Here is a 55,185-nt window from a genome sequence, read left to right on the forward strand (position 1 = left end):
CACGTCAAAACAGAATCGGCATCCCTCTCTACGTTCCTCACGCTCTTGGAGAGCGGAGATAGCAACATCACACACTTCCTTTGCTTTAGTCCCCACCATCATCTTCAAACCCGTGAGTGTAGCAATCGCTTTCTTTCCGTCAGTCATTGTCATTTCCTCCGTCTACCAGATACAGGTCTGCATACTGTTTGTTTAATCCAACAGAACAAAGCCCCCCAAACTCATCTGAGATGACGGCCACAATTGCCTTGTCAAGTTCTCCACATGTTACTTTCGCTTTCAACGTTTCAAACGGAAGTAATCCGTCAGTGCTTTCGTCAACATTGAAATTCAACTCAATGGTAGCGACATATTTCCCTTTAATCATTGTCATTCCCTCTGTCAAGCGGCAAACATGCGCATTTGCAATAATTGATATAATCATCGTATCGCACAAGCACAGTGTCGTACCGTCTAAACTTTTTACAAAAACCAATCTGCATTTCCACTGGCGCATCGACTTTGCACACATCGCCAGCACCATAACCGGAGTTTTGCCATTCGGCAAGAGAATACAGTTCTGCTTCTTCCGGAAATAAGGTATACCCTCTAAAACATCTTTTTTCTCCGTCTTGTGTCCTACGTCCCCAAAGCACGCACGGCATTCCAAACTTCCACTTGTACTCTGTGTGCTTTATGCTGATTGCAAGTAAATCTCGTTCATCAGTCATTATCGTTCCCTCCGTTCATCTTGGCCCCGCAGTTTGGGCAGTATTTCATAACAATTATTGATGATGGCGAAAAATGAGTTTTGCACACACTACAAGGGCAACCGTTCAGACTTGGTGTAAGCGGAAACGATTCATACTCACCCCACCGCCCATGCACCACCGGTGCGGCGTCGACGACCGGGGCGTCCTCTATGTCTCCGACATCTACCACTTGCACATATCCGCACTGTGTATCTGCTTCCCATGCTTTTTCTGTCAGTGCCTTTCGGCTTATCAAATCGTCCACGGTCTATTCCTCCCACATATCCATCTGGTAATTATTGGCTTCTTCCTGTGTCCTGTCATGCATCCACCAGTCGAAGTATTCTTGGCCTGACCTAAATTTCTGTTTGAAATAGTGATTGTCCGGTTTGTCGTCAATGATATGCTGTGCCGTGCGCAGATACTGCGCCTTGAATTTGGGCCAGCGGCGGAACTCCTGCTCACGCCCCGCGCGGCGCGCCATGGGGCAGCCGATACAGCCGAGCCGCTCAAATCCCTCATTGTACAGGCCGCACTGCTCTAACCCTACATCCTTGGAATAGGACCAGATATCCGAATCCGTCCAGTACGCCAGCGGGTTGATCCTCCTCTGGTTGTCCTGATAGCAGGTCTCGAATATCCTTCGCTTTTCACTGTTGTCAAACGGCATGATGATGTTGTCACCGCGCTTTTTGTCCGATGCGATCTCCAACTCGTCGCGCTTTTTCATTCGATTTGAACTCTCGAATTTGCGAACGCCCATGCACTTAAAAGCCTTTCCGCATTCTGGTGCAGGACGTTCTTTTAAGGATTCACAACAAAAGCGTCGTTGTCTCATTGGCAGCATCCGTTTTTTTCTACACAGCGCCCACATGCTGTACTGGTACATCACGTCATAGGTCAGATATCCCAGATCGCTGTATGTCTGGAAATTTGCACGCTGAAAATAGACAAGCTCCGGCGGGTCGATTCCTGTGATATTATGCATATAAAAATGTTTAACTCCCGCCCGGCGCATCAGATGCCCCAGCACGCGGCTGTCCTTTCCCTCGCTGGTGCAAACACAATACCCGCGAGGATCTGCGTGGAGCGCCGCTCCCTCGTAGAATTGAAGCAGTTTTATAGCTTCCACATCAGGCGCGTTTTTGGTGCGACCAGCTTCATTCCACTCAAGTTGATAATCCATTCTTTTCTCCAATCACATCGGCTCTACGCCCATCTTTTCATATGCAACCGATATCGCATGTTTCATTTCCTCTGAAAATGTATCTCTTCCGCCCTGTGCAAGGATCTCCAGCAGCTCCTGCCGCATCCGCGTATAAAATGCTCCGACCTCTCGCTCATCAAGCTCAAGCTCTATTGCTGCGTTGTAGTGCGCCAGCGCCATGGCTTCGCACACAGCGTCGATTCCTTCACGGATTCCGGAGTTCTTTGCACGGGCAAGCATAAGCGCAAGGTTTTTGCTCATCTCTCACACCTCATGAACCTTGATGCCATGTACCCACAGCATCAGCTTTCGCTTGATAACGTATTCAGGTGTGCGTACACCTTTCGCATCCTCAACAATCATCTCTCCGTTCCGAGTGTACGCAAAATCGGCAATATACTTGCAGCTGCGTTCTCCTGCCTGTTTGGGAATAAGCTCAAACGACACCTGTAACCTCAATTCGGATATTTCTCCCGCACGCTCCAGCAGCAAAAGGTCTATGTATCTATCCCTCTCACGCTTACTGTCAAACGTTATGCCGTTGTATGTCGCCTTCTGGCTGTGGTATTTACTCATCGGCTTCCATCTCCCTGGAAATCGCTTTTAATTCGTTCGACGCATAGTTTACATAGAACTGCGCTTTTTCAACCGCCGTCCGTATAACGTCAATACGCCGCTCTAGTTCTTTTTCGCTCATTCGCTCCTCCTGTTATCAACCGGGATGTAATTGTGGTACTGTGGCTGCCAGTGGAATTGCATTCTTCCCATTCCTCCGTGGCGGTTTTTTGCGATGATCGCATCCACTTCCCACGCATCATCCCCGCTCAAAAAATCTTCTGTTTTTTTCGGACGCATGAAGATCACGCCGTCCGCGTCCGCTTCAATGTCGCTGCCTCCCTTTAAATCCGACAGCGTAGGTTCTTTCTGCCTGTCCACTGCTCGTCCCATCTGTACCAATGCCACAATTGCAACATTGTGCTTTTGCGCCATGGCCTTGAGCGCGTGCGTAATCTCGCCCGTTATCTGCCACAAAGGCTTTTTCCCTGTATCGTCTCCGCGCATCAATCCCAGGTAGTCGATAAACATTGCGTCCGGCTTATTTGACGCAAGCTTTGCCTCCACATCCTCGGCGGATATTCCGGGCGTATCGTCCATCACGAGGTGCAAATCTCCCATTCGGTCTACGGCAATGCCGATGCGTTTCTGCGCGTTTTCGTCAATGTCGTGGTCTCGAAAGCGTGTGGAATTTATCATGCATACCCGAGAAAGTATGCGGTGCACAAGCTGCTCCTTTGTCATTTCAAGGCTTCTGTAATCCACGCGATAGCGCTTTGCAAGCTGCACGGCCAGATGCATGGAAAAATCTGTTTTGCCGTCTCCCGGACGCGCCGCAATTATGTACAGGCATCCTCGCTGTAAACCTCCCAGCACGTCGTTGAATTGTTTCCAATCGGTTTTCAGAGACGTATCGGGACGGAATAGATTCTGGTAAGCCTCCGTCACAGCCTCCAAAAATGTTTGCTCCGATGTGCTGTGTACGTGCTGCATGATGTCCCGCTGCTGCGCTGCCATCCGTTCAAGCTCCGCCGTCATTTCGTCGGCGGTGTGCCCGCTGATGGCAAGGCTCTGTAAATCCGTCACCAATGTACGTTCCCGCCATGCGTCCAGTACAAGCGCCGAATATTGCGGAAATGTCTCAATGCGCGGCGTAATACTTGCGCATTCTCGGATTATCCCGTCGTACTCTGCGCCAAGCTTAGAAACCACCGTCACCGCGTCTACAGGCATTCCCGCCTTTTTCAGCTTCAGCATGCAGGAAAATATCCGTGCCAGCGGCTCCGCCTCAAACATCTTCGGTGAAAGCATCGTGCGCGCCTTATCCAGCAATGCGGGTTCCAGCATCAGGCAGCCAATGACGCTCTGTTCTGCCCCGAGCATTTAAAACAACTCCTCTGCCGTCATATCCGGCGTGATCTCCCGTCCCACGTCCGGCTTGATAACACGCGGTTCCGATGTGCGTTTAACAGGCTTGCCGTCTTTCCTCCACCAATTCAGAATCGTTGCATAGTGGCTTTTGTAACGGTGCCCGGTTTGTGCAAGATAGGCAGATAACCGCTCGATATACTCCGATGCGCCAATATCGCCCAAGCTGTCCACCAGCTTCCCATGCTCTTGCCCGTCGAGCAGCACGTTTTCAAACTCGCCAAATTTCTTTTTGGATATCTCGATAGAGATATCTTTTTTATTTCTTGATTTCTTGACTTCTTGATTTCTTAATATAAGGGTCTGTGTTACTTCTGTGTTAGCACTGTGTTGGTCGCGTGTTACCTGATTGTTAGTTTCCGTGTTGACTCCTTGGTACTCGATATAGTTTTTTATTGTAAACACGCTGAATTTTCCATGTGTGCACTGTGTTATTTCCTGTGTTGATTTTAGATGATTTATCGCTGTTCGCACGGACTGCACTGAAATACCTGTTTGCAATGAAATTTCGCGTATTGACGTTACTGCCTGTCCGACTTCCAACTCAATCCCACGGTAAAAACACGCCTCATATTGTGCCAGAAAAAGCAAATGAAGAAACACACATTTGGCATTCGTGTCAGTGTACCAGCCCCACTTCATCATCTTTCTGTAAAGCTTGATATATCCGTCATTTGCCATATTGTCACGTCCTTAAAACGGCAAATCTTCTGAATCGTCAATCACCGCAAAATCATCCTGCTGCACATCTGCTGCAGCGGCATTTGTTTTAAACGGATCTCGTCGCTGTGCGTCTACCTTCGGTGCTTCTCGCGCTGTGCTGGCAAAATGAACGCCTCCTGCGACCACCTCAAAGGCCGTGCGCTTGTTCCCGTTTTTGTCCTCATAATTACGGGTCTGGATGGAACCGTTCACGGCGATCATGCTGCCTTTATGAAAATACTTGCATACAAACTCCGCTGTCTGCCGCCATGTTACAATGTCGATAAAATCGGCCTTTCGTTCTCCATCCTTGGAATAGCTGCGGTCTACCGCGATGCGGAACGTGCATGTCGCAACCCCGCTCGGTGTGTGGCGCAGTTCGGGTTCAGCCACAAGGCGCCCCAGCAAAGCTACTACGTTCAATCCCATATCAAACGTCCTTTCAAAACTCAACTTAAAACTTAACTTGAAACTGTACTTTACAAATCACAGATAGTTTTTGTAAAATTCGCGGATAAAATCTTCTTTGCCCCATCCGTATTCCTGCATCGCCGCTTTCTGTGCTGCCTGCTGGCAATACGTCCTTGATTCTCTATTGCTGTGTACCGCATTCGGCCCGTATTCATGGCACCGGTTATGGCACAGCGGAACCCAAAGCCCAAGGCGTTTGCTCTTTTCGCGCATCGCTCCGCCAAAGCATTCATGCCTGTCAAGCTTTTCGTCCTGTCCTCCGCACAAAAAGCAGCAGTCTGTGTCAAACGTCACAATGCTGGGTGCGTATCCGTTTTTATCGAGATTCTTCACCGTGGCTCCTCCTTGATGCGTGCCAGTTCTTCCGGTGTCATCGTCTCTATTCCAAGGTCTTTGCACTCGCTTACAATGCCGTCTATCAGGACACTCATTTCCTTGGTGGTGTATGTAGAGCTGCCAAGGTATACGCGGTAATATTGCGCCCGTTCTTCCGGAGCAAGTGTTTCATGTTGTTCGCAGTATTTGTACTGACGCTTGAACATCTCAACGCTTTTATTTGGCACCTTTACCACAAATTGCTGGCCGTATCTTTTCAGCATCTCAAGATATACGCTGTCCTTGTCTGTGTGCAGCAAATCGGCCATCTGGCCCATAAGCTCCCACGCATACGCATTTGCGTCTTTGCTGCGGGCCTTTGTTTTACGCTTGATTTCTGCCACCATATCCACGGTCTTATCTTTCAGCTCATACGCAATCTGTGCGGCCTGCGCGCGGTTTTTCACGCGCAGGCGCAGCCAGCATTCAAGCCCCATTTCAACGCGGCATGCATCAAACTCAATCCGCATCGTTTGTGCCAAATCTCAATTCACCCCCATCGGGCTCCTTTTTCATTGCCGCTTTCTGGCAATCCGGGCAAAGCGTGCGTTTAAAACGCCTTCTGCTGTATTCTGCAATTTTTTCAGGCGGCCAGTCTGGGCGGCCTTCAATCTGTTTTTTGCATTCCTCGCAAAATACCGGGTCGGGTGGGACATCCGGCAAATCCTCTCCGGCATAGATATACAACCCAAGTCCATGCCTTGCACACGCCTTTGTAAGGCTGCGCTGAATGGCTTTGTTCACGTCCATACTCGTGACGTTCTCAAAAGCAATGCTCTTGTTCCTGAGATCCATAACAGGCAACATTTCAATATGCTCTATGCCATTCAGCGTAACGCCTGTTTTCACCCAGCATGTGCGACCGTCGGTAAAGTAATTGCATCCTTCCGGCGTTTCGTAAATCGTATAAATCGCATCAGGATGTCGCTTTTTGATTTCAGCCCACGCCCATGCCCATGACAGATATGTAAGCCCATTCTTCTTTTCGGTGTGCTCATTGACATTTACGGCATAAAGCTCCGCAAAATAGTTCTCGTTCATGTTTCCTCCTTATCCGGCCATATAGCCTACGGTACACCAGTCCCATTCTCCGGGGCCTGCAATATATTCTCCCGTTTCAGCATCTACCAATGTTCCATCGTCGAGCCTGTCGCAGCATCCGTCGCATCCCAATGTGCCGAACCGGTCAAAGAACATGATATTTCCCCAGCTAAGACGGTCATTACACTTACTGCAAGCAGGATTGTCGCCATCGTCGGTTGGGTCAAACGCCGCGGATATTCCGATGTAATGCAGTTCAGGCATTTGACAAATCCTCCCCGGTGGTGTATTTTTTAGATGTAGATTTTTGGTCTGCGCCTCTGTTATCCGTGCCAGCGGATGCAGGGGCTTTCTTTTTTTCTTCCTCGCGCAACAGTCGGTAGCTGCATACATTCAGCCATCCCTGTGTTGTTCCGTATCCGCACAACTTAACGGCTTCTTTTATCCGTTCGGCCTGTTCGCGCGTGAATCGGGCGGAAATGCGGTGTGGCAGCTTGTGCCTGTCACCCGACCGTTTACATTGCTTCACGGTCAAACCGCCGTTTCTGGCTGTTGCAACCGCGTCCAGCGCGGCCTGCGCTTCTGCTGTGCGTTGTACGCCGTATTTTCCGGGATTGTTGGCTTTGCTGTCCAGCGATTTGTCGTATCCGCTGAACCCGGCCGCACGTACAACCTGCACGCATTCTTTTTGTGTCATGGCTTGTCCTCCTCTCTATAATCACGAAAATTTATGGTATTTTGACGAATTGTTTCTTCCTTTCTCAAAATCATAGACATAAATGATATGCTGAATATTGGAAAGGGGGTGATTTTTTTGAAACCGAACTCATCTAAGCTTCTGTCTGACGTAAAAGAACTTGCCCAAAACGCACGAGCTGGCTTTGCATTGCGCGTTAGTATGCCATACGGTACGCCAGACGGAACTGAAATCACAGAAAATGACATTGTGCTGATTGTAAGAGAAACAGATTTAGCTATAAGCCGGTTAGCGGAAGCAATCGAGACAATGGCAGAGTTTATTGCAGACAATTAATTCTCAATTAGGGGCGTGCATCGGCACGCTCTTTTTTTGCCTGTTCCAGCGCGTAATTTTCAACAATGGTATATACATATTCTGTTTTGCCGTTTCCGCAAAGAACACGGTCATGACTTTCCAGTATCTTCACACGATGCGCAAGCGATGCCACTTGCTCTTCTAAGAGTTTGATTTTTTCTACGACCATATCATCTTTATTCATTGGGTTTGTCCTCCTCTCTTACAGCTATGTATCCCGCGATCCCGGCCAGCACCAGCACCAGCCCAAACGCCAGCGTTGCAAGCCCCGGCAGCATGTCCGAGTTTCCACGGCCTATCGCCTGCAAGCCGTCCAGTACAGGCAGTACGGCTGCAATCAGTACCACCTTGTAAATAAGGCTTGTCCATCCACGCAGGCCGCGCGGGGGGCGCAGGCAGAACGGGTTAGGTTTGTCCATTTTTCTGCTCCTCCTCTTTTTCCCGCTGGATGTCTTTTCTTATCAACTCCAGAAAATACGGCGCAAGCACTTTTGCCACGCGCGCATTCGTTTCTTCCATGCCTTCCATGATGTTCTCCTTTCCGTCCGTATTATTGGACATGTTTCGTGTTACTGTGTTAACATATGGATTCCCAAAATTCTGTATTATGTTATAATGGTGCCGAGGTGATAAAATTGTGGACTGATCTTGCGAGTGCCATTATTACTAGTGTTTTTACCTTAGTTGGTGTGTTTATTGGAGCGAAACTCACTAATGCTTCATCTTCAAGACAGGAAGAAAAAAAGATTCTTTCTGAGTTCTACGCTGATGTGTTCATTGCGTATTCAAATTACGTCATTTGTCAGAACAATGAAAACATAGCGAATATACTATCTGCTTGCGAAAAAACCAAATTGCTTTGTTCAGAGAAATCAGCAGAAGTTTTAAATGCATTAGCCTATGCAGTTACCAGAGAGCATCCTGTTCCGCACGAATGCAAAAATATTGTTGACCAATTAAGAAATTCAGCGAAAGATGATGTGCGCAATAGATAGTGCTAGTAGCGTTTCAGAGACATGAAGAATCACATGCCCAGCCCAATATTTAAAATTTTGGTTGTTTTTCATCCTTTCTCCTTTCTCTCCTTATCTCTCTGCCAGCCCGAGCAGGTAGTCAATAGATTGGCCAGTCATTGCACGAAGATGCTCTAACACATCTGACGGAATGGTGGCACCGCGAATATAACTGTTATAAGTTTTACTAGTGACCCCCAAGCGTTCGCACATTTCTGTTTTTGTAAGCTGGAGGCGTCCGCGTTCGGCTTCAATATTCACACGCAAAAATATCCCTCCTTATATGAAAATCCGCGATTTGCGTATCGCAATATTATAATACCGCGTATTGCGGATTATGTCAATAGATAATTTCGCGTTTTGCGGATTATTTTATTGACTTTTTGGACTTTGCGTATTATATTTAATTTGTAGGAGGCGATACAATGTACAAAAACTTAAAAGCATTCCGAGAAAGTATAGGCATCACACAAAAAGATTTCGCAGCTTCTCTTGGGATTGGCCTCACAACATACAATGGATACGAAACTGGAGCGCGTGACCCAAAATCTGATTTTTGGATTGCTGTTGCTCAAAAATATGGCGTTACCATTGATTATTTAATGGGATACAGCAATGACCCTCACAAAACAGGGGTTACAGAAAAAATCGCCCCCGCATATACAGCGGAGGCGTTAAGCATTGCAAAGAAATATGACGCGCTGGACGAATGGGGCCGGGATGCAGTAAAGGGGCTTGTGAATATCGAATACACACGCTGCACCGCACCAGAGCCGGAAGAGGAACAAGACGATAACTGTATTTATCTTCCTCTGTCAGAACAACCCGCCAGCGCGGGCACAGGCACATATCTGGGGCCGGAAGCATTCACCCCGATAAAAGTCATTGCCAATGATAAAACGCGGCGTGCTGACTTCTGCGTGCGCGTACAGGGTGACAGCATGGAGCCAATCTATTTTGATGGCGATATCGTGATGATATCCAAGGAGCGCCCCGGATACAACGGTATTGGCCTTGTTACTTTGGACGGATGCGGGTATATCAAGCGGCTGGGTATGGGTGTGCTTGAATCCGAAAATAAAAAATACGCTCCCATCCCTCTGGATGAAAGCGTCGTTGTGAATGGCCGCGCAGTCGGAATCCTGCATCCTGACTGGATTATTAAGTAAGTTACGCCGAAAGGCGTTAAGTTAGGAGGATGTTTATGTATTGTACAAATTGCGGGAAGGAATTTGACGGAAAATTCTGCCCCGAATGCGGAACCAAAGCAATTCATGCAGATAATTTGTCAGAAAGCACAACGCCCAAATATGTTGATGATCAATCTGTTGCGCCGGTTCCGTCGATGTATTCTGGAGACCCTGACGAATTTACCGGGCAGAAAAAACCGAAGAAAAAGAACCATGGTTGTTTAATTGCTATTGGTGTTACGATCGCATTGTTGTTTTTCATTGGAATTATAGGGTCTTTATCTTCTAATGATGTACCGTCAAATTCATCTAATAACAATGATAACCCATCAGTCCAATCTCAAAGCATGTCGAATGATACAATCGTAGGCGATTCTTCACCCAAGGAAGAAAATATACCTACGGAATATAAATCGGCGTTAAAAAAAGCAGAATCGTATAGCGAATTAATGCACATGTCAAAATCTGCTATATATGACCAATTGGTTTCCGAGTATGGCGAGCAGTTTTCTGCCGAGGCAGCACAGTATGCTATAGATAATCTTATAGCCGACTGGAACGCGAATGCGCTTGAAAAAGCAAAAACATACAGTGAAACGATGTTTATGTCCAAAGCAGCAATCTATGACCAGCTTGTTTCAGAACACGGAGAACGATTTACCGCAGAAGAAGCGCAGTATGCGGTCGATACGTTAGCGGTTGACTATAAAGAAAACGCTTTGCAAAAGGCAAAATCATATCAGGACAGCATGGCGATGTCACCAAGTGCTATTTATGAACAGTTAACTTCTGAATACGGAGAACAGTTCACCGCTGAAGAAGCTCAGTATGCTATTGATAATCTTGAATAAATAAAAAACGCCCCGGCGTGGGAGCACCGAAGCGTTTATAGAACAGCTTACCCTTGGAGGATAATCCGTCCAGACAATCGGATTATACCACCTCCGGGGTAGGCTTGGCAAGTCATACTTTGGAGGTATTACAGTGAATCGAGCGGTAATCTATGCCCGATACAGCAGTGACATGCAGCGCGAAGAAAGCGTGGAAGCACAAATCCGCGCTTGTAAATATTACGCACAGCAGAACGGCATCGACATTATCGGAATATATGCTGATCGCGCTAAGTCCGGCATGTATCATTCCGAAAAGCGAGAAGAGTTTCAGGCGCTTCTGAATGCTGCGCCGCGCAAAGAATACGATATTGTTCTCGTTCACAAATTGAACCGCTTTGGCCGCGCCGGTGTCAAGGCGCTGAACGACAGAGACTATCTTGAGCGGCTTGGAATTGAAATCATCAGCGTAACAGAACGGCTTGAAAATACGCCGGAAGGTCGGTTGATGCTATACGTCATCACTGGCATGAACGAATATTACAGCCGCAATCTGGCCGGAGAAGTATTAAAGGGATTGCGCGAAAACGCTTATAAAGGCATTACAACCGGAGGCACTCCCGCGCTTGGTTACAATCTTGGTGCAGATAAAAAACTCGTCATAAACGAGCAAGAAGCATCCGCGGTAAGGCTTATTTTTAATATGTATCTTTCCGGTGCAGGCTATGGCGAAATCATCGACGAATTAAATTCACGTGGTTTTAGAACAAAGCGTGGTGCAAAGTTCGGAAAAAATTCTATCTATGATATTTTACGCAATGAGCGTTACACAGGAAGATTCACCTATGGTAAAACTAAAACTGTGAACGGTCATAGAAGCCAGCACAAAAAAGAAAAGGAATATATCAGCATTGAGGGCGGATGTCCTGCCATTATACCAGCGGATGAATGGGAAAGGGTGCAAAGACTTATGGATGTAAAAAAACATGACGCAGCGTCCGGGAAAGCAAAAGAACTTTATATCCTAAGCGGAAAATTATTTTGCGGACATTGTGGCGCTCGAATGGTTGGGAACTCTCGCGTATCTCGCGGAGAAAGATATCTGTACTACGACTGCAATGCCAAGTTGCGTAAAAAGACATGCACAAAGCATGCCGTGAAAAAGAATGAAATTGAGCAAGCCGTGATTCAAAAATTAAATCAACTCGCATTTTCCGACGATTTGATAGAACGCTTTGTAGATGAAGCATATAAAGCGCAGGACAATGAGATGCCAGACATCGGCGTAAAAATTGCAGATATTGACAAAAAAATTTCAAATCTTGTAACAGCAATCGAAAGCGGCGCAGATATAGGGCCAATCAAACAAAGAATGGCAGATTTATCCGCACAAAAAGATGCACTCCTATCATCCAACGTACCAAAGGGAGATTTTTTAACGAGAGACGAAATTCGCAGTCGATTTAAAAAATTCCTCAATATTGCAGATCTTCCGCCCGCCCAGCAAAAATTTATTATTTCAGAATATGTAACGCGAATCGATGTATTCGATTACGACGGAGGCGGTCACTTTTGCCGCATTACACTGTCAAACAATACCTCTGTTGATACCGTTGTACTCTGTTCATCTGCTCCAAAAGGCAGCATCTGCGGATGCTGCTTTTTTCCGAAATTGCGTGGCACAAGCAGCCGCTTTCATATGTGAATATCACTGCCACCGGGTAGGAATGCAATTCGCATTCGTTTGTACATCGTTAGGTCTGAGAAGATGTGCATGCGAATGCTTATTTTTTTGGAGGTTGTATGAAAAAATTGAAGAACTGCGCCGCTATTTCACCAAGGGCGAGCGAGCGCTGTGGTTTGGTTCCGTATTTGTGATCATTGCGGCTTTTTATTTTTTCGACCGCAGCAATTATTTCACGCTTTTTGCTTCGCTGCTCGGCGTCACATCCCTCATTTTTAACGCAAAGGGAAATCCGTTCGGTCAACTTCTTATGATTCTTTTCAGCCTGCTTTACGGAATCATTTCTTTCACCTTTTCCTATTATGGAGAAATGCTTACTTATGTAGGTATGACTATGCCGATGGCGGTGTTCGCTCTTATTTCCTGGTTGAAAAACCCGTTTAACGGGAACCGGATGGAAGTCAGCGTCAATCACCTGGCCCGAACAGAATGGCGTTTTATGTATCTGGCGGCAATTCTTGTCACTGCGCTTTTTTACTTCATACTGGGGTATTTTCAAACGGCCAACTTAGTCCCGAGCACCCTTTCTGTAACGACAAGCTTCATCGCGGTGTATCTTACCTATAAAAGAAGTCCTTATTATGCGCTCGGGTACGCGGCCAACGACATCGTTCTCATTGTTTTATGGATTTTGGCTGCCCGTCAAAATACATCCTATCTGTCCGTCGTAGTATGCTTTACGGCCTTTCTCGTCAATGATATCTACGGCTTTATCAACTGGTGCAGAATGGGAGAACGGCAGGCTGAAAGCGTGTAAAGGCATCGATAGCACACAAGCCCCCTATAAAAGAGCCCGGCCCCAAGCGGCGCATTACTGCGCCTGTGCATTTGGGAGCCGGGCTCTTGCTTTTATTTGCTTTTCCAGAACAGCTTGGGCACCAAAAGAGAACCGAACGGCCGCTGCGGAGGCGCCGGCGGAGCCTCTGGCGTTTCCAGCTCGAACGTATACCGCTCGTAGGCATTGATCACCTGTGTTTCCCCACACTGCGCACAGCGTGGGATGCGGCCGTAGTTGAGGTGAACGTGTCCATGCACAAAGTACTTCGGCTGAAACTGTCCCAGCATGGCGTTGAAACAGTCAAAACCCATATGTGCGGGGTCTTCTCCGTCGTTGCAGCCGCGGACAGGCGCATGGGCAACGATGATATCTACCCCGCCCATACGGCGTATTTTGGAGGACAGCCGTGCAACACGGCGTTCCATTTCCCTCTGTGTATATTGAAACGGCCCCGGCTTGTACCGCACTGAGCCGCCCAGCCCGGCGATGCGCACGCCGTTCACCTCGTAAACCGTGTCTTCGATGCAGGTGCAGCCTTCCGGCGGCCTGCGCTGGTAGTCCGTATCATGGTTGCCGTGTACATACAGCAGCGGCGCGTGGGTAAACGTTGCCAAAAGTGTGAGATAACTCGCCTTCAGGTCGCCGCAGGAAAGGATCAGATCCACTCCCTCCAGCTTTTCCGGCTGAAAATAATCCCAGAGATATTTTGATTCCACATCGGAAATTGCCAGAATCTTCACACCTGTGCCTCCTTGTAAATTCCCTGGAGGCGCACCAGCGGCTTCGCCTCCTCAATGAGGTCGTAAAAGGCCGGGATATGGCCTTCCACATTTTCCGCCAGCCAGTCCATGCGCAGAATCTCCTCCGGCTCCATCTGTTTGTCTTCGGCCTGTATCATCACGCCGCCCTGGGCGTACAGTTCTCCTTCGAACGGGACGATCGTGCCCGAGCACAGGCCTTTGTGAAGGATCGCGGCAAGGCGCTTCGTCCCGCGGGGCAGGCTGCGGCTTTGCAGCACGTCTATCATTCCCGAGGCCATGCCCCACCAGTAATTGACCGCACGGCCCGCTTCGTTGCCCTCCAGCTTCCAGCGGCCATCCATGATGCCCCGCAGGATACGCTCGTAAAATTCTCCCCAATGCCAGAATGGCATTGCCAGAGGCACCGGCTCCTCCCCGTCCAAACGGTACAGGCCATAGTGCTTATCGCCCCGCGGCAGCCCTGCGTCCTGGCTGGAGATCAGCTCGACGCCGCGTTTTTCCAGCTCGCTCAGCGCGTCCACACCCTTTTCCCCGGTCCACATCAAATGAACCTTGGCACGCGGATTGGCCATCCTTGCGCCCAGCGCGAATGCATTGATGCCCGCGACCATCCCGTAAATGGGATAATTCGCAATGTATCCCACACGGTTATTGTCGGCCAGCGCACCCGCGATTGCCCCAACCAGAAATTTAGCCTCATAAATGCGGCCGTAATAGGTGCGCACACTGGGATGGTCCATATTCAGAGAGCAGTTGAGTATCTTTACCTCCGGATGACGGATGGCCGCACGCAGGCTGCATTCCATCAGCTTCGGCGTCGTGGTAAACAGCACGTCGTTTCCATCGGCAATGGCGCGCTCAATGACCTCGTCGTCATTTTCACCCACCCGGATGTTGTCGTAGCCCTTGGTGAACACCCGCCCGGCAAGGACCTCATCCACATGACCGCGCCCGAATTCATGGGCATAGGTCCACGCGCTGGTATCCGCGCTTTTTTCATATAGGAAGGCCACATTCAAGCGGGACTGTTCCAGCGGCAGGATGCGGCTGATGAGCGGCGGCGCCTGCGTCGTAGGCTCCAGAGACAGCTCCACCGCTTCGTCCTGTGTGAGGGCCTCGATCTCGGACCACATCTTTTCCAGCTCTGCCGCCATCTCCCGGCCCGTTTTGTCCCTGATCGTCTCATAAGGATACACACCCACGAATTTCAAAAGCGCGTCCCCCACGGTAATAGGCAGCCGCGCGCCGCCGCAGCGGTGGAACGCATCCTCGAAATTGTAATATGCCGTCTGGAAGTCCCGCCGGTCTTCTTTGCTCCACGGCTGCCCCGGGCGGCTGTTGACCGCCTGGTCCATTGCCCGGAAGCGTCCCAGCTGGGAAAACCATAGATAATTGACCCCCGTCAGATCATAAAAATCCAGGAATTCATAATAGATCTTGTTTTCCTTGTCCTCTGAGCGGCGCGGCACGATACGCGTGACAGAGCCGGGAATGCTCATCGCCTCGTAGTATTTCATTACGCTGACACGCTTGTTGCCCTCTTCCACATAGAACTTGTTCATGTATTCGTAGGCCTTGATGGGGTCCCGGATGCCCACGGACAAGTGCGCGTCGCACAGCGCGTTCCATTTCTGGGCAAATTCAGTGTCCTCATCCAGAAGCGGCATGAAATTACCTGCAAATGCCGTTTTGCGCCCGGCCGTTTTCGTACCGACGATGGATGCCAAAGGGATATTTACAACGCCGAGCGGTTCTGTATATTCCACCGCGGTGTGCTCCAGGATCTCGTCCAGTGCCTGCAAATACGGGTAAGTCCCTTTCAGCACGCTCGACCGGAACTCTTTCTGTCCAAGGCGGAGCGCCTTGCGGTAATCTTCCTGTGCCATATCCATTGCCTCCTCTTGTGCTGGTCTCTTTTCTTTATATTATCCTTTTTGATGTGGGAATGCAATTATTTCCTCTTACACCTGGCCGCAAGACTGGCACAAGCGCTGAAAAAGTAGTATACTGGTTGCCGGGCACAGGCCCACTCTGCGAAAAGGAGCTTTCTGCAATGTTCAAACTGGAAACACACTGCCACACCTCTGAAGTGAGCGGCTGCAGCCGCCTGCCCGCCGTGCAGCTCGTCACACAGCTCAAACGCTCCGGTTACGGCGGCGCCGTTATTACAGACCACTTCCACCATGGCTATTTCGACAGCCTTACAGGAAGCTGGACACAAAAGATCGACTGCTTTCTGTCCGGCTACCGCGCCGCGTGTGAAGCAGGGGCACAGGCCGGCCTGCACATTTACTGCGGGCTTGAGTTTCGCACCACCACAAGCGACAACGACTATCTCCTGTTCGGCGCTACGCCCGAACTGCTTTACAGTACGCCGGAGCTGCACCGGTATACCATCCCGCAGCTGCGCGCCCTGGCGGACCTCGAAGGCCTGCTGCTGGTGCAGGCACACCCGTTTCGCACCGGGCTGACGCGGGAGGACCCCGCCCTGTTGGACGGCGTGGAGGTGTTCAACGGCAACGCCCGTCATGACTCTCACAACGATGACGCGCTCCGCTTCGCCCGCGAAAACGGCCTGTTGTTTTTTTCCGGCTCCGATCATCACGAGACCGAGGACCGTGGACGCGGCGGCATGGTGCTGCCGCGCGAGCCGAAAGATGAAGCAGACCTCGTCCGCCTGCTGCCTTCAGCAGGCCTGCTGCCCGATATCCTTCTGGAATTTTTCCCGGTCAAGCCCGAAAAATAACATCTGAAAAACGGCCCCGCCGCTGGCATTCCAGCAGCAGGGCCGCTTTTTTGTATCATTCTCCGGCGCGGCGCTCAGCAATGCAGTACGATATCCCCGTCCTGCGTATCCACCTCAATGGCCGTCAGCGGCTCGCCGCTGATGATCTTCCCGGCGATGGCATCCTCCACCTCTTTGCGGATGACACGCCGCAGATCGCGGGCGCCGAACTTGCCGCCCTTCGCCTTTTCACACAGCAGGGCAAGCGCGGCTTCTGTCCAGCTCAGACCGATGCCTTTTGCCGCGAGAGGTTCCTTGTACTCGCCAAGCATCAGAGCGGCGATCCGCTTCAGGCTCTCCGGAGAGAGCGGCGCAAAAGTGACGATCTCGTCCACACGGCTCATAAACTCCGGCCGCAGAAATTCGCCCAGCGCCTTGATGGACTTATCCCTGCTCATTTGAGCGATGGTACGGTTGAAGCCTGTTTCTCCGGTCTTGTCGCCGGAGCCTGCATTGCTCGTCATGCAGATGAGCGTATTTTCAAAATTGACCGTGCGGCCCTGGGCGTCGTTGATTTTTCCTTCGTCCAGGATCTGAAGCAGCAGGTTCATCACATCCGGATGCGCTTTCTCGATCTCGTCAAACAGCACCACGCTGTATGGCTTGCGGCGCACTTTCTCCGTCAGCTGCCCGGCCTCGTCATAGCCCACATAGCCCGGCGGCGAACCGATCAGGCGGCTGACCGTGTGCTTTTCCATGAATTCCGACATATCCAGACGGATAAGCGGGTCGACCGTATCGAACAGCTGCAGCGCGAGCTGCTTGACAAGCTCTGTTTTGCCCACACCCGTGGGGCCGACGAAGATAAAGCTGGCCGGACGGCGGCGCGCTGAGATGTCTGCGCGGCTGCGTTTGACAGCGTTTGCCACCAGATGCACGGCCTCGGGCTGGCCGATGATGACCCTGTTCAGGTTTTCTTCCAGATGCGCAAGCTTTGTATACTCGGTTTCCTTTACTTTTGCGGCCGGAATCCCCGTCCAAAGCTCAATGACTTTTGCCACATCCTCCATCGTCACCTGGATGCCGTCCACGGCCTCCCGCTGCGCGGGCAGCTCTGCCTCCAGGCGGATGATCTCGGATTTGATCTGCGCCAGCTTCTCGTAGTCCGGCCCCTCCTTGGCCTGTTCCTGCTCAGCCTCCTGCTCTTTCAGGCCCGCAAGGTGCTTTTCATTTTCCACCCATTCGGTGATTTCCGGGTGGCGCAGGCTGCAGCAGGCACAGGCCTCATCCAACAGGTCGATGGCCTTATCCGGCAGGAAACGGTCGGTGATATAGCGCTCGGACAGCGTGACCGTGCTGCGCACGATGGCTTCACTCACCTTTACATGGTGGTACGCCTCATAATACTGGCGGATGCCCGCGATAACAGCCGTAGCATCGTCGATGGACGGCTCCTCGATCTTCACCGGCTGGAAACGGCGCTCCAGCGCCTGGTCTTTCTCAATGTATTTGCGGTATTCTGCAAACGTCGTCGCGCCGATGACCTGAATCTCCCCCCGGGAGAGCGCAGGCTTAAGGATGTTGGCTGCGTTCATCGCGCCCTCGGAATCCCCCGCCCCGGTGATGTTGTGGATCTCATCAATAAATAAAATAACGTTGCCCGCCGCTTTCACTTCGCCAATGAGCCCTTTCACACGGCTTTCAAACTGGCCGCGGAACTGGGTTCCCGCCACCAGGCTTGTCAGGTCCAGCAGATAAATTTCCTTGTCACGCAGGCGCGCCGGAACGTTCCCCTCTGCGATATGCAGCGCTATGCCCTCGGCGATGGCCGTCTTGCCCACGCCCGCCTCACCGATGAGGCAGGGATTGTTCTTCTGGCGGCGGGAAAGGATCTGGACGGTGCGGTAAATTTCCCTGTCGCGGCCCACGATGCGGTCCAGCTTTCCGTCCCGCGCCTTGCGGGTGAGGTTCTCGCAGTAATTGTCCAGAAACTTGCGTTTCTTGCCGCGGTCGTTCTTACTCTTTACTTCCTTCTCCGGCGCTTCTTCCGCTTTCCTGCGGCCGCCGAAAATACCGAAGGGGAACGTTGCGTTGCCGCCGGGCGTAAAATCGCCGTCGCCGCCTTCGTCCGTATCGTCGTCCGGCGCTTCATCCCCGTCCGCATCGTCCTGCGGCGCCATCATCCCAAGCTGCTGCATCATGGCGGCGGGGTCCATATCTCCGTTTTCCATCATGCCGGCGAAGCGTTCTTCCATAGCCTCCAGATCCTGATCGGAGATACCGAACTGTTTCATAATATCGTCCACGGGCTTGATGCCAAGCTCCCGCGCACACGAAAGGCAGTAGCCCTCGCTTTTCGCCTCGCCCGCCTCCAGCTTCTGTACAAAAACAATGGCGGGGCGTTTTTTGCATCTAACACAAAGCATTCAGATTATTTCCTTTCCTGTTCTCCGCATCTTACAGAAACGGATTATACGCGGAGAAAAATGAGTAAAAATAGCTGCCCGAAAGCGACGAATCGTTGACGAACGGCAGATTTCCGTTTGTGATGACCACCACGGCCCACAGCAGGCACAGGATGAGCAGCACGTTGATGAACCCGGCCACCACGCCGATGCACACGCCCAAAATGCGGTTCACGCCGCCCAGAAGCGGAATCTTATTGATATTGGTGAGCACAGTGACAAGGAATGCAATGACGACACGGCACAGCACAAATGTGGCAAAAAACACCACTACAGTGATGAGCGGCACCACCAGCGGCGCAATGATCTTTTCCACCACCTGCTGAGCAATATCCGGAGCGCCGGAATCCAGCATGCCGGCCGCAGAAGCCGTGATATCGTCGATGAACTTCTGCGGCAGGATGCCCGAAAGGCCGTCCAGAATGACGGACAGGTTCACCCCGCCCTGCTGCTGGATGGTACGGGCCGTCTGTTCGATGAGGCCCGATTTGAAAAAGTTTTCAAACACCGTGGGCGAAAGCTTGCCGGATACCACCCAGGCCAGCGCCAAAGACGCGAGGTTGCCCACAAGGTCCATCAAGCCCGCCACAAAGCCTTTGCGGGCGTAATGGAACACAGATACGACGATCACCGCGATGAGCGCGACGTCGATGATGATTGCCGGTGAGATATTCATAAGTATGTCCTTTCCTGCGGGATGCATTCCCCCGCATATGCTTCGGTTGCGGTGGCCGGCGTCATCCCGCGGACGCCGACGGCGGCGCGGGCGGCTCGAACACGCTCACTTCCCCCTGCTCCAGCAAAAGCAGCTTTCGGCCGTTCACCATCGCCAGCGGCTTTGCCTCCGTCACGGTTGCGCCGTAAAACACGCCGTCCAGGCCATAGCTCAGCACACCGTCATTTGTCAGAACAAACGCACCGGTACGGCTGGCTGCCACGCCGCTTGCGCGCTCGTTCACGTCGGCACTGCCCGCCTCGGACAGGGTCGCGTCCAGAATCGTAAGCTGCGTCAATGCGCCGTGTACGCCGTCGCCAAACAGCAGCACCGCATTCTTGCCCGCGCTGATGGCCGCGCTCTGCAGCGTGCGCCCACCATAGGAATAGCGGTACAACTCTGTTCCGTCGGCCGTATCGTACACCGCGGCATAAGTATCGTACAGCACCAGCACCTCGGCATTGGTGAGGTACTGGATCTTCACGGGCATGCCCTCGGTATTGCGAATGGTGACATATTCGTCTTTACGTGTATCCATCAGGTACACGGTACCGCCCAGCGCGCCGCCTTCGGCGTAAGGGCACCCCGCTGCGAACTGCCGGTTGTCGCCGGCAAACGCGAGAGCTGTAGGCAGGTCCTGCGTCTGGAAGGTATAGATGTTCTCAAACATCGGGTCATAAACATACAGCTTTGACTTTGTAAAAACCGCCAGCGTGCCGTTGGGGCTCATAGCGCAGAGCTGGATGGCGTCATCAAATTTGTTTTCGAACAGCGTGCGGCTGCGGCTCTCCACCCGCAGCTCCTTGCCAGCGCGGTTGTATACACACACACGTGTGTTGCCCGCCGTAATGGCCGGCCTGCCGTAACCGTGCTGGATGCGCCGCACCTCGTTGCCGCCCGCGGAATAGATGGCCAGGTCCTTATCGCCTACCGCCACGAAGCCGCCTGCCAGCGGCAGTGCATTCTGATACCCGGACAGCGTAAATGAAACGGGATAGCCGGGGCTGGGCGTCAGCGCGATGCCGATGGAGTCCACCGCATCGCCCAGCAGCGCCAGCGACGCGCCGTAAATGCCGGTGAAATAGGCCAGTACCGCAGCCAAAAGCACCGCGCACACCGCAGCCGCGCGGATACGGCGCATGCGCTTGCGCCGCCGGATACGTTCAATACGTGCCGCGCTGCTCCGAGGCGGCACGGGCTCCGCGCCGGGCGCCTGCTCTTGGATGGCGCGCGGCTCGCCCGCATCGGGACGCACCGCACTCCGCGCAGGGGCGCCGGGCCTCTGCGGCGTTGTATTCTCCTGTTCGCGCCCGTCTGGTTCGCGTGGCATCAGTTCCATAAATCGTATACTCTCTTTTGCGTTTCGTTATTCCTGTTTCGCCGTTATTTCCTGCGCGGCCTGTGTATTGCCGGCTTCTTCTTCGGAGTAATTCACCTTGTAAAGGAAAAGCCCCTGCGCCGGAGCGGTATCCCCCGCCAGCGAACGTTTTTTTTCTTCCAGAATATCCCGCATGCGCTCCGGCGGCATGCGCCCCGCGCCCGCTTCCACCAGCGTGCCCACAAAAATGCGCACCATATTGTACAGGTAGCCGTCCGCGCACACATGGAACGTGATATCGTCCCCCTCACGCCGCACATGGGCGAAATACACCGTGCGCACCGTATCGGCGATATCGCTGCCGGAGGACATGAACGACACAAAATCGTGTTTTCCCACAAGGTACTGCGCCGCGCGTTCCATCCTGCCGGCATCCAAAGGCCCTGGGAAACGCCAGCACAACCCGTTCTGAAACGGGTCCGCCACGGCGCTGTTATGAATGCGGTAGATATATTCTTTGCTTTTCGCACTGTAACGGGCGTGGAAATCCTCCGGCACCCGGTGCGCCTCCGTCACTCGTACATCGTCCGGCAAAAAGCGGTTGACGGCAAGCGGAAGCTTGCGCGGCGGAATCGGCTTGGGCTGCGTGTAACTGACACAGTACCCAAGCGCGTGCACACCGGAATCCGTGCGCGAACACCCTTTCACCGGCGGCCGCACGCCGTACAGGCTTTCCAGCGCGTTCTGCAGCACCTCGCACACCGAAAGCGCATTTTTCTGCACCTGGAACCCGTGGTAGCGCGTGCCGGCAAAGCGCAGCGTAATGCAGACGTGCATAAAATTCCTCCCGGACGATTTTAACACAAACCCCTTTTACCCAATGCGTGCAAAAAACAGGTTGCTCATACCAATGGCGACAAACACCAGCACCGCCACAACAGCAATGAGGATGTCGGAACGGTGCATGTGCAGCTGCTTCAGGCGGGTACGCCCCTCGCCGCCATGATAGCAGCGGCACTCCATGGCCATGGCCAGCTCGTCTGCCCGGCGGAACGCCGAAATAAACAGAGGGATCAACACCGGAATCAACGCCTTTACACGCTGGCGCAGATTGCCGGAATCCAGCTGCGCGCCGCGCGCCTTCTGGGCGTTCATGATCTTGTCCGTCTCTTCGATCAGCGTGGGAATGAACCGCAGAGCAATGGTCATCATCATGGCAAGCTCATGCACCGGCAAGTGCAGCTTTGCCAGCGGATGCAGAAGCTGCTCGATGGCGTCGGTCAGCACAATAGGGCTGGTTGTGTATGTCAGCAGGCTCGTGCCCGCGATCAGACAGATGATGCGCACAGCCATAATGACGGCGTAATAGATACCCTCTTTGTATATTTTCAATATCCACCAGGACACCAGCGGCTCGGATGTTCCCGTCATAAAAAACAGATTCAGCACGGCCGTAAACAGAATGATGGGCAGGATCGGCTTGATGCTTTTTCCCACGATTTTGAGCGGTATCTTCGCCACAAGGTACAAAACAGTGAGGAACACGATGGAAATAACGAGTCCCGCCGGATTCGAACCAACAAACAGCATCACGATATAGGCGATGGTGAGCAGCAGCTTCACGCGGGGGTCCATTGTATGCAGGATGGAATTGCCCGGGAAATGCTGGCCAATGGTGATGTCACGCAGCATTTACATACCCTCCTTTGCTGCCGCACGGGCGGCAAGGATGGTCTTAACAGCGTATTTTACCGTATATACGTCGGTGTCGATGTCCAGCCCCATCTCACGCAGGCGCAAAAATATCTTCGTCACCTCGGGCACCGAAAGGCCCAGCTCCAGCAGCTCCGGCGCGCGGGCAAACACCTTATCTGTGGCGTCGTACATCGCAATGCGTCCCGCGTTCATCACCAGCACGCGGTCTGCATATTTGGCGATATCCTCCATGGAGTGGCTGACAAGGACGATGGTGGACCCGGTCTGCTTATGGTATTCCCGTATCTGTCCGAGGATCATATCCCGGCCCTCCGGGTCCAGCCCGGCGGCGGGTTCGTCCAACACCAGAAGCCGCGGTTCCATGGCAAGCACACCTGCAATGGCCACACGGCGCTTCTGCCCGCCGGAAAGCTCAAAGGGGCTGCGCTGCAAAAAGCAGCTGTCAATGCCGCAGAACGCGGCCGCACGCTGCACGCGCCGGTCGATCTCCTCCGCAGAAAGCCCCATATTCGCGGGGCCGAAAGCGATGTCCTTATATACCGTTTCTTCAAAAAGCTGATACTCCGGGTACTGGAACACCAGACCTGCCATAAAACGAAAACGGCGGATATCTTTGGGGTCCGCCCACATATCCTCACCGGCAATGTACACCTTGCCGGAGGTAGGCTTGTTGATACCGTTGAAGTGCGTGATGAGCGTGGATTTGCCGCAGCCGGTGGAACCGATGACACCCACGAACTCGCCTTCTTCGATTTCGAAGCTGACGTGATCCAGAGCCACAGTCTCGTCCGGCATGCCCTGGTTATAGATATAGGTGAGGTCTTCCACCTTCACGATTGCGGACATGCGGACACCTCCTCTGCTTTTTCCTGTGCGGCTCCGGGCGCTTTTTTTCCTGTAAGCAGTTCATACAGCGCCGCAGCGCACTCTTCCACATCAATGATGTCATCCGCCATCGGGCAGCCCGCAGCCGTGAGGGCATGGCACAGCTCGGCGGCCTGCGGCACATCCAGGTGCAGCGCACGCAGCTCCTCCACATTACGGAACACCTCTTTCGGCGTGCCCTCCATAACCACTCTGCCCGCGCTCATTACCACCACACGGTCGGCTGTGGCGGCCTCTTCCATATAATGCGTGATCTGGACGACGGTGATGCCGTAGTCGTCGTTGAGTCTGTGTACCGTGCGCATGACCTTTTCGCGGCCGATGGGGTCCAGCATCGCGGTGGCTTCATCCAGCACAAGGCAATCCGGCCGCATTGCGATCACGCCCGCGATGGCCACGCGCTGCTTCTGCCCGCCGGACAGCTTGTGCGGGCCCTTTTCCCTGTATTTATAGATCCCGGCCATCTGCATGGCCTCGTCCACACGCGCCCGCATTTCCGCAGGGGGGACACCCAGATTTTCCAACGCAAAAGCGACGTCCTCCTCCACTACGGTGGCGACGATCTGGTTATCCGGGTTCTGGAACACCATGCCCACCTTCTGGCGGATGTCGAACAGCTTGTCCTCGTCCGCAGTGGACATATCCTCCACGTATACTGTGCCCGCCTGCGGCAGCAGGATGGCGTTAAAATGCTTGGCCAGCGTGGATTTGCCGCACCCGTTCGCCCCCAACACGGCCACATATTCGCCGCGCTTTACGCGCAGCGAAAGGCCGTCCACAGCGCGGTGCTGATCGTCCGTATAGCTGAATGTGATATTGTCTGCTCTGAGCATTTCTTCCATGCTTTCCCGTCCGTTTCTGATCCTTTGTCCCGCGGCCCTTTGCCGCGCGGCCCCTCTTCTCAAACAACAGCTTTCCCCTGTTTTTCGATACATGTTTTATGCCCGCGGCATTACAGCCCTGCGTTTCGTGCCAGCCACCACGCCGTGGCCCCACAGGGCACCACGCCGCCCGTAGCCGTTACCGGCAGGCCGATCTCGTCGCAGGCTGTGTGCCCTCCCCACCTGGGACATACCCGCGCCCGGAGCATATACTCCATCACACTGGGCGAAAGGCCCGTAGTATAACTGTTTACCGCGACGAACAGCGGCTCGTCGCTCAAAACGCCCGCGCACAGGTCAATGAAATCGTAGATGCTGTCCTCCAGCTTCCACACCTCGCCGCCCGGGCCGCGGCCGTAACTGGGCGGGTCCATAATGATGCCGTCGTACCGCACCCCGCGGCGGATCTCCCGCGCAACAAATTTCGCGCAGTCATCCACGATCCAGCGTACCGGCTTGTCCGCAAGGCCGCTGGCTGCGGCATTCTCCCGCCCCCAGGCCACCATCCCCTTGCTGGCGTCCACATGGCATACACTGGCGCCTGCCGCCGCGCACGCAAGCGTGGCGCCGCCTGTATAGCCGAACAGGTTCAGGACCCGGATGGGCCGCTCCGCCGCCGCGATGAGCCGCGCATAGGCGTCCCAGTTCACAGCCTGCTCCGGAAATACACCCGTATGCTTGAAGCCTGTAGGAGACACCACCATGCAGATATCTCCATAGGTGATCTGCCATTTTTCCGGCATCCTGCGCCGGTATTCCCACTGTCCGCCGCCCGAAGCGGAACGGTGATACACCGCATTCGCGCTTTTCCACAGCGGGCTGCTCTCTCCGGTTTTCCAGATGACCTGAGGGTCAGGCCGCACCAGGATGGTTTTGCCCCAGCGCTCCAGACGGTTGCCGTCCGTTGCGTCGATGAGCTCATAATCTTTCCAGTTGTCCGCTGCCCGCATAAAAACCTCCGGTCCAATTCTGCGGCAAGGCCCGGCGCTGCATGCGCCGGGCACGCCCGCCGTTCGTTTTACTGTTAATGAATGCGCTCGTTGATCTTCACTGCAATGCGTTCGGCGCTGGCGGCGATGGCCGCCTCGTCTTTTCCCTCCACCATGATGCGGATGAGCGGCTCTGTTCCCGAGACCCGGACCAACACGCGTCCCAGGCCCATCAGGCTCTGCTGCTGGCTCTCAATGAAGCCCGCAATGTATTCATCCTCTTTATAGCGCGCCTTTTCCTCCGGTGTGGCCTTGATATTGACCATCACCTGCGGGAAACGGACATATACGTCGTTCAACTCGCTCATCCTGCATTTTTTCTCGGCCATCGTGCGCAGCAGCATGCCCGCCGTCAGTTCGCCGTCTCCGGTGGTGGAATGCGCCAGCAGGATGACGTGTCCGCTCTGCTCGCCGCCGATGACATAGCCTTTGTCGCGCATTTCCTCCAGCACATAGCGGTCGCCCACGGCGGTGACAGCCGTTTTCATGCCGTTCTGCTTCATATACTCGATAAAGCCCAGGTTGCTCATTACGGTAACGACCGCCGTATCCTCGGGCAGCTTACCGGCGTCCTTCAGGTCTTTCGCAAGAATGGCGATGATCTTGTCGCCGTCGATCTCGCGCCCCTTTTCGTCCACAGCCAGGCAGCGGTCTGCGTCGCCGTCAAAGGCCACGCCGCAGTCCAGCCCGTTGTCCACCACGTATTTTGCCAGCTTGTCAAGGTGGGTGGAGCCGCAGCCCTCGTTGATATTGCCGCCGTCCGGATCCGTGCCGATGAAGCGGCACGCCGCGCCCAGACGCGGAAACAGCAGCCCGGCTGCTTCACTGGCCGCTCCGTTGGCACAGTCGATGGCGATATTCAGCCCCGTCAGGTCTGCGCCGATCGCCTTTGCCAGATAATCGACATAATCCGACAAAGCCGTGTCCACGCGCCGGACGGTCCCGATGGCTGTACCGGTGCACAGCGTCAGCTCTGCGCCGTTGTTGAACACATGGTGCTCGATCTCTTCTTCCACTTCGTCCGGCAGCTTATAGCCTTCGCCGCCGAACAGCTTGATCCCGTTGAACTCCACCGGATTGTGCGAGGCTGAGATAACAACACCCGCATCCGCGCCGTATTTGCGCACCAGATGCGCCACAGCAGGCGTGGGGATGACGCCCAGCAGCTCCACGTCCGCGCCGACGCTGCAAAGGCCGGCGGCCAGTGCGCTTTCCAGCATATCTCCGGAAATACGGGTGTCCTTGCCGATGATAAAGCGGGGGCGGTGCTGCGTCTTGCCCGCCAGCACAGCCGCCGCCGCGCGGCCGATCTGCATCGCGAGCTCCGGAGTCAGGTCTTTTCCGGCAACGCCGCGCGCGCCGTCGGTTCCGAACAACTTTCCCATTGTGTCATCCTCCTCGTAAATGTTCCCTCTTAGGATAGCGAAAAAATGTGAACAAATCTAGTGTGCTTTTCCCGGCATTGTGCCCAAATCCATTTTCCGCGCAACGCCTGTTTTACAGGTCGTCCAGCGTCTGCTGGCCGCTGGCCTCAGCGGTGCCGGGCGCTTTCATGCCCAGATGCTCATAAGCATACCGCGTCACACATCTGCCGCGGGGGGTTCGCGTCAGATAGCCGAGCTGCATCAGGTACGGTTCGCATACATCCTCCAGCGTCACGGCTTCCTCTCCCAGCGCGGCGGCAATGGTCTCCAAACCAACCGGGCCGCCGCCATACATTTCAATGATGGCCCGCAGCAGGCCCCGGTCCATCTCGTCCAGGCCCGTGTCGTCGATGCCCATACGCTGCAGCGCTTCCCGGGCGATGGATTCGTCGATCACGCCGTCGCCCAGCACAGCGGCAAAATCCCGCGCGCGCTTGAGCAGACGGTTCGCCACGCGCGGCGTGCCGCGGCTGCACTTCGCCATTTCCAGAGCGCCGCCCTCCTCGCAGGGAACATTCAAAATAGAAGCGGAACGGCGGATGATCTTTGCCAGTTCCTGCGGAGAGTAAAGTTCCAGCTTGAGCAGCACGCCGAAGCGGTCGCGCAGCGGGCTGGTGATCTGGCCCGCGCGGGTCGTCGCTCCCACCAGCGTAAAGCGCGGCAGGTTGATGCGGATGGATTGTGCGGACGGTCCCTTGCCGATCATAATGTCCAGCGCATAATCCTCCAGCGCAGGATACAGCACCTCCTCCACCTGCCGGGACAGGCGGTGGATCTCGTCGATGAACAGCACATCGCCCTCCTGCAGATTCGTCAAAAGAGCGGCAAGGTCGCCGGGTTTTTCAATGGCCGGGCCGCTTGTGATGCGGATCTGCACGCCCATCTCGTGGGCCACGATACACGCAAGGGTCGTTTTGCCGAGGCCCGGTGGGCCGTACAAAAGCAGATGATCCAGCGGTTCGCCGCGCATTTTGGCCGCCTGCAGGTATATCTTCAGGTTTTCCTTTGCTTTGTCCTGGCCGATGTACTCCTCCAACGTTTTCGGGCGCAGGGACGCCTCGCTGTCAAAGTCCTCCGGCTCCGGCTCCGGGCTCACAAGGCGCGGACCGTTGTCGATCTCTACGGTTTCCAGAGCCATGGATTACCTTCCTTTCCCGATGCCCTGCAAAGCAAGGCGGATAAGTTCCTGTACAGGCAAAGACGGGTCCAGCCTGGCAATGGCCTGCGCGGCCTCGCTGCCCGTATAGCCCAGGCCTGTGAGGGCGGCAATGGCCTGCGCCACGCCGCCCGTGGCTGCAGGCGCTGCCGTACCGGAAGCATCGGCCAGGCCAAGCCCCGTGGCCAGCCCCTTACCTACCTTGTCTTTCAGCTCCAGTACGATGCGCTGGCCCAGCTTGGGCCCCACGCCGCTGGCCGCAGTAAACGCCTTGTGGTCTCCCGCGGAAACAGCCAAAACAACTCTGTCCGGGCTGAGTACGCTGAGGATGGCAAGCCCCACCTTCGGCCCCACGCCGGAAACGCCCGTCAAAAGGCGGAACATCGTCTGGCTCTCTTTGTCGGCAAAGCCAAACAGCGACACATCATTCTCGGTGACATTCATACAGGTATACAGTGTACAGGTATCGCCAACAGCGGGCAGCGCGCCCGCCGTAGTGGACGGGATGGCCGCCAGATACCCCACGCCGCCGCAGCTTACCACGGCGTAATCAGGCGCTTTTTCCAGCAGCTTCCCTGTCAGGCAGTAGATCATAATTTCCTCCGGTCTTTTCCACGCGCTCCAAAGCGCATCTTTTATTTGTATGCTTGTATCCAGCTCAAATCAAAAATATCCCATTTGCTGGCGCTTTGTCAGCGCCACGCCATACTGTTTGGAACGGTAGCTGTACGCATGGCAGATGGCCATAGCCAGCGCGTCGGCCGTGTCGTCCGGTTTGGGCACGGCGGGCAGCTTCAAAAGCGTCCTGGTCATTTCCTGCACCTGCTTTTTTGTGGCCTTTCCGTAGCCTGAAACGCTTTGCTTTACCTGCAGCGGCGTATATTCGAACACCGGCACGCCTGCCTGCCGGGCACACAACAGCAGCACGCCTCTCGCTTCGGCCACGGCGATGACCGTTTTCTGGTTGGTGGTATAAAATAGCGTTTCAATGGCCATTGCGTCAGGCTTGACGGCCGCCAGCAGCTGCGTCATGTCATCATAAATTTCAGATAATCGGTCCTCAAAGGTCGTATGCGCCTTTGTGGTGATGGCCCCATACTGAAGCGTGGTAAAAGTGTTTCGGGTATAATCCAGCGCGCCGAAGCCGACGATGGCATATCCCGGGTCGATGCCCAATATCCGCATGGCGCGCCCTCCCATTTCTTGTGCCGCGCCCAACCCGCCGAACGCGGCAAAAACCGCATCCATGCACATTGCCGCGCAAGCAGCAGACTTGGAGTTATTATACCATAAACCCCACACGGATACAACAAAACCCGTACACACCGCACATAGAAAATGAATGCGCTTTGTGCAAAACAACCGTGCCGTCATTTTGTATCCTTGTGCCAAACCGCTTCGGGACGCCCGGCGGAAAGCCGGTAAAGCAACCGCCTTCCAGCCGCAGCTGAGGTCAAAGACATTTCCTTGTGCGGAAACACCTTTATGAAACGCTGTTCTGTTTTCTGCAAAAAGCAAACCCGACGCCGCAATGGCGTCGGGTTTGCTTTGCATTTGATATGGTGGACAGTAAGGGACTCGAACCCCTGACCCCCTGCACGTCAAGCAGGTGCTCTACCAGCTGAGCTAACTGTCCGTAATTTCTGCGGCTTTGTTATTATAGCAAATCGTTTCCTGGAATGCAACCTCTTTTTTCGATTTTTACAAAAAATATTTGTCTGCAGCCGCATGAAACCGCCAAATTTCTTGACATCCCCTTGTACATATTATAAAATATTATGTCTGACAAAATCAATACACATATAAAAAAGAGGAACGGAACGTTTATGGAACAGAAAAATATTCGCAACATCGCGATCATTGCCCACGTCGACCACGGCAAGACGACGCTCGTGGACCAGATGCTCAAGCAGAGCGGAGCGTTCCGCGAAAACCAGCAGGTTGCCGAGCGCGTAATGGACTCCGGCGACATCGAGCGCGAGCGCGGCATCACCATCCTTGCCAAAAACGCCTGTACCTATTATGACGGCGTGAAAATCAATATCGTGGACACCCCGGGCCACGCCGATTTCGGCGGCGAAGTGGAACGCGTTTTGAAGATGGTCAACGGCGTGCTCCTTTTGGTGGACGCCGCCGAGGGCTGCATGCCCCAGACACGCTTTGTGCTGCAGAAAGCCCTGCAGCAAAATCTTTCCCTTGTCATCGCCGTGAACAAGATCGACCGTCCCGATGCGCGCATCAAGGAAGTCATCGACGAGATCCTTCTGCTCCTGATGGACCTTGGCGCCACGGACGAGCAGCTGGACAGCCCGATGGTATTCTGCTCCGGCCGTGCGGGCACGGCAAGCTACAGCCCCGATGTTGAAGGCCAGAATCTGGAGCCGCTGTTTAAGACGATCCTCGATTATGTCAAGCCGCCCGAGGGCAACCCCTCCGCGCCTCTTGCGATGCTGTGCTCCTCGGTCGACTACAACGATTTTGTAGGCCGTATCGGCATCGGGCGTGTGGAGAACGGCTCCATCCGTGTGGGCCAGGAGGTGTCCGTATGCGACTGGCATGACAAAGATCTCTCCAAAAAAGGGCGCATCACCGCGCTGTACAGCTTTGAGGCCAATGGCCGCACTCCCATTGAATCCGCCGACGCAGGCGATATCGTCGCGTTCAGCGGCCTGACGGACATCAACATCGGCAATACCCTGTGCGACACGCAGATGGTCGAACCCCTGCCCTTCGTCAAGATCAACGACCCGACGGTCGAAATGACCTTTGCCGTCAACGACAGCCCCTTTGCGGGTAAAGAGGGCAAATTTGTCACCAGCCGCCAGATTCGTGACCGCCTGCATAAGGAACTGCTCAAGGATGTGGCGCTGCAGGTGGAGGATTCTCCCACCAGCGAGTCTTTCCGCGTGATGGGTCGCGGCGAGATGCATCTTTCCATCCTGATCGAGACGATGCGGCGCGAGGGCTACGAGCTGCAGGTGTCCCCGCCCAAAGTGCTGCTGCACGAGGTGGACGGCAAAACGATGGAACCCATGGAGCATGTCGTTATCGACGTCCCCACTGAATACCAGGGCAGTGTGATGCAAAAGCTGGGCAGCCGTAAGGGCGAGCTTGTCCAGATGGCGCCTCTGGGCTCCACGCGCATGCGCGTGGAATTCCGCATCCCCTCCCGCGGCCTGTTCGGATACCGCAGTGAGTTTCTCACCGACACACACGGCGAAGGCATCCTGAACACCATTTTCGATGGATATGACGAATGGCGCGGAGACCTTCCTGCCCGCAGCACCGGCAGCCTGATCAGCTATGAAACCGGCGTGGCCGTGGCCTACGGTCTGTTCAATGCGCAGCAGCGCGGTACGCTGATCGTGGACCCGGGCGACAAGGTCTACGAGGGCATGGTCGTTGGGTACAGCCCTGCCGGCGAGGACATCACCGTCAATGTATGTAAAACCAAGCATCTCTCTAATACCCGCGCCTCCGGCAGCGACGACGCGCTGCGCCTGGTGCCTGTGTCCAAATTCAGTTTGGAAGAAAGTCTGGAATTTCTGAAGCCGGACGAACTTCTTGAGGTCACACCAAGCAGCATCCGTATCCGCAAACGTATTTTGAACCACGACCTGCGCATGAAAGCCACCAAGGGCGGCAAAAATATCGGCTGAGCAAAAAACGCATAGATTCTGACCAAAACAGCGCCGGAACTGTTCCGGCGCTGTTTTTTTGGAGCACAGTACGCGCCTATTTGCTCAGGGTTCCCGCCTATTGGAGCGCGGAGAGCGAACGCCTCCATTGCTGATCCGCCAGGCCTGCGTCTTTCAGTTCGATGCGCTCGTCGATAAAATCCCACCGGTCCTGCGGGGAAACGAACTGAAGAAGCAGCCAGCGGGTAACGCACCAGCGCGGCAGATCCGTATCGCACCTGTAATACGGCCCGGTCTGCTCGGGATGACGCACCGCCCATTCTGTGGACGGGTTGTCCGTTTCTTTTTTGTCCAAAGCCACGGTATTGGCATTGACATCCACCTCGAACACCACCAGCTTCTGCGTGCCGTTGTGCAGGCGTTCGTTCAGATAGGCCCGGGCGGCAAATTCCGCCGCCTCGATGGGACGTGCAGCCAGCGACACAAAGCCCGGCTCTGTATTGCGGTAAACCGCCCGGTTTCCGTTGGTCCGATAGATCCATCCCTCCGCAACAATCGATTTCGCCCGGGAATATGTCGTTCCATGGTACAATATCACGCTGTTTCCATCTCCGTTCTTTCACGCAGCCTTTCATTGCCCGGCCGAAACGCCCAAGCGCTTTGCAGCAAAAGCTGCTTCGAGCCGCTTTCGCGGCTGGCGGGCGGCCTGAATTCTTTTCCGGCTGTTTTGTCTATCCAAAGATACCCCACTCTCCCATTTCATTTCAATCGTTTCTGCGTGAAAATGCTCTGAAGCGGCGTGAAATCGCTGTCGAAACCGGAAGAAAAAACGGCCGTGAGCAACGCTCCCGGCCGTTCTCTTATTTTATTCTTTTTCATTTCGGCCGGCATGTATCCCAGCCAGCATCGTAAGGGCCACAACGGGCACGCTCGCCACAGCAGCAGCCGCACCGCGGCGCAAAGCCGGGCTATACAGCCACATGCTCAGCAGAGCGGCACCCAGAACCACCGCACACACCACGGCCGTACGCAGCCGCAGCTTTCGCCGCAGTTCCAGTGTGTCCTCTTCATCCGGCATGATGCAAGGGGCCTTGCACCAAAGCGCCAGGCATCCCGCCGCCCACGCTACAAACAGCAGTGCAGCGCTCTTTGCGGCAACGGCCGCAAGCAACAGCCCCGCGCCCCATACGGCAATACTGGACAGCGCACAGGAAAAAGGCGTTTTCGCATGCCATCCGCCTACTGTTTTCCGCAGCACCGTATAGACGGCAAGAAACACTGCGGACAATGGCAGTACGCCGAAAGCCCAAGAGACCGCCAGCACCACACCGTAGCTCAAAAGATTGGAAAGTATGGTCTGGATGCCGTATACCTGTACCTCCAACTCATCTTCGGTGATCACGCCCTTCTCCAGCAGGACCCCCGCAAACCAGTCAGCAAATCTGTCAATCATACCAGCGCCTCTTTCGCGCTCTCCCATACAAACACCTGCTCCACCGGAGCGGCCGCGTCTATGGGCAGCAGCAAATCGACCACGAACCGCCCGGGCTGTGCCAAACGCAGGGAGTATACACCATCGTACTTCTGCACGGTTTTCTTAATCTGCCCCACGCCAAGGCCGTGGCCCGGCAGGTGTTTGGTGCTTTCATGGCTTTCCGCCTGCTCCTCGCGACCCGGTGCAACGGGATTTTCCATATGGATACTGCAAAAGAAATCGGATGGGCGCACCGTCAGCCGAATAAACCGTTCCGAATGGTTCTCCAGATACATATTCGCCTCAAAAGCATTGTCCCAAAGGTTGCCCAGCAGTGTACACAGGTCCACTGGATCGGTCTTCATTTTCGGCACCTCAAGGCGGAGGGATACACGAATGCCGTTTTCTCTTGCGGCAGGAAGTTTCGCGTTCAGAATGGAGTCCACAGCCAGATTCCCGGAGTTCACCATCGTCGAGCTCTCATTTGTTTTATCACGCAGCGCTTCAATATAGCCCAGTGCTTCATCGCCTCTGCCTGTCTGAATCATCTGTCCGATGACGGAAAGGTGATTGAAGAAATCATGCCGCCACCCCATCAGGGTCTTGTGCGTATCCAGCAGATTTTGATACTGCGTATCCTCCAGGCCCTTGAGCTTCAGCTCGGCTTCCTGCCGCGCCGCCATTGCCGTGTAGCGGGAAATCGAGACCGTCTGCCACAGGCACAGGATATTCACCAGAAACAACAGAACCGCCACCAGCAGGAACAGGCCGTCGTTCACTCCCGGCACCATAAAATTCGGTTCCAAAAGCAGCATAATAACGCCGCTCACCGCTGGGATGAACACAGACAGCATCCAATTTCGCCAGGAAAGCGTGAGACGGAACGCCTTGCGTGTGACAAGCACCACGGCCGTGGCAATGAGCAGCCTCGTGGCAAGCGTATTGACCATGAAGAATGCCGACTGTTCCGAAAAATAAGTATACGGGTCGATCGTCGGAAAAAACATCAAAAGCGCGCTGCTGTATATGAAGTCGATTGAAAAAAAGAGTACCGAGCAAAATGCGGGCCAGAACAGGCGCATCATCACCGTTCCCCGAAAGAGCAAAAGCGAAAACGCGGCGTAGACGCACGTCATCACACCAAGGCCTATCATCCCGGAGAGCCAGCAATTACAGGCGAACAGCACCGCCGCCAGCACGGGAAGGAACAGATAATAATACTTGGGCTGCCGGAGACGTGTCCGCATCATTTTCCGGAAAAGATACAGGATCAAAAAGCAGTCGAACACATCCACTAAATACTGCCATGTATTCCACAGGATATTCTCCATCATTGCCCTCCTCTCAGAGCAATCAGAGCGTCCTTGACGCTTTGAAAATAGGTCGTGCTTACCAGAATCTCCCTGCCGTCAACAAGTGTGATGCTATTCCGCCGCAGGCCCTTCACCGCATGAAGGTTGACGATATAGCCGCGATGACACTTTTTAAAATCCTCTGCCGGCAGGAGTTTTTCCATCTGCGCAAATGTGAGCGCATAGCTTTGCGTTTTATCGTATGTATAAACGATGCTGCTGTGGTTGCTTGCCTCCACATACAGTATTTCTGTGAGGAAGTATCTGTCCTGCTGGGAAATACCGCGCTGCAGCACGATGCTCCTGCGCTCTTTGAGACGGCAATTCCTGGCGATATAATCCATTGCAGCGTCGATGCGTTCCTGCTCCACGGGCTTGATGATATAGTCCTGTGCGTGCACTGTATAGCCCTTGAGCGAAAGCTCCGGATGGTTCGTAACAAACACGATATCCGCCGAACAGCCCGCACCGCGCAGCTCCTGCGCAAAAGCGAATCCGTCCTTCCCGGGCAGTTCCACATCCAGAAAAACGGCATCGTATGTACGCAAATCCGCCGGCCCCACTTCCGCCACGCACTGCACAGCCGTGATGCTGACGCCTCCATGCCGGCTTCCCCAGCTTTGAACCTGCCGCCGCAGTCTTTCCAATTCATAATAATTATCTTCCGCAATGAACACCTGCATTGAGCCCTCTCCTACCAAAAATGATGATTTCGCGCGTTTCAGACCGGGGTTCGCGCAGATTCCCTTGCGTCCGCAGCAGATTTGCGGTATATATCTCCTTATGGGATTCCCCGCAAACCATTCACCCAATCAAAAAACAGGAGGTACATCATGAAAAAATGTGAAAAGGGATTCTTCAAAGCATGCTCCAAATTCATCGGCAAAGCCGCCAAGATCGGCGCCAATGATCGTTGCTATGGCCTGCATTATCAGCCCAAGAAGCCGGCCGCTCTGAAAAAATAATCCGGCCACCCAGTCCAAAGCAGTGCAGGCATCTGTCTGCACTGCTTTTTTGCTGTCCTCCCGTTATGGAAAAACAGCAGCAACCGTTCCTATCTCCTGTCCGCGCCCTATCATTTTACCCTGATTTCCAGATTTCGGCAACATATTCCCAAAAGCCGTAGAAACAAGCACAAATAGCGTGGGACGTTAACCGATATGCAAAACGCGAAACGGCCCGTCATTTTCCTGCTCTTCACCAGCCTGGCCCAACGTAGAGTAGAAGTTTCCATTTTCCCCCAGGCTGCCGGAGCTCCAGCGCACAGTGCAGCCGGGACGGTACGCCCCACCCTGTGCATCCACAAATGTGTATGAAGAATGGGTTTCTATGACTTTGCCGGATGTTCCGTCCGAGTGTTCCGTCCGGACAACAAGCCACACTTTCGCATCTGCTGCCGGCGCTTCATCAGACGGAAAAGTCTCCCGCAAAAACGGCCCCAAATCGAATGTCCAAACAACCTCCCTACGCATCTTTGAGCCGTCGGATGCAGTTTCTTGTGTACGGGATATCCACACGGCTTCCTCGTCCCACAGGACCCAATTCCACGCCTCGCCGCTCAGCGGGTCCAAAGCAGTTACCCTCGCCACTGGCCGTGTGCACTCGTGTCCGGCTGCATGCACCGAAAACGGTGCGGGCAAAAAAGCCAGTACAATTACAAGCCCCAGCAGAGCCAAGCCTGTCCTTTTCATATCGAACCTCCCTGTTTGCACCTCGCAGCGCAAAACACGCATACCGCCGCTCTTCCTGAAAAAATCATAGTCTTGCCCGGGCCGGGACACAAGTCTCCCCGCGTGAAAGCCCCAAGCAGAAGCGTGAAAACAGGTAATTGTGTTTCTCCGCCGGATGTCTTTTCCTTTTGCGCATAAACATTTCTTCGACAAAATAAGAATACTGTGATATACTGCTTTTATTGCGTAAAAGAGGAGGAACCGACCGTGACAACACAAGAACGATTTGCTCGCCGCCGCAAAAAGCTGGAAGAAAAGCTGACCCGGCTGGATCTTCAGGAGGCGCGCACTCTCCAACGGGAACAGGCGCACGACGAACAGATCGCACGCGACCTGGCCGGGGTTCCCGGCCATTTTGCCCACGGCCTTAATTTTTATAAGCTGTTCTGGGTGTTTTTTCTTTGCTGTTTCCTGGGAGTGGTCATCGAGACTATTTTTTGCTGGATCGCCTCCGGCAGGCTTTCACAGCGCACCGGCCTCGTGTGGGGGCCTTTCAATCTGATCTACGGCATCGGCGCGGTGCTGCTCACCGTCTGCCTGCATCCGTTCATCGGAAAAAGCGACCGCTGGATCTTCATCGGCGGTTCCATCATCGGAGGCGCCTTCGAGTATTTCTGCAGCTGGCTGCAGGAAACCGTGCTGGGCACCGTGAGTTGGGACTATACCGGGTATCCTTTCAACCTGAACGGACGCATCAATCTGCTGTATTGCCTGTTCTGGGGCGCACTGGCGCTGGTATGGGTGAAAGAGGTATTTCCACGGCTGAACGGCTTTATCGAACGGCGCGTTTCCAAAACCTACGGTGTCGTCATCAGTTGGGTGCTCATCGCATTTATGCTTGCGAACTCTCTTGTAAGCGGCGCGGCGGTGCTGCGCCAGAGCCAGCGTTATGAAGGCGTCCCCGCAACGCACGCCTGGCAGCAGGTGCTGGACGACCGTTTCCCCGACAGCCGCCTCGCTAAGATCTATCCCAGTATGGTGCGCGTGGAAGAATAAAAGACACGACTGCCGCACCCCTCAAAAAGCCAAAAGAGCGCCGTGCTTTCGCAAAAGCACGGCGCTCTTTCAGCTTGTCGAAAAAGCGCTGCTTTTTCGACAAGCTGCCTACGAACAGGGCCTGCGGCCCCGTTCGCCGCGCACGGCGCGGAGTTATTTTAAATGAAAAAGGGGTTCACCACCCCTTTTTCAAGCTTTTTCCCCAGACGCTTCTTTCACTTCCTTGCCTTTTTCGTCCGTCTGAGAGCGCCGTGCTTTCGCAAAAGCACGGCGCTCTTTTTTCTTTACAGCATTCTTGCAAACCAGGCCAGAAGAGCAAGCCCGCCCCATAGGGTAAGAGACAGAGCAAATACAACAGCCGCAATGGTCAGATACCGCTTTTTGTTCATGACCACGTAAGCGATGTATTCCCGCAAAAGAGCGTTGGGCAGATAATAGCCTGCCGTCCTGCCGCCCACACCGTCACAGGAAAAGCCGGCCCGTCCGGCGTACAGCCCCGCCCGCAGCAGATGGTAATCGCTTGTCGCATAGATACAGCAGTACGGCTTGCCCTCGCTGTGCGCCTCGGCCACGCGCTTGGAATATAAAAAATTTTCCTTCGTGTTCTTCGACTGTGTTTCCGTCAGCACAAGCTCCGCCGGATAACCTTTTTCCATTGCGTACTCCCGCATGGCTTCAGCCTCGGGACGCGGCTCATCCGCCCCCTGTCCTCCGGACATTATCAGGCAAGGCTCACGCCCCGTTTTTCTTTTTTGCCGCGCCGCATACCGCAGCGCCGCATCTACGCGCCCGGCCAGCAGCGGAGGCACCTTGCCGTCTATCAGCCCGCTGCCCAATACAACGATATAATCCACTCTTTTACGCGGCGGGAACCACTTTCCCACATAGAACGCCGTCAGAAACACCAGGCTGTGCAAAGCGAAAAAGACCGCCGTCCCCAGAAGCGCCATCCACAGCGGATACAGCCAGGGAAACAATCCGCTTTTGCCCAAAACCCACGGAAGCGCCATAAGCGCAAGGATCGCCAGAGCAAGGATCAGCGTCAGCATGTGCTTGAGGCTCGGCCGTTCCCGCTTGAGCATCTGCACCGTATTCCAGAGCAAAAGCCCCAGCAGGATATAAACGCCGAACAACAGCAAAAACGCAAACACAAGCGCCGCACAGACAAGAAACAGGAACGACGCGGCGCTGTCGGGATATGCCAATGCCGCCAGCAGCGCGCACACGCCCAGCGTCACAAGAAACATGTCGAACCAGAAGCCGGCTGCCATACCCGTGTGTTTTTTCGTTTTACCGCCCAAAACAAAGCAAACACTGCGGGCGGCAGCAGCGCTATCGTGAACAAATAATGCGTCATAGTCCTCTCCCCGCGCATTTTGACGACAGTGCGGCGCGCTCAAAAAAACGTCACCTGGCTGGATTTTGGCAAGTCTCCCAGCGCGCCGATGTCCGCCAACGTATCCATGATGGTATTGGAAACGATACCGTATTCCATATGCCTTTCGTTCTTGGCCGTAGCGCAAATAGCATTGCACGCACTTTGCAGATCCTCGGCGGAAATATACTGTTGGCCTTCCAGGGTAGCCTTTTCCAGCGTGTTCGCCGCCGCGTCTCCCAGCCCCTTCAGCGCCATAAAAGGCAGGCGGATCTTACCATCCTCCACCGTATAGGTCTTGGCGCGGCTTTTCCCGATGCGGATGGGCAGAAATTCGTAGCCGCGCTGCAGCATCTCGTTTACCATCTGGAGCGAAGCAAGGATGTCCTCGTCCTTGGCTTTCTTTTCTTCTTTCAGGCGGGCATTTACTTCTTTCAAATGCTGTTTCGCTACTTTTATACCGCCCACCGCGGCATCATAGTCGATATCGTCGCCGCGCACCGTGAAGTGTGTGGCGTAAAATTCCAGCGGATGATACACCTTGAACCACATCAGGCGGATGGCCGCGATCAGATACGCCACGGCATGCGCCTTCGGGAACATGTACTTGATTTTCTTGCAGCTGTCCAAATACCATTCAGGCACATCGTGGGCGCGCAGCATATCCTCCACGCCCTCCGGGAAACCGCCCTTCGCCACCTTGCCCTTTCGCGTCAGCTCCATGATGGTAAACGCCTGCTTCGGCTCCACACCCTTATGAAGCAGGTATGTCATGATACTGTCGCGGGTACCGATCACCTCGGAAATGGTACACACGCCGTCCTTGATCAGGTCCTGCGCGTTGCCGTTCCACACGTCGGTGCCGTGGGACAGGCCGGATATCTGAATCAGGTCGCCAAAGCTCTTGGGCTGTGCTTCGATGAGCATGTTGCGCACAAAATTCGTGCCAAGCTCCGGGATGCCGAAGGTTCCCGTCAGGCTGTCGATATCCTCCGGCTTCACACCCAGCGCCTCTGTGGAGACCAGCAGCGAGATGACCTTAGGGTCATTCATGGGCACCGAATCCATCTTGATACCGGTCATATCCTCCAGATGCTTGTACATCGTGGGCACATCGTGCCCCAGCTCGTCCAGCTTGAGTATGGTATCGTGCAGGTATTTGAACTCGAAATGCGTAGTGATCATGCCCTTTTCCTTGTCGTCTGCCGGATGCTGGATGGGGCAGAAATCAAACACGTCATAATTGCTGGGCACAACGACCATGCCGCCCGGATGCTGGCCGGTGGTGCGCTTGACGCCTACGCATCCCTGTACCAGCCGGTTCTCCTCCGCATGGTTTACGATGCGCCCGCGCTCCTCCAGGTACTTTTTCACATAGCCGTAGGCCGTTTTATCCTGCAGGCCGGAGATCGTGCCCGCCTTGAACACATGGTCGTGGCCGAACAGGTCCTCCGTATAGCGGTGAATCCGGCCCTGCACCTCGCCGGAAAAGTTCAGGTCGATATCCGGTTCCTTATCGCCGTCAAAGCCCAGGAAGGTCTCAAACGGGATGTCATGGCCGTCCACGATGAGCTTTTCGCCGCACTGGGGACAAACACGGTCCGGCAGGTCGAAGCCGTCCGCCACCGAGCCGTCGGTGTAAAATTCGCTCCATTTGCATTTGGGACACAGGTAGTGGGGCGGCAGGCTGTTCACCTCGGAGATGCCCGAAAAGTGCGCCACGGCCGAAGAACCGACGGAGCCGCGGGAGCCGACCAGATAACCGTACTCTTCGCTTTTCAGCACCAGCTTCTGGGCGATGACATACAGCACTGCGAAGCCGTGCTTGATGATGGAATCCAGCTCGCGCGTAAGACGCTTTTCCACAAGCTCGGGCAGCGGGTCGCCGTAGCGTTCCCGCGCGTTGCGCATGGTATCCTCCCGCAGGGATTCATCCGCGCCCTCGATGGTGGGCGTATACAGTCCTTTGGGGATGGCACGCACGTCGCCGTCCACCATATCCGCGATACGGTTTGGGTTCGTGATGACGATTTCCCGCGCCTTCTCCGGAGAAAGATAGCTGAACTGCTTGAGCATATCATCTGTGGTACGGAAGTACAGCGGAGCCTGATTATCGGCATCCTTGAAGCCGTTGCCCGCCTGCAGCACCGCGCGGTAGATGGCGTCCTCCGGCTCCATAAAATGCACGTCGCCCGTGGCCACCACCATTTTGCCCAACGCTTCGCCCAGACGGATAACCGTCTTGTTGAATTCCTGAATCTGCTCGATGCTGTCCACCATGTGCTCCCGCAGCATGTATTCGTTGTTGCCCAGCGGCTGCACCTCAAGAAAATCGTAATAAGCGGCGATATTTTTCAGCTCATCAAAGCTTCGCCCCTCCACGATCGCCCTGTAAAGTTCTCCCGCTTCACAGGCAGAGCCGATGATAAGGCCCTCACGGTATTTGTTCAAAAGGCTGCGCGGCACACGCGGAACCTTGAAAAAATAATCCATATGCGCGGCCGAAATGATACGGTACAGATTTTTCAAACCCGCCGCATTGCGTACCAGAATGATGAGGTGAAAATTCTTCTTTGCCAGCTCACGCGTGCCGCCAAGACCTGTGTTCACATTCTCCAGCGCCGTTACGCCGCGCAGAGCAAGATCCTCGATCATCTTCACGTAGATCTGCGCCAGCGCCTTCGCGTCGTCACAGGCGCGATGGTGCTGAAACGGCGGGATCTCAAGATATTTACCGATGGTATCCAGCTTGTAATTGCGCAGTCCAAGATAGAGTGCCTGCGCCAGCGGCAATGTGTCGATGTAGGTGTTGCCGAACGGCACGCCGTACCGCTCCGCACACGCCTTTAAGAAGCGAATGTCAAAGCCATGGGCATTGTGCGCGATGAGCACACGGCCGTCCACAAATTCCAGAAACGCCCGCAGCGCCTCCTCCTGCCCCGGTGCGTCGGCCACCATTTCGTCGGTGATATTGGTGATCTTCGTTATTTCCTCGGGAATATGGCAGCCCGGATTTACAAAACTGTTGTAGCTTTCGGTGATCTCGCCGTTCTCGACCACCACTGCGCCGATTTCCGTGATGGCGCAGTCGGCCGGTGAAAGGCCCGTAGTCTCCAAATCGAACACTACGAAGGACTGGCTCATGGCGCCCGTGGCCGCACCATACACAACGGGCACCATGTCATCCACAAAATAAGCTTCCACGCCGTAGATAAGCTTAAAATCCGGGTCTTTCTTTCGGATATCGTCCGTGGCCAGCATCGCTTCAGGGAAGCCCTGCACCACGCCGTGATCTGTGACAGCGACCGCGCGGTGACCCATGCGGTGGGCCGTTTTTACGATGGTTTTAGGGTCGCAGAAACCATCCATGCTGCTCATTTTCGTATGCAGATGCAGCTCCACACGCTTTTCCGGCGCAGGGTCCACACGCTTTTTCCGCGCCACCTTCAGCACGTCATAAGGGTAAATGACATAATCGCGCTCGTATTTGTCATAGGCACAGTCGCCCTTGATGATAAGCGTGTCCCCGGGGCCAAGCTCCTCCCACTTGTCGCAGTTTTCTCCCTCCTGCGGCCGTATTTTCAGATTGATGGAGCCTGTATAATCCGTGATGGAAATGGAATAGATCTTGCGCCAGTTCCCCTTGATCTCTGTAAAGAATACATCGCCCCAAACCGTAACTTTGCCGGCCTCTGCCCCAACATCGCGCAGCGCCGTCAGGCCCGTCGGCTGGAACATATGCCCATTCACCAGCTTGGCGGGCGCGTCCTCCAGGTCCAATCCCTGCACCTTTACGGCAGGCCCCTCGCTTTTGGCCTTGAACTGGCGGGCGGGCGGCGCCTTTTTCAAGATATGTTCTTCCACGGCCTCGGCCGAAATAGCCGTGTCGCACACCAGCGCCACCTGCGGCCGCACTCCGGTGCGCGCGGCGATCAGCTCCTCCAGTTTCACGGCAAATTCCATCTGCGTCAGCAGCAGCACACCATTCTGCACGCGCACGGTGATGTGCTCCCCCGCAATATCCACCTGAGCCCCCGACAAAAAGCCGTTAATGGGCAGGCCTGCGTCTTTCAATTCCTCTGCCAGCTCCAACACGGCACAGGACGTAAGGCAGGTATATGCAAACAGGCCCTGCACCTTGAGTGCAAAGCCCGGGAACTGCGGCTCTAAGGATGCGATCAGGCGTCCGCTGGTCTCAGCGGGCACCGGATTTGCCGTACGGTATACCACAGTGATGATTTTATTTTGCCTGTCCGCAACGACACGCTCCACGATGGCGCTGCCGTAGCTGTCCATAAACGCGGCGTCAGCCGTAAACTGCGGCCAGAGCTGCGTAAGCATGGGCTTCATTATTCCAACACCAACCGTTCGATTTCTTCACACAGCTCGTCCACGATATTACCGCGCAGCATACGCACCTGCTGTCCCCTGACGAACAGCATGGCGCAGTCCTTACCTCCGGCAATGCCGATATCCGCGCCCCTTGCCTCGCCAGGGCCATTGACCACGCAGCCCATGACAGCCACCTTGATTGGCTTATTGCAGCCGCGCAGACGCTCCTCGACCTCCGAGGCGATTTGGGCTACGTTGATATTTGTACGCCCGCAGGTAGGACAGCTGACGACCTCGGGGCCGGGCACAAAATGTCCCGCGGCGCGCAGGATGTCAAAACCTGCACGCACTTCTTTTTCCGGCTCGTCCGTCAACGACACGCGAATGGTGTCTCCAATCCCCTCCAACAACAGTGTCCCTATGCCCATAGCCGATTTAATAAGGCCCATACGGTATGTACCGGCCTCGGTAACGCCCACATGCAGAGGGTAATCGCACCGCAGGCTGAGCTGGCGGTATGCTTCCACCACCACGGGGACATTGGAGGATTTGATAGAGATGACAATATCGTTGAAATCGTGCCTTTCCAGCAGCGATACATGGTACATCGCGCTCTCCACCAGCGCTTCCGGCGTAACCTTTCCGTATTTTGCAAGGATCTCCTTTTCCAGGCTGCCGCCGTTTACGCCGATGCGGATGGGGATGCCCCTTGCACGGCAGGCCGAAGCGACCTCGCCGACATGGGCGTCATCTCCGATGTTGCCCGGGTTGATGCGTATTTTATCCACGCCCGCTTCGGCGCAAGCCAAAGCGACCTTGTAATCAAAATGAATATCCGCCACAACAGGCATTTTTACAGCATTCTTTAATGCCTCTACCACGGGCACGTCCGCAACGGACGGAACCGTGACCCGTACGATCTGGCAGCCTTCTGCTTCCAGCCGTTTGGCCTGGGCCACATTTCCCGCGATATCATGAATGGGCACATTGAGCATGCTCTGCACTGCAACAGGATTTCCACCGCCCACTGTAACGCCGCCTATACGGACGGCTCGTGTATTCTTGCGCATTGTCTTCCCTCTTTTTATACGATCAGTTTGGTGATATCGTTGAATGTGGCAAAAATCATCAGCCCGATAAGCAGGATAAATCCCGCGGCGTTGATGGCGATCTCATATTTTTGGCTGATGGGTTTTCGGCGGATCGCCTCGATGATAAGGAATACCAGCCGTCCGCCGTCCAACGCCGGAATGGGCAGAAGGTTAAAAATGCCCAGATTGATGGTAATGAGCGCGAGCAGCATCAACAGTGAAGAAAGCCCCAGCGAAGACGCCTCACTGATGGCGGAAACAATGCCTACGGGACCGGACAAATTGTTGACCGCGATACGGCCCGTAATAAGATCCGTCAGGCTGAGCACGACCATACGCCCCAGCGAGAGCGTCCAGTTTCCCGCCTCTTTCAAAACGCTGCCCACCGTCTTTTTCTCGCCCAGCACTTTAAAATCAATGACAAGCTGGTTGACGCCGTTTTCTTCGTAGGTATCGAACACCACATTGTCCAGCTGCACGCGCTTTCCGTCACGCAATACGGTCAAGTCCGCCTGCCCCTGCTGGGTACGGGCGAACTCATAGATGATATCATTTGCGATAAAGCAGCGCCGTCCGTTTACCGCAACGATGGTGTCTCCCACCTGCAGGCCGGACTGCTGTGTGGACGAACCCTCGTAAAATTCCGCTACGGTGCGCGTGCTGATGAGCTGCTGCGAACACACCACGCAAACAAGGACCACAAACCCCAGAAGGAGGTTCATCACAGCGCCCGCCACGGTGACAAGGATTCGGTTTCCCACCGGGGCCTTTGTAAAGGAACCCGCCTCTTCGCTCTCCTCGTCCTCACCCTCCATACTGACAAAGCCGCCGATGGGAAACAGGCGCAAGCCGTATTTTGTTCCCCCGCGGGTGAAGCTGAACAGCGTAGGCCCCATGCCCAGCGCGAATTCGTTCACCTGGATGCCGCTGAACTTCGCAGTGAGGAAATGCCCCAGCTCATGAATGAAAATCACAATGCCGAATACGAATACCGACGCCAACACCGTAATGAGAAACGACCCCGCGCTGCTGAAAAATGATGCCATTCTGTGCCCTGCCTTTTATTTCATTTGTTCGGCCGCGCCGTGCGGACCGTATAACAGCCCGGCGCGCCGCCGCCCATTCTTTTAGGATACATGTGCTAAAACATATGCGCGCGCCGCCGCGTCGCATGCATACACGTCATCCAGAGTATATGGCCCGCCGAAGGCTTCGCTGTCCACAACGCCCTCCACCAGCTCACCGATTTTCAGGAACGGAATGCGTCCCTCCAGAAACAGACGCACCGCCTCTTCGTTTGCGCCATTTGCAGCACACGGTGCAAGGCCGCCCTTGCCGATTGCTTTTTTACATGCCGCGAGGCAGCGGAAAGTAGCCTCATCCGCTGTGTCAAAAGTCAGCTCGTGCAGCTTTGTGAAGTCCAGCTCCGGCGCAGGGCCGGGCACACGCTCCGGCCAGGTAAGCGCGTACTGGATGGGAATGCGCATATCCGGCACCCCCAACTGTGCCAAAATGGAGTTGTCACTGAACTGCACCATCGAATGGATAATACTCTGGCGCTGTACCACCACCTGTACCTGCTCTGCCGGCAGGCCGAACAGCCAGACAGCCTCGATCAGCTCCAACCCTTTGTTCATCAGCGTGGCGGAATCAATGGTGATCTTGCTTCCCATGCTCCAGTTGGGATGGCGCAGCGCATCGTCCTTTGTAACATTCTGCAGCTCCTGCCGCGTGCGGCCGAAAAACGGCCCGCCGGAGGCCGTCAACAGTATCTTTTGCAGGCTTTTGGCCGAGTATTCGTCCTGTAAGCATTGGAAAATGGCCGAATGCTCACTGTCCACAGGCAGAAGCTTGACGTTATTCTCCCGGACGGCATCCGTCACGAGGGAACCTCCGGTGACAAGGCTCTCCTTGTTGGCCAGCGCCACATCCCGCCCGCTTTTGATGGCGGACAGCGTCGCGGCAAGCCCGGCAATGCCCACCACCGCGTTGAGCACGATGTCCGAGCCGTCCATAGCTGCCAATTCTTCAAGACCTTCTTTGCCTCGCAGAAGGACCGGCGCGCCCGGCATGCCGTGCAGCTCCCGGGCGGCGCGGTCCGCCGCCGCGTCATCCACAACAGCAATGCAATGAGGATGAAACTCCTGTACCTGTCGCAGCAGCAGCTCCACATTGGAATGCGCCGCCAGCCCAAACACGCTGTATTCCTGCGCACGGATAACATCCAGGCTCTGCGTACCGATAGAACCTGTGGAGCCAAGGACCGTGACCTTTTTTGTCATAATATCACGCCTCGTTATTTCGTAAAATAGTAAAATACCGCCGTCACGACCATTGCGACAAACGGCGCGATGAAAAGCACGCTGTCGAAGCGGTCCATAATGCCTCCGTGCCCGGGAAAGATGGTGCCGTAATCCTTGATGCCGCACTGGCGCTTGATCACAGAGGCAAACAGATCGCCCACGATCCCCAGCAGAGAGCCGAACCCACCCAGCAGCACAACGACCACATAGTACCGCCAGCCCAGCGTATCCAGAGGCACGCCGACAAGCTGCCCATGCAGCGCTGTATAGCATGCCGTAACAACAACGCCCAGCAGCATGCTTCCCATCACGCCGCCCACGGCTCCCTCGATGGTCTTGTTGGGGCTGACGACCGGCGCCAGCTTATGCTTGCCGAACGCGCGTCCCGCAAAATATGCGGCGGAATCCCCGCCCCAGGCAAAGCCCAAAATCAGGAAAATAAAATACAGCGCATCGTAGCCGTATGTCTCGCGCGGCAGAAGCTGCTTGAGATAAATGAGGGAATAAAAGCAGAACATGATGATGCAGGAAAACAGCACCATGCCGCCCAGCTTTGCATAATTGATGGACTTTGAATTGCCGATGACACACAAAACGAGGTACAACGCAAAAATGTAGGATGCCGGAAGCATACAGATGCGAACCATATGGAAATCGCTGAACATCACCAGCAGCGTATACGGCACAAAGCCCCAATAAATATACGCAGCCTTTTCAAACCGGAACGCCTTGAACACCTCATGGATGGCGAGCAGGCAAATGGCCGCAATGACGACGTTGAACACGAAGGTGTCGAACAGCGCCATCACCGCGAACAGTACCACCAGGCCGACTGCGGAGGTAATCACTCTTGTTTTCATAGCCATGCCTCGCTTTGCTTTCAAATTCCGCCGAAGCGGCGGCTGCGGGTATTGTATTCTTCAATGGCCCGGTCCAGATCCGCCCGGGTAAAATCCGGCCATAACACGTCCATATCCACAAATTCCGCATAAGACGCCTGCCACAGCATAAAATTGGAGAGCCTGTGCTCTCCGCTGGGGCGCAGAATGAAATCCGGATCTTTCTGCCCGGCGGTATACATTACGCCCGATACCGTCTCAATGTCGATGTCCTCAGGCCGCAGCAACCCCTGCTGTACACGGCGTGCCAGGATCTGCATCCCCCGCACGATCTCCTGCCGGCCGCCATAGTTGACAGCCACGTTGAGTACCGTACCGGTGTTGCCGCGGGTTTTTTCCTCGATATCGTTCATCTGCGCCTGGTATTTGGCGGGCAGCGCCGTGCGGTCGCCCAAAAACACCACACGGTTGTTCTCCTTCTGGTAATCGTACGCCATAATAAGGTATTCGCCGAACAGCTTCATAATGCCGTTGACTTCCTCCATCGGACGCGACCAGTTCTCGGTGGAAAACGCATAAAACGTGACGCAGGCGACCTCCAGCTCGTTGCAGTAGCGGATGATATCCCGAAACACCTCTGCGCCCCTGGTGTGGCCCGCAGTGCGCGGCAGGCCGCGTTTTTTGGCCCAGCGGCCGTTCCCGTCCATGATGATTCCGATGCTCAAGCCTTTTGCAAAGCCGGGTTCATGTGCCATAATGCTCTTGACTCCTTTGTAAAAATGAATGCCGCGCGGGCTGCCGCGCGGCACACATCCAGCCGTGGAAACGCCGCGTGCGCGGGCTCCGTCAGATTTCCATGATCTCTTTGTTTTTGGCCTCGCAGGTCTTATCGATCTCCTTGACAAATTTGTCGGTAATCTTCTGCATCTCATTTTCGAGATTTTTCAAATCGTCCTCTGTCAACTCGCCCGCCTTTTTCTTCGCTTTGAATTTGTCCAGCGCGTCACGGCGGACGTTGCGCACCGCGATTTTCGCTTCCTCACCCATGTGCATGGCTTCCTTGGTGAGCTGTTTGCGCCGTTCCTCCGTAGGAGCCGGGAAAACCAGACGCATCACGCGGCCGTCGTTGGTGGGATTGATACCAATATCAGAGGTAAGGATCGCCTTTTCAATGGCGTGCATCAAAGAAGCGTCCCAAGGGCTGATGGTGAGCACGCGCGCCTCTGCCACAGAAACCGCGGCCACCTGATTGATGGGCGTGGGCGTGCCATAATAATCCACCGTCACCTTATCGAGGATGGCGGGGTTCGCACGGCCCGCGCGGATCGTCGCATGCTCCTTTACAAGATGGTTGATGACGCCGGTCATTTTGTCTTCATAGGTCTTTGTCTCTGCGCTCATAATCGTCTCTCCTCTTTTCCTTATTGCTCGACCACGAGCGTGCCGATGGGCTCACCCGCTACTGCTTTTGCAATATTTTCGGGGTGCAGGATATCAAATACCAGAATGGGCAGCGAATTATCGCGGCACATCGTCGCAGCGGTGCTGTCCATCACGGCAAGCTGGTCCGCCAGCACACGGCTGAACGTAAGCGTGTCGTATTTTTTTGCATCTGCATATTTTTTGGGGTCCTTGTCGTAAACGCCGTCCACCATCGTCGCCTTGAAGATGATATCCGCGTTGATCTCCGCAGCGCGCAGCGCCGAAGCTGTGTCCGTGGAAAAGAACGGGTTGCCCGTTCCGCAGGCCAGAATGATGACTCTCCCTTTTTCCAGATGGCGGATGGCCCGGTTGCGGATATAAGGCTCGGCGATCTGCTGCATGGACAAAGCTGTCTGCACACGCACCTCTACGCCCAAATGCTCCAGGGCGTCAGCCACGGCCAGCGCATTCATGGCCGTGGCCAGCATACCGATCTGATCCGCACGGGTACGCTCCATCTCGCCGCTGGAGCGGCCGCGCCAAAAGTTGCCGCCGCCCACCACGATCGCGATCTCAGCACCCAAATCGTGGGCGTCTTTGATGCCTTTACAAATGGTCTGGATGGTATCCATGTCCAAGCCAAAGCCTTTGTCCCCGGACAGCGCCTCCCCGCTCAGTTTCAGCAACACGCGTTTGTATTTCACCGACATAGCAGCACCCCATCGAAGCAATTTCATTTTCTCATCTATTTTACATGATTTTACCTGTAAAGTAAAGCCGTCAAATATACTTTTGCGCAAGCGGCAGTTCTGCAAGCTCGATGCGAAGCATCGTTTCGCGGGAATCGCCGCTGTATGGCAGCGGCACACTGGAAAGCACATCTGTCTCCGCCCCAGGCAGACGTACCGGCAGCTCTACGATAAAACGCGCACCGCGCTCCGTCCGGTTTTCCGCATGAATTTCTCCCCCCTGCATCCGTGCAAACTGCTGCGCAATATACAGCCCCAGACCGGAGCCTCCCCGCTCCCCCTGCCCGCGCCAGAATTTTTCAAACAAGTGCGGCAGCGCCTGCTCGGGAATACCGCAACCATCGTCCTCCACAACGATACGCGCATACAGCCCATCCCTCTCCAGCAGAACGAACACCGCGCCGCCCCCGGGTGTGTGCTTAAGCGCATTGGAAAGCAAGTTCAGCACGATCCTGTCCAGACGCTGCGTATCGCACAGCAGACCGCACGGACCTTTGGAACGGTTTTCAAACCGCAGCGTAACGCCGCACGCCTGAGCATAAGGTCGGGCGCCCTCCACTGTTTCCGCAAGCGCAGCGGCAAGGTCCGTGTACTCTTCCGTCTGAACGTTTTTTACGTCCGCGTATTGCGCATCCAGAATGTTTGCCGCCAGACGCAGCGTCTTATACAAGTTCTGCTCCGCATAATCCAGATACTTTTCCACTCCGTCCGCAATATCCTTGCCAGGCCGGCACAGCCTGCGCCGCAGCAGCTGCAGCGAGGACAGCACAACCGTCAGAGGTGTCTTGAATTCATGAGACAGCATGGCCGCCTGTTCCCATTCTGAAGCAGAAGCCCCGCTTATCCCGACCGTCTCTTTCTCCCGGAACAGCTTCGGCAGACGCAGTGCAAGACTTCGCGTCAGGCGCTCGGCTCCGGCCAGAGCCGCATCCTCCGGGATTCCCAATACGCTGCACAAAGCAGCGCCGTGTACCGCGCCGTCCTCCGCCGGAAGCGGAAACAGCCAATTTCCCGCCTTGCCGCCGTTCTGCGCACAAACGCAAACAGGCTTGCCGGCGCAATGCGCCAGGCAAGCCAATATCATATCATCTTCGTTTTCCGTCCGGGCCCGTGTGATTTGCCCCGGGAACGTCAATTCCTTCAGCAAAGTACCGAGCCGGACCACAAATCGGACTTCCTCTGCTCCCAGCAGCGTCCTCAACGCCTCCGCTGCAGCCAGCAGGACTGCTTCCGCGCGCGTTTGCGGCGGAGCCGTCTGTTCAAAATATTGCAGCAACACCGCATTGACATCTATTCTCATGCGCCCGGCACGCCCCTCCTAGAGCAGATTGTGCAGCCGGATCCCCGCCGCCATCAGTGTAAGGAACCGGCCGTTGGACAAATGTAATGCATCTTCTTTATGTCCCAGCTTCAAGAGCGCATGCAGCGCTTCTGAATCCACCTCAAATATCTGCTGGATCACCTTTCGCAGCGCTTTTTCAACGCATTGCTCCGTAGTACCGTTCCGGGCCGCGATTTCCGCGTATACGTCCTTGCTCATCAGGCAGGTGCCCTGATGCGTAAGAAGAATCAGCAGTGCCTGTTCCAAATACAGAAATCCAACGGCGCTCGTCTGCACACCCAAGTCTATCACCGCTTTGGACACAATGTGCTCCAGTGTGCACTTCTTTTGGGAAGGGGCCTCGCCTGCAAGCGTACGGATGCGGCGCATCAGCAGCTCCAGCTGGTACGGCTTCAGCAGAAACCAATCTGCTCCCTGCGCCAACGCCGCCCGGGCAATATGTTCCTGCCCATACGCGCTGATCGCAATCACCTTCGGACGCTTCGGCGGCGGATTCTCCCGCAGCTCGTTGAGCAGATCCACACCGTCCATGTTGGGCATCACGATATCCAGGAGCAAAACGTCCGGCTGTTCCGTTTGGAGCTTGGCCAGCGCTTCAAGCCCATCACATGCTTGGCCGCAGCAGGCCATATCGGACTCCAGCTCCAATGCATCCTTCAGCAGGTCATTCTGGATCGGATCGTCCTCGGCGATCAGCACTCGGATCTTCGCGTTTTCATTCATACAGCCCACTCACTCTTCCGCGCCGCACGGCAAAAGGCCCGCGCGCCGGATGTCCTCCACAATCCCCCGCACGGCGCACGGCTCCACCGCATTTTCCCACAGGAAAACAAGAAGACGGCAAGTCCCCTCCTGCGTATCGCAGATTGCCCGGCAGGATTGCGTGTCCCGGCCTCCGGCCTGCAGCACCGTAACGGAAACCCCATAGCGAAGCGCACATCCCGGGTCTGTTGTAAGGGCATACTGCAAAATATGCGCGGACTGCAGCGGCCCTAAGTCTGTAAAATTGCGTGTATAGAGCACTTCCGTCGTTTTCATTGCCATTCCTCCACTTTTAAAACCAATATTTATGCAATATTGCTTTATAAGTGTAAAGGAGCAAAGGCACACCGTGCAAGCGAAAATTATCGACCATTTTCGACAAACGGTATTTTTTACAGTATATCACATTTTCCGGCGGCCGCAAAGGCGTTTGCAAAGAACGTCTGCGCGGATACAGTATATCCGCACAGACGTTTTGGGAAGACAGCACTCAATAGTTTTCGGCGCGCAGTTCAAAATAAGCTTGGGAATGCTTGCAGATAGGACACACCTGCGGTGCGGAGCTTCCACAATGGATATGGCCGCAATTGCGGCAAACCCAGATCATTTCCCCGCCCCGTTCGAACACAAGGCCTTCCTCAATATTCTGCACAAGGCGCAGATATCGCTCTTCATGCGTCTTTTCGATGTTTGCCACACCTTCGAACAGGAATGCAAGTTCATCAAAGCCTTCTTCCCGTGCTGTTTTGGCGAATTCCGCGTACATGTCGCTCCACTCATAATGCTCGCCCGTAGCTGCGTCTCTGAGATTTTCCAGCGTGTCCGCGATGCCGCCGTTGAGCGCCTTGAACCACAACTTTGCGTGCTCCCGCTCATTACCGGCCGTTTCCTCAAAAATCGCTCCGATTTGTCCGTAGCCTTCGCTCTTGGCTTTCGAGGCATAATAGGTATACTTATTTGTAGCCTGAGACTCCCCGGAAAAAGCCGTGATCAAATTGGCCTCTGTTTTCGATCCTCTGAGTTCCACTGCAGCGTCCTCCCACATGATAATTTTTTCAAAAAGCTCTTGACATTTTCTTTTGAATGTCTTATCCTATTATAGGTGACAGCACGGTGCTTCATTCACCGCCTGTCAAAAATAAGCGTGGGCCCGTAGCGCAGCTGGGAGCGCGTACGGTTCGCATCCGTAAGGTCGAGGGTTCGATCCCCTTCGGGTCCACCATAACGAAAAAAGCTGAACTTTTGCTCATTTGCAAAAGTTCAGCTTTTTGTTTTACAAAAGGCTCTGCACCTTAAAGGCACAGCACAATAGCTTTTTGATGCTATTTATCCTTTCGTTTAAATCCATCACACAAGCGCAATCAGCCTAGCGCATATACAACAATTCCCATAACAATCATACATAATGCCAAAATTTTTTTGCTGTTGAGTTTTTCTTTGAAAATCACAACACCGAAAACAGTAATATAAAAATAAGCTGTTGTTTCCAAAACGGGGCCAAGAGATACCGGCATTCCTTTATAGGCGAGGATGCCTAGCAACGTTGTACCAAAAAAAATCCCATATGCGAATATTACCAGTGGATTTAAATACTCTTGCACAACACTGCTATATTTGCGCATCGCAGCCTTTTTCAGCATTACCTGGCTCACCGATGAGAGGAATACCCCTAACAATGAAATCAGAGCATAAGGCAACACTGCAGAGAAATCAGTCATCTGTTGCCCTCCTCTTCTGTGATTTGCTGTCCGAGAATGCATACAATATTACGCCCACCACAATAATTGCCGCTCCAATACACTTTTGCAGCGTAATATCTTCCTGAAAAAGTAACGCTCCCCAAACCATGCCCCACACCACAGTCACAGCTTTGTTTGCGTATGCTGTGGTCAAAGGCATGCGTTTAATGATTTGTTGCCATAAAAGCGCATATATGCCTAGCAACAAAATCACCAGCCCATAGAAAAGAACGAACTTAAAGCTCAAGAAAGGCTGCTGCCCAGCCAACTTAGAACAAACCGGAGACAGGCTGAATATCAGCATCAATACATGCAGTAGCACATAAGTTTTAATCTTCTGTGCCTTTTCCATCTCTTTCCTCCTGTTTTTCAAAGTTCAATCGTTTTTCTTCCACGACCAGCGGACGATTCATAATACGGGCATTCATACTCATAATGTACTCACCCAACAGACCGATAAAAAACAGTTGAACACCTCCAAAAAAGCAGGTGAGAATGAGCATAGGTGCCGACCCGGCGATGAACCGGTCCCAGTAAACGAGCTTCATCACCAGATAGACCAATGCCAGCAAAAAGCTGATTCCCGATATCAGAAAACCAGCGAACGTGGCGAGGCGCAGCCCGACTTTTGTATAGCTGGTAAACGACAGCATGGCAGCATCATATAAACTGTACCAGTTGTTGTGCGTCTTTCCCGCGCGCCTCTGGGGCTGGGTATACTCTATATCCTTGCGCTCGTAGCCCAGCTCCGCTACAATCCCACGAATAAACGGCGTCGGATCTTTCAAATCACGCAAAACTTGCACGAAGCTTTTGTCATACAGTCCAAAGCCCGTGAAATGCTCAATCTGCTCTACGCTGCTCATTTTTTTAATCGCCTTATAATAACAAGAACGCAGAAAATAAACAAGCCTATTTTCCTTGCTGGAGGTTTTGATGCCGCAGACGATCTTGTATCCTTTTTCCCACTCACGGACAAAAACCGGAATCAAATCAACAGGGTCCTGAAAATCAGCGCAAATGGAAATGGTGCAGTCACCCGTCGTCTGTAAAATCCCATAGTAAGGGCTGTTGAATTGGCCAAAATTTTTCGCATTGAAAATCCCTTTTACCTTCGGATTTTCCTCACAAATTTTCTCGATGATACGCCGTGTTCCATCCGTCGATTTATTGTCGATAAACAGAATTTCATAATCGTACCCGGGCAATTCGCGCTCCAACTCATCTTTGACCGCCTCATAGATAGGGCGGGCATTTTCTTCCTCATTGTAGCACGGAATCATGATGCTGATTTTTTTCTTCATTCGTTTTATCTGCCTTTCGCCCAATCTACCGTTTTTTGAATTCCCTCTTCAAAGGACACCCGGGGACGGAAGCCCACATCCTGTGTTAGTGAGGATATATCGGCACACAAATACATTACCTGGTTTTCAGGATATGGCAACGCGCCAAGCGCCACAGGAAGCGCTGGATTCACTGCGTCGCGGATGGCGGCAATATAATTTTTCAAGCGCTGCGTCTGCCCGCTACCTAGAGGATATACCATCCCGCTTTTTCCTTTTTCCGCCATCAGCAGCAATGCCTGAGCTGCATCTTCGCTGTACAGATAATCCCATTCCTGTTCGCCCGGCGTATAGCGCGGACACTCCCCGCGCAAAAGCGCAGAAATACCGCTCATCACCATACTGTTTGGATTGTCATACGGACCGTACACGCTCAAGATGCGTGCCCAAACATGTTGTATGCCCTTTTGGGCACAAGCAATGCGCGTCATCTGCCCCGCGCATAATTTTGCGATGCCATACCCATTTTCCGGGAACACAGGCGTATCTGCGCAAAGCTTCCCCTCCACTCGGCCGTATTCCGCCTGACTACCAGCTCCCACAA

At 54.3% G+C, this 55,185-nt stretch carries 64 protein-coding genes and 2 tRNA genes (1 of these 66 only partly in view); 11 read left to right on the plus strand and 55 right to left on the minus strand.

The features are described 5' to 3' along the window. Window positions 1–139 precede the first annotated feature (139 nt). The 14 genes from TQ39_RS13275 to TQ39_RS13330 form a co-directional block, all read right to left on the minus strand. Window positions 140–367, minus strand: coding sequence for a hypothetical protein (locus tag TQ39_RS13275; protein ID WP_050005878.1), 228 nt, complete (start codon window positions 365–367; stop codon window positions 140–142). Continuing rightward, window positions 360–710 (minus strand): hypothetical protein, encoded by a 351-nt coding sequence (locus tag TQ39_RS13280; protein WP_050005879.1) that lies wholly within the window; start codon window positions 708–710, stop codon window positions 360–362. Before TQ39_RS13280 ends, TQ39_RS13275 begins: the two co-directional genes overlap by 8 nt. 289 nt (window positions 711–999) lie before the next feature. Then, window positions 1,000–1,917 (minus strand): phosphoadenosine phosphosulfate reductase domain-containing protein, encoded by a 918-nt coding sequence (locus TQ39_RS13285; RefSeq protein ID WP_050005880.1) that lies wholly within the window; start codon window positions 1,915–1,917, stop codon window positions 1,000–1,002. A gap of 12 nt (window positions 1,918–1,929) precedes the next feature. Then, window positions 1,930–2,199 carry a hypothetical protein gene (locus TQ39_RS20925; RefSeq protein ID WP_050005881.1) on the minus strand — a complete coding sequence of 90 codons (270 nt, stop codon included), beginning with the start codon at window positions 2,197–2,199 and terminating at the stop codon, window positions 1,930–1,932. 3 nt (window positions 2,200–2,202) lie between these two features. After that, entirely contained in the window at window positions 2,203–2,514 is a 312-nt protein-coding gene (locus tag TQ39_RS13295; RefSeq protein ID WP_050005882.1) for a DUF1064 domain-containing protein, read from the minus strand. Beyond that, window positions 2,507–2,635, minus strand: a complete 129-nt coding sequence (locus tag TQ39_RS21835; RefSeq protein ID WP_276325257.1) for a hypothetical protein — start codon at window positions 2,633–2,635, stop codon at window positions 2,507–2,509. The genes TQ39_RS13295 and TQ39_RS21835 overlap by 8 nt, the downstream gene beginning before the upstream one ends. Further along, window positions 2,632–3,876 carry a replicative DNA helicase gene (locus TQ39_RS13300; protein WP_050005883.1) on the minus strand — a complete coding sequence of 415 codons (1,245 nt, stop codon included), beginning with the start codon at window positions 3,874–3,876 and terminating at the stop codon, window positions 2,632–2,634. The genes TQ39_RS21835 and TQ39_RS13300 overlap by 4 nt, the downstream gene beginning before the upstream one ends. Continuing rightward, the gene (locus tag TQ39_RS13305) at window positions 3,877–4,602 is read right to left on the minus strand and encodes a hypothetical protein (RefSeq protein ID WP_050005884.1); all 726 of its coding nucleotides are present in this window, start codon (window positions 4,600–4,602) and stop codon (window positions 3,877–3,879) included. A 12-nt stretch (window positions 4,603–4,614) separates the two neighbouring features. Then, a complete protein-coding gene (locus TQ39_RS13310; RefSeq protein ID WP_050005885.1) occupies window positions 4,615–5,052 on the minus strand; it encodes a single-stranded DNA-binding protein in 438 nt (145 codons plus the stop codon). A 57-nt stretch (window positions 5,053–5,109) separates the two neighbouring features. Then, the gene (locus TQ39_RS13315; protein WP_050005886.1) at window positions 5,110–5,427 is read right to left on the minus strand and encodes a hypothetical protein; all 318 of its coding nucleotides are present in this window, start codon (window positions 5,425–5,427) and stop codon (window positions 5,110–5,112) included. Continuing rightward, on the minus strand, window positions 5,424–5,951 hold the full coding sequence (locus TQ39_RS13320) for a hypothetical protein (RefSeq protein ID WP_156146311.1): 528 nt from the start codon (window positions 5,949–5,951) through the stop codon (window positions 5,424–5,426). Before TQ39_RS13320 ends, TQ39_RS13315 begins: the two co-directional genes overlap by 4 nt. Further along, entirely contained in the window at window positions 5,929–6,510 is a 582-nt protein-coding gene (locus TQ39_RS20380) for a Sak single strand annealing protein (RefSeq protein WP_082052259.1), read from the minus strand. Before TQ39_RS20380 ends, TQ39_RS13320 begins: the two co-directional genes overlap by 23 nt. Window positions 6,511–6,519: 9 nt before the next feature. Beyond that, window positions 6,520–6,774: a hypothetical protein gene (locus TQ39_RS20930; protein WP_156146313.1), complete on the minus strand. Its 255-nt coding sequence runs from the start codon at window positions 6,772–6,774 to the stop codon at window positions 6,520–6,522. After that, window positions 6,767–7,207 carry a hypothetical protein gene (locus TQ39_RS13330; protein WP_050005888.1) on the minus strand — a complete coding sequence of 147 codons (441 nt, stop codon included), beginning with the start codon at window positions 7,205–7,207 and terminating at the stop codon, window positions 6,767–6,769. Before TQ39_RS13330 ends, TQ39_RS20930 begins: the two co-directional genes overlap by 8 nt. Window positions 7,208–7,324: 117 nt before the next feature. On the opposite strand from TQ39_RS13330, the gene TQ39_RS13335 reads away from it, so the two are divergent. Then, complete coding sequence (locus tag TQ39_RS13335) at window positions 7,325–7,543, plus strand: hypothetical protein (protein ID WP_050005889.1); 219 nt, start codon at window positions 7,325–7,327, stop codon at window positions 7,541–7,543. 7 nt (window positions 7,544–7,550) lie between these two features. On the opposite strand, the gene TQ39_RS13340 is transcribed toward TQ39_RS13335, so the two are convergent. The 3 genes from TQ39_RS13340 to TQ39_RS21840 are packed head-to-tail and all read right to left on the minus strand — an operon-like array spanning window position 7,551 to window position 8,092. Then, complete coding sequence (locus TQ39_RS13340; protein ID WP_050005890.1) at window positions 7,551–7,748, minus strand: hypothetical protein; 198 nt, start codon at window positions 7,746–7,748, stop codon at window positions 7,551–7,553. Then, window positions 7,741–7,983 (minus strand): hypothetical protein, encoded by a 243-nt coding sequence (locus TQ39_RS13345; RefSeq protein WP_050005891.1) that lies wholly within the window; start codon window positions 7,981–7,983, stop codon window positions 7,741–7,743. The genes TQ39_RS13340 and TQ39_RS13345 overlap by 8 nt, the downstream gene beginning before the upstream one ends. Then, complete coding sequence (locus TQ39_RS21840) at window positions 7,970–8,092, minus strand: hypothetical protein (RefSeq protein ID WP_276325258.1); 123 nt, start codon at window positions 8,090–8,092, stop codon at window positions 7,970–7,972. The genes TQ39_RS13345 and TQ39_RS21840 overlap by 14 nt, the downstream gene beginning before the upstream one ends. 107 nt (window positions 8,093–8,199) lie before the next feature. Between TQ39_RS21840 and TQ39_RS20935 the strand changes: the two genes are divergently transcribed. Then, on the plus strand, window positions 8,200–8,559 hold the full coding sequence (locus tag TQ39_RS20935; protein WP_156146315.1) for a hypothetical protein: 360 nt from the start codon (window positions 8,200–8,202) through the stop codon (window positions 8,557–8,559). 90 nt (window positions 8,560–8,649) lie between these two features. On the opposite strand, the gene TQ39_RS13350 is transcribed toward TQ39_RS20935, so the two are convergent. Beyond that, window positions 8,650–8,838, minus strand: coding sequence for a helix-turn-helix domain-containing protein (locus TQ39_RS13350; protein ID WP_338092833.1), 189 nt, complete (start codon window positions 8,836–8,838; stop codon window positions 8,650–8,652). Between the two features lie 164 nt (window positions 8,839–9,002). Between TQ39_RS13350 and TQ39_RS13355 the strand changes: the two genes are divergently transcribed. From TQ39_RS13355 to pnuC, 4 genes are all read left to right on the plus strand, one after another. Further along, complete coding sequence (locus TQ39_RS13355; protein ID WP_050005893.1) at window positions 9,003–9,746, plus strand: LexA family transcriptional regulator; 744 nt, start codon at window positions 9,003–9,005, stop codon at window positions 9,744–9,746. Window positions 9,747–9,781: 35 nt separating this feature from the next. Then, the gene (locus tag TQ39_RS13360) at window positions 9,782–10,618 is read left to right on the plus strand and encodes an Ltp family lipoprotein (RefSeq protein WP_242853504.1); all 837 of its coding nucleotides are present in this window, start codon (window positions 9,782–9,784) and stop codon (window positions 10,616–10,618) included. A 133-nt stretch (window positions 10,619–10,751) separates the two neighbouring features. Then, the gene (locus TQ39_RS13365) at window positions 10,752–12,302 is read left to right on the plus strand and encodes a recombinase family protein (RefSeq protein WP_156146316.1); all 1,551 of its coding nucleotides are present in this window, start codon (window positions 10,752–10,754) and stop codon (window positions 12,300–12,302) included. Window positions 12,303–12,324: 22 nt separating this feature from the next. Continuing rightward, window positions 12,325–13,098 (plus strand): nicotinamide riboside transporter PnuC, encoded by a 774-nt coding sequence (gene pnuC, locus TQ39_RS13370; RefSeq protein ID WP_009325565.1) that lies wholly within the window; start codon window positions 12,325–12,327, stop codon window positions 13,096–13,098. A gap of 92 nt (window positions 13,099–13,190) precedes the next feature. Here the strand turns inward: pnuC and TQ39_RS13375 are convergent, their stop codons facing one another. Both TQ39_RS13375 and TQ39_RS13380 read right to left on the minus strand, forming a co-directional pair. After that, window positions 13,191–13,859, minus strand: a complete 669-nt coding sequence (locus TQ39_RS13375; protein ID WP_009325564.1) for a metallophosphoesterase family protein — start codon at window positions 13,857–13,859, stop codon at window positions 13,191–13,193. Then, window positions 13,856–15,766, minus strand: a complete 1,911-nt coding sequence (locus TQ39_RS13380; RefSeq protein ID WP_050005895.1) for a BMP family ABC transporter substrate-binding protein — start codon at window positions 15,764–15,766, stop codon at window positions 13,856–13,858. The genes TQ39_RS13375 and TQ39_RS13380 overlap by 4 nt, the downstream gene beginning before the upstream one ends. 167 nt (window positions 15,767–15,933) lie before the next feature. Between TQ39_RS13380 and TQ39_RS13385 the strand changes: the two genes are divergently transcribed. Beyond that, window positions 15,934–16,626 (plus strand): PHP domain-containing protein, encoded by a 693-nt coding sequence (locus tag TQ39_RS13385; RefSeq protein WP_050005896.1) that lies wholly within the window; start codon window positions 15,934–15,936, stop codon window positions 16,624–16,626. A gap of 74 nt (window positions 16,627–16,700) precedes the next feature. Here the strand turns inward: TQ39_RS13385 and TQ39_RS13390 are convergent, their stop codons facing one another. The 13 genes from TQ39_RS13390 to TQ39_RS13450 all read right to left on the minus strand — a co-directional run bounded on the left by TQ39_RS13390 (window position 16,701) and on the right by TQ39_RS13450 (window position 29,790). Continuing rightward, window positions 16,701–19,031 carry an ATP-dependent Clp protease ATP-binding subunit gene (locus TQ39_RS13390; protein WP_050005897.1) on the minus strand — a complete coding sequence of 777 codons (2,331 nt, stop codon included), beginning with the start codon at window positions 19,029–19,031 and terminating at the stop codon, window positions 16,701–16,703. A gap of 31 nt (window positions 19,032–19,062) precedes the next feature. Beyond that, a complete protein-coding gene (locus tag TQ39_RS13395; RefSeq protein WP_050005898.1) occupies window positions 19,063–19,746 on the minus strand; it encodes a CvpA family protein in 684 nt (227 codons plus the stop codon). A 61-nt stretch (window positions 19,747–19,807) separates the two neighbouring features. Then, window positions 19,808–21,124: a DUF5711 family protein gene (locus tag TQ39_RS13400; protein WP_050005899.1), complete on the minus strand. Its 1,317-nt coding sequence runs from the start codon at window positions 21,122–21,124 to the stop codon at window positions 19,808–19,810. 27 nt (window positions 21,125–21,151) lie between these two features. After that, on the minus strand, window positions 21,152–21,940 hold the full coding sequence (gene truA, locus TQ39_RS13405; RefSeq protein ID WP_050005900.1) for a tRNA pseudouridine(38-40) synthase TruA: 789 nt from the start codon (window positions 21,938–21,940) through the stop codon (window positions 21,152–21,154). A 36-nt stretch (window positions 21,941–21,976) separates the two neighbouring features. Further along, window positions 21,977–22,795 carry an energy-coupling factor transporter transmembrane component T family protein gene (locus TQ39_RS13410; RefSeq protein WP_050005901.1) on the minus strand — a complete coding sequence of 273 codons (819 nt, stop codon included), beginning with the start codon at window positions 22,793–22,795 and terminating at the stop codon, window positions 21,977–21,979. Next, window positions 22,796–23,665, minus strand: coding sequence for an energy-coupling factor transporter ATPase (locus TQ39_RS13415; RefSeq protein ID WP_009325556.1), 870 nt, complete (start codon window positions 23,663–23,665; stop codon window positions 22,796–22,798). Further along, a complete protein-coding gene (locus tag TQ39_RS13420) occupies window positions 23,650–24,546 on the minus strand; it encodes an energy-coupling factor transporter ATPase (protein ID WP_009325555.1) in 897 nt (298 codons plus the stop codon). The genes TQ39_RS13415 and TQ39_RS13420 overlap by 16 nt, the downstream gene beginning before the upstream one ends. Before the next feature lie 110 nt (window positions 24,547–24,656). Further along, window positions 24,657–25,535, minus strand: coding sequence for a class I SAM-dependent methyltransferase (locus TQ39_RS13425; protein WP_050005902.1), 879 nt, complete (start codon window positions 25,533–25,535; stop codon window positions 24,657–24,659). A 74-nt stretch (window positions 25,536–25,609) separates the two neighbouring features. Next, complete coding sequence (gene glmM / locus TQ39_RS13430) at window positions 25,610–26,959, minus strand: phosphoglucosamine mutase (RefSeq protein ID WP_050005903.1); 1,350 nt, start codon at window positions 26,957–26,959, stop codon at window positions 25,610–25,612. Window positions 26,960–27,071: 112 nt separating this feature from the next. Beyond that, window positions 27,072–28,136, minus strand: a complete 1,065-nt coding sequence (gene ruvB / locus TQ39_RS13435; protein WP_009325552.1) for a Holliday junction branch migration DNA helicase RuvB — start codon at window positions 28,134–28,136, stop codon at window positions 27,072–27,074. 3 nt (window positions 28,137–28,139) lie between these two features. Further along, entirely contained in the window at window positions 28,140–28,748 is a 609-nt protein-coding gene (gene ruvA / locus TQ39_RS13440) for a Holliday junction branch migration protein RuvA (RefSeq protein WP_050005904.1), read from the minus strand. 69 nt (window positions 28,749–28,817) lie between these two features. Continuing rightward, window positions 28,818–29,339: a crossover junction endodeoxyribonuclease RuvC gene (ruvC, locus tag TQ39_RS13445; protein ID WP_009325550.1), complete on the minus strand. Its 522-nt coding sequence runs from the start codon at window positions 29,337–29,339 to the stop codon at window positions 28,818–28,820. Window positions 29,340–29,714: 375 nt separating this feature from the next. Continuing rightward, window positions 29,715–29,790 (minus strand) — tRNA-Val (locus TQ39_RS13450). 190 nt (window positions 29,791–29,980) lie between these two features. On the opposite strand from TQ39_RS13450, the gene typA reads away from it, so the two are divergent. Next, window positions 29,981–31,813, plus strand: coding sequence for a translational GTPase TypA (gene typA, locus TQ39_RS13455; protein WP_009325549.1), 1,833 nt, complete (start codon window positions 29,981–29,983; stop codon window positions 31,811–31,813). 97 nt (window positions 31,814–31,910) lie between these two features. Here typA and TQ39_RS13460 read toward each other — a convergent pair whose 3' ends face one another. The 4 genes from TQ39_RS13460 to TQ39_RS13475 all read right to left on the minus strand — a co-directional run bounded on the left by TQ39_RS13460 (window position 31,911) and on the right by TQ39_RS13475 (window position 35,301). Then, a complete protein-coding gene (locus TQ39_RS13460) occupies window positions 31,911–32,390 on the minus strand; it encodes a hypothetical protein (protein WP_009325548.1) in 480 nt (159 codons plus the stop codon). Between the two features lie 267 nt (window positions 32,391–32,657). Then, entirely contained in the window at window positions 32,658–33,245 is a 588-nt protein-coding gene (locus tag TQ39_RS13465) for an accessory gene regulator B family protein (RefSeq protein ID WP_050005905.1), read from the minus strand. Next, window positions 33,242–34,600, minus strand: coding sequence for a sensor histidine kinase (locus tag TQ39_RS13470; protein WP_082052263.1), 1,359 nt, complete (start codon window positions 34,598–34,600; stop codon window positions 33,242–33,244). Before TQ39_RS13470 ends, TQ39_RS13465 begins: the two co-directional genes overlap by 4 nt. Continuing rightward, a complete protein-coding gene (locus tag TQ39_RS13475; RefSeq protein ID WP_009325545.1) occupies window positions 34,597–35,301 on the minus strand; it encodes a LytR/AlgR family response regulator transcription factor in 705 nt (234 codons plus the stop codon). Before TQ39_RS13475 ends, TQ39_RS13470 begins: the two co-directional genes overlap by 4 nt. 150 nt (window positions 35,302–35,451) lie before the next feature. Between TQ39_RS13475 and TQ39_RS20385 the strand changes: the two genes are divergently transcribed. Beyond that, window positions 35,452–35,583: a cyclic lactone autoinducer peptide gene (locus TQ39_RS20385; protein ID WP_009325544.1), complete on the plus strand. Its 132-nt coding sequence runs from the start codon at window positions 35,452–35,454 to the stop codon at window positions 35,581–35,583. A gap of 186 nt (window positions 35,584–35,769) precedes the next feature. On the opposite strand, the gene TQ39_RS13480 is transcribed toward TQ39_RS20385, so the two are convergent. Beyond that, entirely contained in the window at window positions 35,770–36,309 is a 540-nt protein-coding gene (locus TQ39_RS13480) for a hypothetical protein (protein WP_156146318.1), read from the minus strand. 246 nt (window positions 36,310–36,555) lie between these two features. On the opposite strand from TQ39_RS13480, the gene TQ39_RS13485 reads away from it, so the two are divergent. Next, the gene (locus tag TQ39_RS13485; protein WP_009325542.1) at window positions 36,556–37,344 is read left to right on the plus strand and encodes a putative ABC transporter permease; all 789 of its coding nucleotides are present in this window, start codon (window positions 36,556–36,558) and stop codon (window positions 37,342–37,344) included. 284 nt (window positions 37,345–37,628) lie between these two features. Here TQ39_RS13485 and TQ39_RS13490 read toward each other — a convergent pair whose 3' ends face one another. The 13 genes from TQ39_RS13490 to rbr form a co-directional block, all read right to left on the minus strand. Next, window positions 37,629–38,615: a YdcF family protein gene (locus TQ39_RS13490; protein WP_050005908.1), complete on the minus strand. Its 987-nt coding sequence runs from the start codon at window positions 38,613–38,615 to the stop codon at window positions 37,629–37,631. A gap of 125 nt (window positions 38,616–38,740) precedes the next feature. Continuing rightward, entirely contained in the window at window positions 38,741–43,069 is a 4,329-nt protein-coding gene (locus TQ39_RS13495; protein ID WP_156146320.1) for a PolC-type DNA polymerase III, read from the minus strand. Continuing rightward, window positions 43,069–44,139 carry a flavodoxin-dependent (E)-4-hydroxy-3-methylbut-2-enyl-diphosphate synthase gene (gene ispG, locus TQ39_RS13500; RefSeq protein WP_270250189.1) on the minus strand — a complete coding sequence of 357 codons (1,071 nt, stop codon included), beginning with the start codon at window positions 44,137–44,139 and terminating at the stop codon, window positions 43,069–43,071. Before ispG ends, TQ39_RS13495 begins: the two co-directional genes overlap by 1 nt. Further along, window positions 44,136–45,188: an RIP metalloprotease RseP gene (gene rseP, locus TQ39_RS13505; protein WP_009325538.1), complete on the minus strand. Its 1,053-nt coding sequence runs from the start codon at window positions 45,186–45,188 to the stop codon at window positions 44,136–44,138. Before rseP ends, ispG begins: the two co-directional genes overlap by 4 nt. 81 nt (window positions 45,189–45,269) lie before the next feature. Beyond that, the gene (locus TQ39_RS13510; protein ID WP_009325537.1) at window positions 45,270–46,424 is read right to left on the minus strand and encodes a 1-deoxy-D-xylulose-5-phosphate reductoisomerase; all 1,155 of its coding nucleotides are present in this window, start codon (window positions 46,422–46,424) and stop codon (window positions 45,270–45,272) included. A gap of 14 nt (window positions 46,425–46,438) precedes the next feature. Continuing rightward, the gene (locus TQ39_RS13515; protein WP_050005910.1) at window positions 46,439–47,305 is read right to left on the minus strand and encodes a phosphatidate cytidylyltransferase; all 867 of its coding nucleotides are present in this window, start codon (window positions 47,303–47,305) and stop codon (window positions 46,439–46,441) included. A 20-nt stretch (window positions 47,306–47,325) separates the two neighbouring features. Beyond that, window positions 47,326–48,039, minus strand: a complete 714-nt coding sequence (uppS, locus tag TQ39_RS13520; protein ID WP_050005911.1) for a polyprenyl diphosphate synthase — start codon at window positions 48,037–48,039, stop codon at window positions 47,326–47,328. A gap of 91 nt (window positions 48,040–48,130) precedes the next feature. After that, window positions 48,131–48,685 (minus strand): ribosome recycling factor, encoded by a 555-nt coding sequence (gene frr / locus TQ39_RS13525; RefSeq protein WP_009325534.1) that lies wholly within the window; start codon window positions 48,683–48,685, stop codon window positions 48,131–48,133. A gap of 20 nt (window positions 48,686–48,705) precedes the next feature. Continuing rightward, complete coding sequence (gene pyrH, locus TQ39_RS13530) at window positions 48,706–49,416, minus strand: UMP kinase (protein WP_040910260.1); 711 nt, start codon at window positions 49,414–49,416, stop codon at window positions 48,706–48,708. A gap of 70 nt (window positions 49,417–49,486) precedes the next feature. Then, the gene (locus tag TQ39_RS13535) at window positions 49,487–50,755 is read right to left on the minus strand and encodes a sensor histidine kinase (RefSeq protein ID WP_050005912.1); all 1,269 of its coding nucleotides are present in this window, start codon (window positions 50,753–50,755) and stop codon (window positions 49,487–49,489) included. 18 nt (window positions 50,756–50,773) lie between these two features. Next, window positions 50,774–51,520 carry a response regulator gene (locus tag TQ39_RS13540; RefSeq protein WP_009325531.1) on the minus strand — a complete coding sequence of 249 codons (747 nt, stop codon included), beginning with the start codon at window positions 51,518–51,520 and terminating at the stop codon, window positions 50,774–50,776. 9 nt (window positions 51,521–51,529) lie between these two features. Next, window positions 51,530–51,835: a DUF6514 family protein gene (locus TQ39_RS13545; protein ID WP_009325530.1), complete on the minus strand. Its 306-nt coding sequence runs from the start codon at window positions 51,833–51,835 to the stop codon at window positions 51,530–51,532. Between the two features lie 214 nt (window positions 51,836–52,049). Then, on the minus strand, window positions 52,050–52,586 hold the full coding sequence (gene rbr, locus TQ39_RS13550; protein WP_009325529.1) for a rubrerythrin: 537 nt from the start codon (window positions 52,584–52,586) through the stop codon (window positions 52,050–52,052). Window positions 52,587–52,705: 119 nt separating this feature from the next. Between rbr and TQ39_RS13555 the strand changes: the two genes are divergently transcribed. Next, window positions 52,706–52,781 (plus strand) — tRNA-Ala (locus tag TQ39_RS13555). Window positions 52,782–52,920: 139 nt separating this feature from the next. Here the strand turns inward: TQ39_RS13555 and TQ39_RS13560 are convergent. The 4 genes in view from TQ39_RS13560 to TQ39_RS13575 are tightly spaced (at most 5 nt apart) and all read right to left on the minus strand, a layout consistent with a single transcriptional unit that may run on beyond the window. Continuing rightward, window positions 52,921–53,277, minus strand: coding sequence for a DMT family transporter (locus TQ39_RS13560; protein ID WP_050005913.1), 357 nt, complete (start codon window positions 53,275–53,277; stop codon window positions 52,921–52,923). Then, a complete protein-coding gene (locus TQ39_RS13565; RefSeq protein ID WP_050005914.1) occupies window positions 53,270–53,650 on the minus strand; it encodes an EamA family transporter in 381 nt (126 codons plus the stop codon). Before TQ39_RS13565 ends, TQ39_RS13560 begins: the two co-directional genes overlap by 8 nt. Beyond that, complete coding sequence (locus TQ39_RS13570; RefSeq protein WP_009325526.1) at window positions 53,628–54,602, minus strand: glycosyltransferase family 2 protein; 975 nt, start codon at window positions 54,600–54,602, stop codon at window positions 53,628–53,630. Before TQ39_RS13570 ends, TQ39_RS13565 begins: the two co-directional genes overlap by 23 nt. Before the next feature lie 5 nt (window positions 54,603–54,607). Next, window positions 54,608–55,185 carry the 3' portion of an NAD-dependent epimerase/dehydratase family protein gene (locus tag TQ39_RS13575; protein ID WP_009325525.1) on the minus strand. The gene runs 346 nt beyond the window's last position, so the window shows 578 of its 924 coding nt (coding positions 347–924); its start codon lies off the right edge, out of view — the gene reads right to left on this strand; its stop codon occupies window positions 54,608–54,610.

The sequence above is a fragment of the Ruthenibacterium lactatiformans genome, from assembly GCF_000949455.1.
GTDB classification, from domain to species: Bacteria; Bacillota; Clostridia; order Oscillospirales; family Ruminococcaceae; genus Ruthenibacterium; species Ruthenibacterium lactatiformans.

Excerpts from the sequence above, each read along its gene's own strand:
- TQ39_RS13275 (WP_050005878.1), bottom strand. The coding sequence starts at position 367 with ATGATTAAAGGGAAATATGTCGCTACCATTGAGTTGAATTTCAATGTT.
- TQ39_RS13280 (WP_050005879.1), bottom strand. The coding sequence starts at position 710 with ATGACTGATGAACGAGATTTACTTGCAATCAGCATAAAGCACACAGAG.
- TQ39_RS13285 (WP_050005880.1), bottom strand. The coding sequence starts at position 1,917 with ATGGATTATCAACTTGAGTGGAATGAAGCTGGTCGCACCAAAAACGCG.
- TQ39_RS20925 (WP_050005881.1), bottom strand. The coding sequence starts at position 2,199 with ATGAGCAAAAACCTTGCGCTTATGCTTGCCCGTGCAAAGAACTCCGGA.
- TQ39_RS13295 (WP_050005882.1), bottom strand. The coding sequence starts at position 2,514 with ATGAGTAAATACCACAGCCAGAAGGCGACATACAACGGCATAACGTTT.
- TQ39_RS21835 (WP_276325257.1), bottom strand. The coding sequence starts at position 2,635 with ATGAGCGAAAAAGAACTAGAGCGGCGTATTGACGTTATACGGACGGCG.
- TQ39_RS13300 (WP_050005883.1), bottom strand. The coding sequence starts at position 3,876 with ATGCTCGGGGCAGAACAGAGCGTCATTGGCTGCCTGATGCTGGAACCC.
- TQ39_RS13305 (WP_050005884.1), bottom strand. The coding sequence starts at position 4,602 with ATGGCAAATGACGGATATATCAAGCTTTACAGAAAGATGATGAAGTGG.
- TQ39_RS13310 (WP_050005885.1), bottom strand. The coding sequence starts at position 5,052 with ATGGGATTGAACGTAGTAGCTTTGCTGGGGCGCCTTGTGGCTGAACCC.
- TQ39_RS20380 (WP_082052259.1), bottom strand. The coding sequence starts at position 6,510 with ATGAACGAGAACTATTTTGCGGAGCTTTATGCCGTAAATGTCAATGAG.
- TQ39_RS20930 (WP_156146313.1), bottom strand. The coding sequence starts at position 6,774 with ATGCCTGAACTGCATTACATCGGAATATCCGCGGCGTTTGACCCAACC.
- TQ39_RS13330 (WP_050005888.1), bottom strand. The coding sequence starts at position 7,207 with ATGACACAAAAAGAATGCGTGCAGGTTGTACGTGCGGCCGGGTTCAGC.
- TQ39_RS13340 (WP_050005890.1), bottom strand. The coding sequence starts at position 7,748 with ATGAATAAAGATGATATGGTCGTAGAAAAAATCAAACTCTTAGAAGAG.
- TQ39_RS13345 (WP_050005891.1), bottom strand. The coding sequence starts at position 7,983 with ATGGACAAACCTAACCCGTTCTGCCTGCGCCCCCCGCGCGGCCTGCGT.
- TQ39_RS21840 (WP_276325258.1), bottom strand. The coding sequence starts at position 8,092 with ATGGAAGGCATGGAAGAAACGAATGCGCGCGTGGCAAAAGTGCTTGCG.
- TQ39_RS13355 (WP_050005893.1), top strand. The coding sequence starts at position 9,003 with ATGTACAAAAACTTAAAAGCATTCCGAGAAAGTATAGGCATCACACAA.
- TQ39_RS13360 (WP_242853504.1), top strand. The coding sequence starts at position 9,782 with ATGTATTGTACAAATTGCGGGAAGGAATTTGACGGAAAATTCTGCCCC.
- pnuC (WP_009325565.1), top strand. The coding sequence starts at position 12,325 with ATGCAATTCGCATTCGTTTGTACATCGTTAGGTCTGAGAAGATGTGCA.
- TQ39_RS13380 (WP_050005895.1), bottom strand. The coding sequence starts at position 15,766 with ATGGCACAGGAAGATTACCGCAAGGCGCTCCGCCTTGGACAGAAAGAG.
- TQ39_RS13385 (WP_050005896.1), top strand. The coding sequence starts at position 15,934 with ATGTTCAAACTGGAAACACACTGCCACACCTCTGAAGTGAGCGGCTGC.
- TQ39_RS13390 (WP_050005897.1), bottom strand. The coding sequence starts at position 19,031 with ATGCTTTGTGTTAGATGCAAAAAACGCCCCGCCATTGTTTTTGTACAG.
- TQ39_RS13395 (WP_050005898.1), bottom strand. The coding sequence starts at position 19,746 with ATGAATATCTCACCGGCAATCATCATCGACGTCGCGCTCATCGCGGTG.
- TQ39_RS13400 (WP_050005899.1), bottom strand. The coding sequence starts at position 21,124 with ATGGAACTGATGCCACGCGAACCAGACGGGCGCGAACAGGAGAATACA.
- truA (WP_050005900.1), bottom strand. The coding sequence starts at position 21,940 with ATGCACGTCTGCATTACGCTGCGCTTTGCCGGCACGCGCTACCACGGG.
- TQ39_RS13410 (WP_050005901.1), bottom strand. The coding sequence starts at position 22,795 with ATGCTGCGTGACATCACCATTGGCCAGCATTTCCCGGGCAATTCCATC.
- TQ39_RS13415 (WP_009325556.1), bottom strand. The coding sequence starts at position 23,665 with ATGTCCGCAATCGTGAAGGTGGAAGACCTCACCTATATCTATAACCAG.
- TQ39_RS13420 (WP_009325555.1), bottom strand. The coding sequence starts at position 24,546 with ATGGAAGAAATGCTCAGAGCAGACAATATCACATTCAGCTATACGGAC.
- TQ39_RS13425 (WP_050005902.1), bottom strand. The coding sequence starts at position 25,535 with ATGCGGGCAGCGGACAACTGGAAAGATTATGAGCTCATCGACGCAACG.
- glmM (WP_050005903.1), bottom strand. The coding sequence starts at position 26,959 with ATGGGAAAGTTGTTCGGAACCGACGGCGCGCGCGGCGTTGCCGGAAAA.
- ruvB (WP_009325552.1), bottom strand. The coding sequence starts at position 28,136 with ATGGCTCTGGAAACCGTAGAGATCGACAACGGTCCGCGCCTTGTGAGC.
- ruvA (WP_050005904.1), bottom strand. The coding sequence starts at position 28,748 with ATGATCTACTGCCTGACAGGGAAGCTGCTGGAAAAAGCGCCTGATTAC.
- ruvC (WP_009325550.1), bottom strand. The coding sequence starts at position 29,339 with ATGCGGATATTGGGCATCGACCCGGGATATGCCATCGTCGGCTTCGGC.
- typA (WP_009325549.1), top strand. The coding sequence starts at position 29,981 with ATGGAACAGAAAAATATTCGCAACATCGCGATCATTGCCCACGTCGAC.
- TQ39_RS13465 (WP_050005905.1), bottom strand. The coding sequence starts at position 33,245 with ATGATTGACAGATTTGCTGACTGGTTTGCGGGGGTCCTGCTGGAGAAG.
- TQ39_RS13470 (WP_082052263.1), bottom strand. The coding sequence starts at position 34,600 with ATGATGGAGAATATCCTGTGGAATACATGGCAGTATTTAGTGGATGTG.
- TQ39_RS13475 (WP_009325545.1), bottom strand. The coding sequence starts at position 35,301 with ATGCAGGTGTTCATTGCGGAAGATAATTATTATGAATTGGAAAGACTG.
- TQ39_RS20385 (WP_009325544.1), top strand. The coding sequence starts at position 35,452 with ATGAAAAAATGTGAAAAGGGATTCTTCAAAGCATGCTCCAAATTCATC.
- TQ39_RS13480 (WP_156146318.1), bottom strand. The coding sequence starts at position 36,309 with ATGAAAAGGACAGGCTTGGCTCTGCTGGGGCTTGTAATTGTACTGGCT.
- TQ39_RS13490 (WP_050005908.1), bottom strand. The coding sequence starts at position 38,615 with ATGGCAGCCGGCTTCTGGTTCGACATGTTTCTTGTGACGCTGGGCGTG.
- TQ39_RS13495 (WP_156146320.1), bottom strand. The coding sequence starts at position 43,069 with ATGAAGCCCATGCTTACGCAGCTCTGGCCGCAGTTTACGGCTGACGCC.
- rseP (WP_009325538.1), bottom strand. The coding sequence starts at position 45,188 with ATGGCATCATTTTTCAGCAGCGCGGGGTCGTTTCTCATTACGGTGTTG.
- TQ39_RS13510 (WP_009325537.1), bottom strand. The coding sequence starts at position 46,424 with ATGACAAAAAAGGTCACGGTCCTTGGCTCCACAGGTTCTATCGGTACG.
- TQ39_RS13515 (WP_050005910.1), bottom strand. The coding sequence starts at position 47,305 with ATGAAAACAAGAGTGATTACCTCCGCAGTCGGCCTGGTGGTACTGTTC.
- uppS (WP_050005911.1), bottom strand. The coding sequence starts at position 48,039 with ATGGCACATGAACCCGGCTTTGCAAAAGGCTTGAGCATCGGAATCATC.
- frr (WP_009325534.1), bottom strand. The coding sequence starts at position 48,685 with ATGAGCGCAGAGACAAAGACCTATGAAGACAAAATGACCGGCGTCATC.
- pyrH (WP_040910260.1), bottom strand. The coding sequence starts at position 49,416 with ATGTCGGTGAAATACAAACGCGTGTTGCTGAAACTGAGCGGGGAGGCG.
- TQ39_RS13535 (WP_050005912.1), bottom strand. The coding sequence starts at position 50,755 with ATGAGAATAGATGTCAATGCGGTGTTGCTGCAATATTTTGAACAGACG.
- TQ39_RS13540 (WP_009325531.1), bottom strand. The coding sequence starts at position 51,520 with ATGAATGAAAACGCGAAGATCCGAGTGCTGATCGCCGAGGACGATCCG.
- TQ39_RS13545 (WP_009325530.1), bottom strand. The coding sequence starts at position 51,835 with ATGAAAACGACGGAAGTGCTCTATACACGCAATTTTACAGACTTAGGG.
- TQ39_RS13560 (WP_050005913.1), bottom strand. The coding sequence starts at position 53,277 with ATGACTGATTTCTCTGCAGTGTTGCCTTATGCTCTGATTTCATTGTTA.
- TQ39_RS13565 (WP_050005914.1), bottom strand. The coding sequence starts at position 53,650 with ATGGAAAAGGCACAGAAGATTAAAACTTATGTGCTACTGCATGTATTG.
- TQ39_RS13570 (WP_009325526.1), bottom strand. The coding sequence starts at position 54,602 with ATGAAGAAAAAAATCAGCATCATGATTCCGTGCTACAATGAGGAAGAA.